Annotated in this window: 56 protein-coding genes (1 of these 56 running past the window's edge); 9 read left to right on the plus strand and 47 right to left on the minus strand. The window is 34.7% G+C overall.

Annotation, left to right across the window (positions count from 1 at the left end; translation table 11 throughout):
• Positions 1-64 precede the first annotated feature (64 nt).
• Genes A3SG_RS0100845 through A3SG_RS0100865 form a run of 5 tightly spaced genes read right to left on the minus strand, consistent with a single transcriptional unit; the run spans position 65 to position 5,327 of the window.
• Positions 65-1,138 carry an alanine/ornithine racemase family PLP-dependent enzyme gene (locus A3SG_RS0100845; protein WP_016988114.1) on the minus strand — a complete coding sequence of 358 codons (1,074 nt, stop codon included), beginning with the start codon at positions 1,136-1,138 and terminating at the stop codon, positions 65-67.
• Positions 1,138-2,289 (minus strand): alanine racemase, encoded by a 1,152-nt coding sequence (gene alr / locus A3SG_RS0100850; protein ID WP_016988115.1) that lies wholly within the window; start codon positions 2,287-2,289, stop codon positions 1,138-1,140. The genes A3SG_RS0100845 and alr overlap by 1 nt, the downstream gene beginning before the upstream one ends.
• On the minus strand, positions 2,279-3,433 hold the full coding sequence (locus tag A3SG_RS0100855) for an amidohydrolase (protein ID WP_016988116.1): 1,155 nt from the start codon (positions 3,431-3,433) through the stop codon (positions 2,279-2,281). Before A3SG_RS0100855 ends, alr begins: the two co-directional genes overlap by 11 nt.
• A gap of 6 nt (positions 3,434-3,439) precedes the next feature.
• Entirely contained in the window at positions 3,440-3,874 is a 435-nt protein-coding gene (locus A3SG_RS0100860; RefSeq protein WP_016988117.1) for a GNAT family N-acetyltransferase, read from the minus strand.
• Entirely contained in the window at positions 3,855-5,327 is a 1,473-nt protein-coding gene (locus tag A3SG_RS0100865; RefSeq protein WP_029596534.1) for a sodium:solute symporter, read from the minus strand. Before A3SG_RS0100865 ends, A3SG_RS0100860 begins: the two co-directional genes overlap by 20 nt.
• 587 nt (positions 5,328-5,914) lie before the next feature.
• Here A3SG_RS0100865 and A3SG_RS0100875 point away from each other — a divergent pair.
• Positions 5,915-7,450 (plus strand): YifB family Mg chelatase-like AAA ATPase, encoded by a 1,536-nt coding sequence (locus A3SG_RS0100875; protein WP_016988119.1) that lies wholly within the window; start codon positions 5,915-5,917, stop codon positions 7,448-7,450.
• A 1,298-nt stretch (positions 7,451-8,748) separates the two neighbouring features.
• On the opposite strand, the gene A3SG_RS0100890 is transcribed toward A3SG_RS0100875, so the two are convergent.
• From A3SG_RS0100890 to A3SG_RS0100955, 13 genes are all read right to left on the minus strand, one after another.
• The gene (locus A3SG_RS0100890; protein ID WP_016988122.1) at positions 8,749-10,026 is read right to left on the minus strand and encodes a DEAD/DEAH box helicase; all 1,278 of its coding nucleotides are present in this window, start codon (positions 10,024-10,026) and stop codon (positions 8,749-8,751) included.
• A gap of 427 nt (positions 10,027-10,453) precedes the next feature.
• Positions 10,454-11,314 (minus strand): neutral zinc metallopeptidase, encoded by an 861-nt coding sequence (locus A3SG_RS0100895; protein ID WP_016988123.1) that lies wholly within the window; start codon positions 11,312-11,314, stop codon positions 10,454-10,456.
• Positions 11,315-11,500: 186 nt separating this feature from the next.
• Entirely contained in the window at positions 11,501-11,629 is a 129-nt protein-coding gene (locus A3SG_RS22650; RefSeq protein WP_255347641.1) for a hypothetical protein, read from the minus strand.
• Positions 11,630-12,265: 636 nt separating this feature from the next.
• A complete protein-coding gene (locus tag A3SG_RS18735; protein WP_157485255.1) occupies positions 12,266-12,841 on the minus strand; it encodes a hypothetical protein in 576 nt (191 codons plus the stop codon).
• A 90-nt stretch (positions 12,842-12,931) separates the two neighbouring features.
• Positions 12,932-13,132, minus strand: a complete 201-nt coding sequence (locus A3SG_RS22070; protein ID WP_232226231.1) for a nitroreductase family protein — start codon at positions 13,130-13,132, stop codon at positions 12,932-12,934.
• A gap of 64 nt (positions 13,133-13,196) precedes the next feature.
• Entirely contained in the window at positions 13,197-13,481 is a 285-nt protein-coding gene (locus A3SG_RS22075) for a hypothetical protein (protein ID WP_232226232.1), read from the minus strand.
• Positions 13,482-13,612: 131 nt separating this feature from the next.
• Entirely contained in the window at positions 13,613-14,941 is a 1,329-nt protein-coding gene (locus tag A3SG_RS0100925) for an aldehyde dehydrogenase (protein WP_016988129.1), read from the minus strand.
• 35 nt (positions 14,942-14,976) lie between these two features.
• The gene (locus A3SG_RS0100930; RefSeq protein ID WP_016988130.1) at positions 14,977-16,284 is read right to left on the minus strand and encodes a hypothetical protein; all 1,308 of its coding nucleotides are present in this window, start codon (positions 16,282-16,284) and stop codon (positions 14,977-14,979) included.
• Positions 16,285-16,391: 107 nt separating this feature from the next.
• Positions 16,392-17,081 carry an RluA family pseudouridine synthase gene (locus tag A3SG_RS0100935; protein WP_016988131.1) on the minus strand — a complete coding sequence of 230 codons (690 nt, stop codon included), beginning with the start codon at positions 17,079-17,081 and terminating at the stop codon, positions 16,392-16,394.
• A gap of 18 nt (positions 17,082-17,099) precedes the next feature.
• On the minus strand, positions 17,100-18,521 hold the full coding sequence (locus A3SG_RS0100940; RefSeq protein WP_016988132.1) for an ArnT family glycosyltransferase: 1,422 nt from the start codon (positions 18,519-18,521) through the stop codon (positions 17,100-17,102).
• Positions 18,522-18,524: 3 nt separating this feature from the next.
• Entirely contained in the window at positions 18,525-19,295 is a 771-nt protein-coding gene (locus tag A3SG_RS0100945; RefSeq protein WP_016988133.1) for a glycosyltransferase, read from the minus strand.
• A 66-nt stretch (positions 19,296-19,361) separates the two neighbouring features.
• A complete protein-coding gene (gene panB, locus A3SG_RS0100950; RefSeq protein ID WP_016988134.1) occupies positions 19,362-20,180 on the minus strand; it encodes a 3-methyl-2-oxobutanoate hydroxymethyltransferase in 819 nt (272 codons plus the stop codon).
• 224 nt (positions 20,181-20,404) lie between these two features.
• The gene (locus tag A3SG_RS0100955; protein ID WP_016988135.1) at positions 20,405-21,448 is read right to left on the minus strand and encodes a glycosyltransferase family 9 protein; all 1,044 of its coding nucleotides are present in this window, start codon (positions 21,446-21,448) and stop codon (positions 20,405-20,407) included.
• Positions 21,449-21,694: 246 nt separating this feature from the next.
• On the opposite strand from A3SG_RS0100955, the gene A3SG_RS0100960 reads away from it, so the two are divergent.
• Positions 21,695-22,069 (plus strand): hypothetical protein, encoded by a 375-nt coding sequence (locus A3SG_RS0100960; protein WP_157485257.1) that lies wholly within the window; start codon positions 21,695-21,697, stop codon positions 22,067-22,069.
• Positions 22,070-22,344: 275 nt separating this feature from the next.
• Here A3SG_RS0100960 and arsB read toward each other — a convergent pair whose 3' ends face one another.
• From arsB to A3SG_RS0100985, 5 genes are all read right to left on the minus strand, one after another.
• Positions 22,345-23,415 carry an ACR3 family arsenite efflux transporter gene (gene arsB / locus A3SG_RS0100965; protein WP_016988137.1) on the minus strand — a complete coding sequence of 357 codons (1,071 nt, stop codon included), beginning with the start codon at positions 23,413-23,415 and terminating at the stop codon, positions 22,345-22,347.
• Between the two features lies 1 nt (position 23,416).
• Entirely contained in the window at positions 23,417-24,049 is a 633-nt protein-coding gene (locus A3SG_RS0100970) for a low molecular weight phosphatase family protein (RefSeq protein ID WP_016988138.1), read from the minus strand.
• Positions 24,050-24,068: 19 nt separating this feature from the next.
• The gene (locus A3SG_RS0100975; protein ID WP_029596535.1) at positions 24,069-24,539 is read right to left on the minus strand and encodes a DUF6428 family protein; all 471 of its coding nucleotides are present in this window, start codon (positions 24,537-24,539) and stop codon (positions 24,069-24,071) included.
• A 17-nt stretch (positions 24,540-24,556) separates the two neighbouring features.
• On the minus strand, positions 24,557-24,889 hold the full coding sequence (locus A3SG_RS0100980) for an ArsR/SmtB family transcription factor (protein ID WP_016988140.1): 333 nt from the start codon (positions 24,887-24,889) through the stop codon (positions 24,557-24,559).
• A 154-nt stretch (positions 24,890-25,043) separates the two neighbouring features.
• Entirely contained in the window at positions 25,044-25,304 is a 261-nt protein-coding gene (locus tag A3SG_RS0100985; protein ID WP_016988141.1) for a hypothetical protein, read from the minus strand.
• A 288-nt stretch (positions 25,305-25,592) separates the two neighbouring features.
• Between A3SG_RS0100985 and A3SG_RS0100990 the strand changes: the two genes are divergently transcribed.
• Positions 25,593-25,949, plus strand: coding sequence for a hypothetical protein (locus A3SG_RS0100990; protein ID WP_035663151.1), 357 nt, complete (start codon positions 25,593-25,595; stop codon positions 25,947-25,949).
• 96 nt (positions 25,950-26,045) lie between these two features.
• Here A3SG_RS0100990 and A3SG_RS0100995 read toward each other — a convergent pair whose 3' ends face one another.
• From A3SG_RS0100995 to A3SG_RS0101005, 3 genes are all read right to left on the minus strand, one after another.
• The gene (locus A3SG_RS0100995; RefSeq protein ID WP_016988143.1) at positions 26,046-27,149 is read right to left on the minus strand and encodes a DUF3667 domain-containing protein; all 1,104 of its coding nucleotides are present in this window, start codon (positions 27,147-27,149) and stop codon (positions 26,046-26,048) included.
• Positions 27,150-27,774: 625 nt separating this feature from the next.
• Positions 27,775-28,977, minus strand: coding sequence for an ammonium transporter (locus A3SG_RS0101000; protein WP_016988144.1), 1,203 nt, complete (start codon positions 28,975-28,977; stop codon positions 27,775-27,777).
• Positions 28,978-29,013: 36 nt separating this feature from the next.
• Complete coding sequence (locus A3SG_RS0101005) at positions 29,014-29,352, minus strand: P-II family nitrogen regulator (protein ID WP_016988145.1); 339 nt, start codon at positions 29,350-29,352, stop codon at positions 29,014-29,016.
• Between the two features lie 973 nt (positions 29,353-30,325).
• On the opposite strand from A3SG_RS0101005, the gene A3SG_RS0101010 reads away from it, so the two are divergent.
• From A3SG_RS0101010 to msrB, 6 genes are all read left to right on the plus strand, one after another.
• Positions 30,326-31,024, plus strand: coding sequence for a DUF2064 domain-containing protein (locus tag A3SG_RS0101010; RefSeq protein WP_016988146.1), 699 nt, complete (start codon positions 30,326-30,328; stop codon positions 31,022-31,024).
• 45 nt (positions 31,025-31,069) lie between these two features.
• A complete protein-coding gene (locus A3SG_RS0101015) occupies positions 31,070-34,045 on the plus strand; it encodes a TonB-dependent receptor plug domain-containing protein (protein ID WP_016988147.1) in 2,976 nt (991 codons plus the stop codon).
• Between the two features lie 175 nt (positions 34,046-34,220).
• Entirely contained in the window at positions 34,221-35,210 is a 990-nt protein-coding gene (locus A3SG_RS0101020) for a phosphotransferase (protein ID WP_016988148.1), read from the plus strand.
• Between the two features lie 17 nt (positions 35,211-35,227).
• Complete coding sequence (locus A3SG_RS0101025; protein WP_016988149.1) at positions 35,228-36,190, plus strand: nucleoside hydrolase; 963 nt, start codon at positions 35,228-35,230, stop codon at positions 36,188-36,190.
• 197 nt (positions 36,191-36,387) lie between these two features.
• Positions 36,388-37,026, plus strand: a complete 639-nt coding sequence (gene msrA, locus A3SG_RS0101030) for a peptide-methionine (S)-S-oxide reductase MsrA (protein WP_016988150.1) — start codon at positions 36,388-36,390, stop codon at positions 37,024-37,026.
• A gap of 4 nt (positions 37,027-37,030) precedes the next feature.
• The gene (gene msrB / locus A3SG_RS0101035; protein WP_029596537.1) at positions 37,031-37,567 is read left to right on the plus strand and encodes a peptide-methionine (R)-S-oxide reductase MsrB; all 537 of its coding nucleotides are present in this window, start codon (positions 37,031-37,033) and stop codon (positions 37,565-37,567) included.
• 82 nt (positions 37,568-37,649) lie between these two features.
• Here msrB and A3SG_RS0101040 read toward each other — a convergent pair whose 3' ends face one another.
• The 21 genes from A3SG_RS0101040 to A3SG_RS0101140 form a co-directional block, all read right to left on the minus strand.
• Complete coding sequence (locus A3SG_RS0101040) at positions 37,650-38,339, minus strand: haloacid dehalogenase type II (RefSeq protein ID WP_016988152.1); 690 nt, start codon at positions 38,337-38,339, stop codon at positions 37,650-37,652.
• Positions 38,340-38,354: 15 nt separating this feature from the next.
• On the minus strand, positions 38,355-39,383 hold the full coding sequence (locus A3SG_RS0101045; RefSeq protein ID WP_016988153.1) for a glycoside hydrolase family 113: 1,029 nt from the start codon (positions 39,381-39,383) through the stop codon (positions 38,355-38,357).
• 68 nt (positions 39,384-39,451) lie between these two features.
• Positions 39,452-40,129, minus strand: coding sequence for a hypothetical protein (locus tag A3SG_RS0101050; protein WP_157485259.1), 678 nt, complete (start codon positions 40,127-40,129; stop codon positions 39,452-39,454).
• A 76-nt stretch (positions 40,130-40,205) separates the two neighbouring features.
• Entirely contained in the window at positions 40,206-40,475 is a 270-nt protein-coding gene (locus tag A3SG_RS18745; RefSeq protein WP_016988155.1) for a hypothetical protein, read from the minus strand.
• Positions 40,476-40,498: 23 nt separating this feature from the next.
• Positions 40,499-41,080 (minus strand): sigma-70 family RNA polymerase sigma factor, encoded by a 582-nt coding sequence (locus A3SG_RS0101060; protein WP_016988156.1) that lies wholly within the window; start codon positions 41,078-41,080, stop codon positions 40,499-40,501.
• A 351-nt stretch (positions 41,081-41,431) separates the two neighbouring features.
• Positions 41,432-42,328: a hypothetical protein gene (locus A3SG_RS0101065; RefSeq protein ID WP_016988157.1), complete on the minus strand. Its 897-nt coding sequence runs from the start codon at positions 42,326-42,328 to the stop codon at positions 41,432-41,434.
• Between the two features lie 505 nt (positions 42,329-42,833).
• Positions 42,834-43,883 carry a glycosyltransferase 87 family protein gene (locus A3SG_RS18750; RefSeq protein WP_016988158.1) on the minus strand — a complete coding sequence of 350 codons (1,050 nt, stop codon included), beginning with the start codon at positions 43,881-43,883 and terminating at the stop codon, positions 42,834-42,836.
• A complete protein-coding gene (locus A3SG_RS0101075; protein ID WP_016988159.1) occupies positions 43,880-45,361 on the minus strand; it encodes a cellulose synthase family protein in 1,482 nt (493 codons plus the stop codon). The genes A3SG_RS18750 and A3SG_RS0101075 overlap by 4 nt, the downstream gene beginning before the upstream one ends.
• 28 nt (positions 45,362-45,389) lie before the next feature.
• On the minus strand, positions 45,390-46,079 hold the full coding sequence (locus A3SG_RS0101080; RefSeq protein ID WP_016988160.1) for a glycosyltransferase family 2 protein: 690 nt from the start codon (positions 46,077-46,079) through the stop codon (positions 45,390-45,392).
• Positions 46,079-46,477, minus strand: a complete 399-nt coding sequence (locus A3SG_RS0101085) for a toxin-antitoxin system YwqK family antitoxin (RefSeq protein ID WP_016988161.1) — start codon at positions 46,475-46,477, stop codon at positions 46,079-46,081. The genes A3SG_RS0101080 and A3SG_RS0101085 overlap by 1 nt, the downstream gene beginning before the upstream one ends.
• 1 nt (position 46,478) lies before the next feature.
• On the minus strand, positions 46,479-48,071 hold the full coding sequence (locus tag A3SG_RS0101090; protein WP_016988162.1) for a 4Fe-4S binding protein: 1,593 nt from the start codon (positions 48,069-48,071) through the stop codon (positions 46,479-46,481).
• 1 nt (position 48,072) lies between these two features.
• Positions 48,073-49,368: an NAD(P)/FAD-dependent oxidoreductase gene (locus tag A3SG_RS0101095; RefSeq protein ID WP_016988163.1), complete on the minus strand. Its 1,296-nt coding sequence runs from the start codon at positions 49,366-49,368 to the stop codon at positions 48,073-48,075.
• Positions 49,369-49,560: 192 nt separating this feature from the next.
• Positions 49,561-50,316 (minus strand): DUF6503 family protein, encoded by a 756-nt coding sequence (locus tag A3SG_RS0101100; protein ID WP_016988164.1) that lies wholly within the window; start codon positions 50,314-50,316, stop codon positions 49,561-49,563.
• Positions 50,317-50,725: 409 nt separating this feature from the next.
• A complete protein-coding gene (locus A3SG_RS0101105) occupies positions 50,726-51,685 on the minus strand; it encodes a fasciclin domain-containing protein (protein WP_016988165.1) in 960 nt (319 codons plus the stop codon).
• Between the two features lie 17 nt (positions 51,686-51,702).
• On the minus strand, positions 51,703-52,587 hold the full coding sequence (locus tag A3SG_RS0101110; protein ID WP_016988166.1) for a hypothetical protein: 885 nt from the start codon (positions 52,585-52,587) through the stop codon (positions 51,703-51,705).
• A 219-nt stretch (positions 52,588-52,806) separates the two neighbouring features.
• Positions 52,807-53,499, minus strand: a complete 693-nt coding sequence (locus A3SG_RS0101115) for a TIGR04283 family arsenosugar biosynthesis glycosyltransferase (protein ID WP_016988167.1) — start codon at positions 53,497-53,499, stop codon at positions 52,807-52,809.
• Positions 53,492-54,250 (minus strand): DUF547 domain-containing protein, encoded by a 759-nt coding sequence (locus A3SG_RS0101120; RefSeq protein WP_035663141.1) that lies wholly within the window; start codon positions 54,248-54,250, stop codon positions 53,492-53,494. The genes A3SG_RS0101115 and A3SG_RS0101120 overlap by 8 nt, the downstream gene beginning before the upstream one ends.
• Before the next feature lie 64 nt (positions 54,251-54,314).
• Positions 54,315-55,184: a sterol desaturase family protein gene (locus A3SG_RS0101125; RefSeq protein WP_016988169.1), complete on the minus strand. Its 870-nt coding sequence runs from the start codon at positions 55,182-55,184 to the stop codon at positions 54,315-54,317.
• Between the two features lie 43 nt (positions 55,185-55,227).
• A complete protein-coding gene (locus A3SG_RS0101130) occupies positions 55,228-55,866 on the minus strand; it encodes a TIGR04282 family arsenosugar biosynthesis glycosyltransferase (RefSeq protein WP_016988170.1) in 639 nt (212 codons plus the stop codon).
• Entirely contained in the window at positions 55,856-56,356 is a 501-nt protein-coding gene (locus A3SG_RS0101135; protein ID WP_016988171.1) for a rhodanese-like domain-containing protein, read from the minus strand. The genes A3SG_RS0101130 and A3SG_RS0101135 overlap by 11 nt, the downstream gene beginning before the upstream one ends.
• Before the next feature lie 138 nt (positions 56,357-56,494).
• Positions 56,495-57,671 carry the 3' portion of an MFS transporter gene (locus tag A3SG_RS0101140; RefSeq protein ID WP_016988172.1) on the minus strand. 86 nt of this gene lie beyond the right edge of the window, so the window shows 1,177 of its 1,263 coding nt (coding positions 87-1,263); its start codon lies off the right edge, out of view — the gene reads right to left on this strand; its stop codon occupies positions 56,495-56,497.

Below are 57,671 nucleotides of genomic sequence, written 5' to 3' on the forward strand. Positions count from 1 at the left end.
CTAACCAAAAAAAAGGGAAGATAAACAACGTTCATCTTCCCTTTTACTATTTCTTAATCTTGTCCTAACCAATTGTTTTTTCGATATAATCTGAATTCAATAGATATAACGCTGCCATATATTGAATCTTAAAAGACACTAAGTCTCCTATTTTATATTGTTTTTTTGAGCTTGACACATCGATTACTAACATATCAGAACTGGCATCGACTATTGTGATATCAGGATCATCTGCTTCAATGTATTGTGGTTGCATATCTAATAGTCCAATGTCGAGAATCGCTCGTAAAGAAGTGATTCCTAAATCAGCATCATCTTCCATTACATAAGTATTACCAACACCGCTTTCGCCTAATTCACCTGTTGGAGTTTCTGGTTTTTCGGTAATTTCGATAATCTCTGAGTACAATTTAAAGACATCATTGTGCATTCCTTTTATGGTTTCGCCCGTAAATAGGTCTTTACCAAAGAATAATGCTTCTCCAACTCTGAAATGGTTCACTGCCATAGGACGTGCATTTTTAAGCATCAAGGGTATCGATACAGAAGTTCCACCGGAAACCCATGGGATTTTAATATTAAATTTAGCTTCAATCAGTTGCTTGTATAGACTAAGTTGAATTAGTTTGTCTTGAGTAGGCATTATGCCGCTTAGACAATTAAGGTTAGTGCCTATACCCAGAATTTCAATATTAGGCAGGCTAATTACATGACCGTAAAATTCAATTAATTCTTCCCCCATGACGCCTTCACGCAAATCTCCCATTTCAATCATAATGATGACGTTATGGGTTTTATTTTGTTTTTTAGCTTCTTTTGAAAGCATTTTTATAGTTTCTATTTCAGTATTAAAACTTACATCCGCATACTGTACGATTTTTTCAATACTCCGTTTTGCAGGTGGTTTGATATATACGGTTTGGATAGTGGCGTCTAAGTCTTTTATTTTTTTTAAGTTACTGACGCGGGAATCATGCATTTCTTTTACACCTAATGCGATAACTTCTGTCAAGTATGTTTTATTTCCGCATAGAAGCTTCGTAACAACTCCCCATTCTATATTTCTTGATTTAAAAATGTTATTTAAGAAAGCATAGTTTTCTTCTAATTTTTCTCTGTATAGTTTTATAAAAGCCATTATTCTATAGTTTTACGTGGAATCGTTTTAGAAATTCGAGTTAATAATTCATAATTAAGTTGATTGCTATAATCGCTAAATGAAGCCACAGATATTGAAATATCATTTTGAGAGCCTATCAGTACTACTTCATTATCTTTTTTTACTGATTCAAGGTGTGTAACATCGACGGTCATCATATTCATATTTACAGAGCCAACTACAATGCAACGATGGCCATTAATTAGGACTCTTCCTTGGTTGCTTAGTGAACGGCTATACCCGTGGGAATAGCCAATGGGAATAGTTGCAACTGTCATATTTCGCTCTGCAAGAAAACTAGTTCCGTATCCTATAAACTCGCCAATTTTCACCTTTTTTATACTCATTACTTTACTTTTCCAAGTAATAACTCTTTGAAGAGGGTCAGTTTTGTTCTTTTTTGTACTCAAATAGTACACAAATACTTCAGGACTTGGCCATAAACCATATTGAATGATACCTATTCGAACCATATCCATTCTGGTTTGAGGAAACATTATAGATGCTGCTGAACAGGCTGAATGCTTGATTTCTGGTTTTAGCTCATTCTCACAAAGATATTGGTAAATATCTTCAAAGCGCTTAATTTGTTTATCTACTCTATAATAGTTTGCAATACTTTCGGCACCAGCATAATGAGTACAAAGTCCTTTAAGAAAAACATGTTCTTTTTCTTTTTTCAGAAAACCGATTACCGTATTCAGTTCGTTTTTTTCAAAGCCGGTACGGTTCATCCCAGTCTCTACTTCAAGGTGTATAATTGCCTTTTTACGTAGCTTTTTTGCTGTTTTTGCTGCTTTTGTCAACCGGCCTTTATCAAAAACAAAAAACTCGACATTATTATTGATGACCCATTCCATGTCTTCGTCTTGAACCAGTCCCATGACCATTATGGTTGCTTTATCTTCTAATTTGGCTTTAACTACCTTCGCTTCCTCTACATCAAAAACGGAGAAATGGGTAATTCCGTTGTGATATGCCATCGAAACCATTGCCGTAACTCCGTGTCCGTAGGCATTACCTTTTACGACGCATGAAATTTCTACTTTTTTCCCAAAAGTGTTTCGGAGAAAAGAGAGGTTCTTTTGATAAGCGGTATTATTAAGTTCTATTATTGAATTAGTGTGCATTTGTAATCTGTTTACTTATATGGTGGAAAATAGATACTCCAGTCGTAATGATGTCGTCTGGAAAATCGTAGTCAGGATTGTGTAAAGCTGGGGTGTCTGTTCCTGACCCCAGTCCAAACATCGCACCTGGATAGCGTTGGGTAAATAAACCGAAATCTTCTCCCCACGTAAAAGGAGTGTCCTTTTCCAGGAGTTGAAATTGGTTCTCTTTTACCGCTTTTTTTATGAGACGGACTGCCGTTTCATCATTTTCATTGGCTTGGAAGCCTTGAGTCCATCTAATATTACATTCCAAGCGATATTCATTTGCGACTGCATGTGCTATGGTTTCTAAAGTGGTTTCTATTGTTCTCATCTGGGTATTACTATCGCTCCTTACTGTAAAATGAATTTCTCCCGCTCCCGCAGAAACACCGTATGCTTTTTTTCCCATTTTAGTATAAATAGGAGTAATAAGACAATAATTTTCTTTTGAAATATCAGCCTGAATAAAAGTGTTAAATTGGGTAATAATCGATGCTATCGCTAAGGCAGGATTAATTCCTTTTTCAGGTTCCCCAGCATGTGCAGTTATTCCGTCCAACTTTATTATTATACTATTAACGGCGCAAGTAAAAGTACCATTTTTAACTACAATCTGGTGTTTTGTATATCCAGGCAAATTGTGCAAGGCAAAAACATAATCGGGTTGAAATACAGTAAATTGTGTGTCTGAAAACACTTTTTGTGCACCGCTACCATCTTCCTCAGCAGGTTGGAATAATAGAATTACTTTTCCAGTTTCTGGCTTGTGTTGATATAATTCTGTTGCTAAACCACATAAAATAGCCATGTGACCGTCGTGTCCACATTTATGTGAAACACCATTGGTTAGCGATCGATGTTCGAAAGTATTAATTTCTTCAATGGGTAAAGCATCTAACTCACATCTGAACATCACGGTTTTTCCAGGTTTTTTACCATTATAAATCGCTACAATTCCAGTTTTTCCTAAATTGGTTATAACTTCGTCAGCCGGATATTTCTTTAAGAATGACATGATTCTTTTTGCAGTTTCTATCTCTTTTCCAGAAACTTCTGGGTACTTATGCAGTTCTTTTCTCAGTAGAGCTAGTGGTGCTAACCGTAGGTTTAAATTCTCCATTTTGGACTATTTGATAAGACGCATTTCTAGGTATTTGTTAGTAAAACCTAATTTTTCATATAGTTTTTTAGCAGGATTGTCCGGTTCTACGTGAAGTGCAATGTTTCCTTCAGCAATTGATATTGCTTTTTGCATTAATTGTTTCCCGTAACCTTTACCGCGTTGGCTATTGTCTACAGCGATGTACACTAAAATATTCTCAGGGATGAAATCTTTCATTCCAGTATTTGTTAAAATAACAACACCAACAATTTTATTAGCGTCAATACCAACAACGATATTTCCTCCCTTGTTTGGGTTCATAACGTAAGCAGTACATTTTAAAATATCTTCAATTTTATCACCGTATTCCTCTAGGTGAGTAAAAAGAAACTGAGCAACGATTTGATTGGTATGTATTTTGTCTTCTCCTGAAGTACTATTAATTATTTTGAATTCCATTTTGTTTTTCTTTTTTGTTATTATGATAAGTTGATATTGTAACGAACAATAGGAGGGAAATACTTATTCCATAAATATTCGCGTCTAAGTGTTCGGGTAGTTTTATTCCTAAAGGTAGCTTATTTTCGGTAATTATAAGTAAAATTGTAGTTGCTCCTCCAAAAAGCATGCTCCAAAAAGCAGCAATTGGATGGCTTTTTTTCCAAAATAAAGCACCTAGGACGGGGACGAATAATCCAGAAACCATGAAGGCGTAGGAGTAAAGCATTAGTTCCAATACGTTTTGCATTTGGGAAGCTAATAAGATGGCAAAAACTCCAATTAATAATGTTACTATTTGTGAAAGCTGCAATTCTTTTTTATGTGATAACTCCTTTTTAGAGAATTTAGAAATGATATCAGTTACGATATTTCCGGAGGCAGCCATTAAACAGCTGTCAGCAGTGGAAAGTATAGCCGAAAAATAGGAGGAGAGCATTAATCCCATTAACCCAATCGGTAAAACAGTAGCCAATAAAACGGGTAAACCCATCTCGCTGTCCATTGACGCAGCGTCTGTAATTCCGTCAAACATGCCTTTTGTCGCCGCTACTTTGGCTAACATGCCAAGAATAACTCCCATGAAAGCCATTATTGGCCATTCGAACACTCCGGCAATAATCCAAGCTTTCTTTGCTTCTTTAGGACCTTTACTGGCATAAATCCTTTGGTATAAAGTCATTCCAACAAACCAGATCGGAATAATGGTAACGGACCAATTTAGTATTTGGTACCAAGTCACGTTTGTCATTGATAAATACTTAGGATCTAATGTTGCTTTAATGGCATCGTATCCGCCAACTGCATTATAGGCCACTGGTATTCCTATAAAAACTAATCCACCTATAAGGATTAACCATTGTATCGTGTCGGTATAGATTACTGCTTTTAATCCGCCAATGGAAGTATAGGCCACCGCAATAACACCCATTACAATCAATGCCGTCTGAATATTTAGACCATCAATTGTTGCCGAAGCTAATTTGGCTCCAGCCAAAACTTGAGAGCTGGTGAATCCGATGTATCCAATTGCAGAAATAATACCCGCTAAAAGTGCTACTTTTCCGTTGTAGAAATGACCAAAGATCTGCGGGAAAGTAAAAAATTTATATTTGTGCCCTAGTTCGCTAACTTTCGGAATCAGAAAGACGGCACTTAACCAAGCTCCAAGCAGCCCTGTAAACAACATCCAAGAACCGGATATCCCCATCGTAAAACCGAGTCCCCCTAAACCAATAGAGAATCCACCTCCAACATCAGTAGCAACTACAGATAGACCGATATGCCAACTGCTCATGTTTCTTCCACTGACATAAAAATCTTCGGCAGTTTTATTTTTATTAAAAAAATAGAGGCCAACACCTAACATGGCCAGCATATAAACGACAAAGATTATATAATCTATTACGTGCATTTCTTGTTATTTTAGATTAGGTAGTACCCTGTTTATGGAATTTTTCCAAAAGGCAAAAGGTGCAGCGGACTGCAATAAAGGTATGTTTTTTCAAGTTGATTTCAGGAATGTGAAATCGTAGATTGGATTCTTCGAATAATTGATGAAAAACTCGATTTTATCCGTGAAAAAGCAAATAATTAGCTGCAAAGATAAGAAAATATATCTAAAAAGCTATTAATAGACTGGTAAGACTCCGTTTCTATAGTTAGTAACGGTTATTTTAAGGGCAGGTAAATCAGGTAGGATTTGGTCTAAAAAAAGGAGTTAAGTATTTGTAATATAATATTTTAACATTTTTTTATTTTTTAGCTTGATCCATAGTTAGCGCTTTAATTGTAATTTAAAATAACTAGAAAACTGCAACGGTGTTAGAACGGAAAACACTCCGTTTTAACCACCTTTTTGTGAAGGATTAGTTCTTTGTTGTAGATGATTAATCACTTTCAAATAAGGTCAAAAAACTGATGACTAATTGTTTTTTGTAATTCTAAAGATTGTGCGGTTTGGTATGTTAAAATTCATTATTTTTAATAAAATTATTCTCTATGTTAGTTAAAGTTTTTGGAAGTGCTGTATTTGGAGTTGAAGCTACAACAATAACCGTTGAAGTGAATATTGATAAAGGAATTGGATATCATTTAGTGGGGTTGCCTGATAATGCCATCAAAGAAAGCAGCTATAGAATTGCAGCTGCTCTCAAGAATAATGGGTATGCTATGCCTGGCAAAAAGATAACAATTAATATGGCTCCTGCAGATTTACGGAAGGAAGGGTCTGCTTATGATTTAACTTTAACGATAGGGATTCTTGTTGCGTCTCAACAAATCCAAGCAATCGATGTCGAAAAATATATTATTATGGGTGAGTTGTCGCTAGATGGCAGTTTACAACCTATACGAGGTGCGTTACCTATTGCTATAAAAGCGAAAGAGGAGGGCTTTAAAGGCTTTTTTCTTCCAAAGCAAAATGTGAAAGAAGCCGCCATCGTTACTGGTTTAGATGTGTATGGTATTGAGAATGTTCAAGAGGTTATTGATTTCTTAGAAGGAAAAGGTAATTTAGAACCAACAATAATAGATACCAGAGCCGAATTTTATAAAGATTTAGATTTTCCTGAATTTGATTTTTCGGATGTGAAAGGGCAAGAGAGTATTAAGCGTTGCATGGAAATAGCGGCTGCCGGTGGGCATAATATTATTTTGATTGGTCCTCCAGGTGCTGGAAAAACGATGCTTGCCAAACGGCTACCAAGTATTTTGCCTCCAATGACTTTGCGCGAAGCACTGGAAACTACTAAGATTCATAGTGTTGCTGGTAAATTGAAAGAAGTTGGTTTAATGAATCAAAGGCCTTTTAGGAGTCCGCATCATACAATTTCAAACGTAGCGCTCGTTGGTGGGGGTAGTTATCCACAACCGGGTGAAATTTCGATGGCGCACAATGGTGTTTTGTTTCTGGATGAACTACCGGAATTCAAACGGGATGTACTGGAAGTAATGCGCCAACCTTTAGAAGATAGGGAAGTAACGATATCAAGAGCGAAGTTTACGGTAACTTATCCTTCCTCGTTCATGTTAGTGGCTAGTATGAACCCTAGTCCGAGTGGCTTTTTTAACGATCCAGATTCTCCACAAACTTCTTCACCACACGAAATGCAACGGTATTTGAGTAAAATTTCGGGGCCTTTGCTGGATCGAATTGACATTCACATCGAAGTGACTCCTGTTCCTTTCGAAAAATTATCTGATGATCAAAAGGCGGAGAGTAGTGTTGATATAAGAAAAAGAGTGACTGCAGCGCGAGAATTACAATCTGCACGTTTTGAGCAGATGGACAACATACATTACAATGCCCAAATGAATACTAAACACATTAGAGAATATTGTGCGCTAGATGATACTTCTAAACAACTTTTAAAAACCGCTATGGAACGGCTGAATCTTTCAGCTAGAGCTTACGATCGTATTTTGAAAGTAGCGAGAACGATAGCTGATCTCGATGCAGCTCCTACAGTTGTATCCTCTCATATTGCCGAAGCGATTCAGTATAGAAGCTTGGATCGTGATGGATGGTTGGGGTAATTTTACTAAGCATTACTCGAATTGTAAATGGTCGCAAGGATAAAAATCGTGAATACTAGCATAGCTAGCGCGAGATCCCGCTCGTGATGTTTGCAATTTTATAATTGTGTTTGTTTTCACGAGCGGGACGCTCGCGTCAGCGAGTGGCGGCTGTGCAATTTCATTGATTTATTTCAAAAATTTTATTGAATTTTCTTTTCAGGTTTCTATTTTGCCATTTTATACTCAGTTTCGAAAAGATGGAAATAAAAACTATGAATAAATTAAACGTAGCATATATTCCAATTGGTGGTTTTGCTTGAAAATAAAAAATGGAATTACACATAATAAAGGCAATAAATGGAAAGTACTTAATGAAAGTACTTATTAATTTATCAACTGGTTCGACACTGTAATTTACAGTCAAATTTTTTTTCAGTATTTTTTATATGTTCCTTTTCAGAAAATAAAAACTTGGAAAAAAATTAGAATTTTTTATAATATCAAAAGTTGAATTGTCAAATTTTCCATAAAAATATTTCGAATTATCAGCAAAAAAAAAGGACAAAATCCCCCATTCAATTTTTAATTTGGGAGAGCCAATTTTCGTATTATCTTTTAATCTATTTCTAAATTCAGTTATGTCTATTTCCGATTTCATTAAGGGATTTTTTTGTATTCTGCGGCAACATTGCCACCAAAGTCTATCTGCGAAAAAATCGTTGTTATGTTCTTTCAAATATAATACATATTTGAAATAAAAAAGCAAGAATAGTTGCATGTTTAAAGACGCAACACGTCACAGGAATTCCTCGCAATCAGATGATTTTTTCTAGTTTAGAAGATACTATTTTACTAGAAAACCGCACAGCGAGCGCGAGCGTCCCGCTCGTGCTGTTTCCAATTTTATATTTTTTATGTGTTTGTGTTCACGAGCGGGTCGCTCGTGGCAGTAAAGGGGAATATAGTATAACACCCAATTTTAATAGCGTTCTATTCTCTCATAAAACACACCATATAGTTTATCAAGCTGACAGCGTTTCAAGATAGGTGAGCAACTTTGCTGAGGCACTTCCAGCATGACAAATAGTACGAATGTTTGTTTACATAAGCACATTGCGTTTTTAGAATAAATATAATTGCCGTAAGACGAGCTGTATAATCGTCTTAAGAATTAAAGTCGTGATAGTAGCCCCGATAGAAATGAAAAACCTTGTGTGGGCTAGCGTATAGCCTGCACAAGGTTTGTAGTGTATAGCGGGAGATCATGTTTAAAAAAACGAAATCATACTGCTCCTAAAAAAAGAAAACTTAATTTATTAGTTAGAACGTCTGTCGTTAGTACGTCTTGGACCAAAGCTATTGTTACTACTTCGGTTTGAATTATCCGTTTTCGGTTGCCTTGGGGTTGAATTGCGTTGTTGTCTTCCTTGGCCTTGTTTAATAGGTTGAGTAGATGCTTTAGGATCTGGTTCAAAACCTGCAATGTTTTCGATAGGTAATTTCATGCCAATCAATTTTTCTATATCTCGTAAGAAAGTGGTTTCGTCTGGGCTAAATAAAGAAATGGCTTCTCCATTTGCTCCAGCTCTTCCTGTTCGACCGATGCGGTGAACGTAATCTTCAGGAATATTAGGCAATTCAAAATTGATAACATGTGGTAATAACGGGATGTCTAAACCACGAGCTGCGATATCTGTAGCGACTAAAGCGGTTAGACTACCGTTTTTAAATCCGGCTAAGGCTTTGGTTCGTGCTCCTTGCCCTTTGTTACCGTGAATAGCTGCGGCCTTAATGCCTGCGCTAATCATGGCTTCGCACAACTTATTAGCACCTTGTTTTGTACGTGTAAACACCAGAATTTGTTGCCAGTTTCCTTCAGTAATCAATTTAATGATCAATTCTGTTTTTTTCTCTTTTGCAACAGGATATACTTTTTGAGTAATCGCATCGACAGTAGTATTCTCTGGTGTTGCTTCAACCTGAACTGGTTTGTGCAAAATACCCATTGCCAATTTCTTAATATCTTTTGAAAAGGTCGCCGAAAACATTAAGTTTTGCCTTTTTGCAGGTAAGACTTTTAGTATGCGTTCAATGTCTCGTAAAAATCCCATGTCTAACATTCTATCCGCTTCGTCTAAAACTAAGATTTCAACTTTAGACAGCGTTAGTAAACCTTGATTTTGCAAATCGATTAATCGACCCGGAGTGGCAACTAAAATATCAACACCTTGTCGCAGTTGCGCTACTTGCGGTTTTTGATTTACACCTCCAAAAATAACGGCACTACGTATATCTAAAAATTCACCATATTCTTTTATATTAGCAAGTATTTGAGCAGCTAATTCTCGTGTAGGTGTTAATATTAAGGCGCGAATAGGTCTGTGGCTTAAGTGCTTTCCTTGTGATAATGTTTGTAATATGGGTAGCGTGAAACCTGCTGTTTTTCCTGTTCCCGTTTGTGCAGATGCTAGTACATCTTTACCTTCTAAAATGGGTGGAATTGCTTTTTGTTGTATTGGAGAAGGGATTGTGTACCCTTTTTTGCTGACTGCTTTTAATAAAGCATCAGATAGGCCTAATGAGTTAAATGACATAAATTGTGTTTATGAAGAAACACTATTATTTAGAGTACTTCTTTAAGTTGGCGCGAAGATACTGCTTATTTCTCCGATGTTTTTTTTAATGATTGACTTTGTTTAAATAAATGTGCTGCTTCGTTTTTAACAAGATGTAAATTAATGGTCCAGGCTTTCCTATTTGTTTAAAAGGAAGTGTCAACTAGTTTTATTCACTTATGCGCAGCTAGTTATCGTAAGTAGTTGCTTAATTTTTTGAACTCTAAAAAAAAGTAAACATGTCGATATAACTGACTGATTAATAAGAGATAATGTTTACAATAGTTTCCTTTCGGTTTACCGAAGAAATAGAGATGAGATTTTTGATAGTACTATTTAGTTTTGTTGGTAAAAAACAACAAAATCGGGAGTTTATCCCGATTTTAATGATTGTGCTGTCTTTTTTTTATCTCAGTTCATCAAAAGTATTCCCTTGTTTGAGATCACCAGTTTTATAGCCTTTCATAAACCAATATTTGCGTTGTTGAGAGGTTCCGTGTGTAAAAGATTCTGGTACAATATGCCCTTGCATTTTAGATTGGATTGCGTCATCACCTACTGCATGCGCTGCACTTAATGCTTCATCAAGATCGCCGTCTTCTAAAATATTATTCATTTGCTGGTTGTAATGAGTCCAAACTCCTGCGTAAAAGTCAGCTTGTAGCTCCAGCGCCACAGATAATTTGTTGGCTTCCGCCTTACTCTTGCCTTGTTGCATTTGTCTCATTTTATCAGATGTTCCTAACAAGGTTTGTACATGATGCCCAATTTCATGTGCAATCACATAAGCAGTGGCAAAATCTCCACCCTGAGCTCCGAATCGAGTTTTTAGTTCTTCGAAAAAGGTTAAATCCATATAGACCTTTTGGTCAGCAGGACAATAGAAAGGACCAGAATCCGAGGTTGCATTCCCACATTCTGTCCCAACGGCACCACTGAATAGTACAATATTAGGTTTTATGTAATTCAAATTATTTTCATTGAAAATTTTAGTCCAAACATCTTCATTATCAGCTAATACTGTTTTTATAAAGGCTTGCTCTTCCAGTTCTTTTGCAGTTAGATCTCTTTGTTCGGTAGGAGCACTTTGTCCCTGATTCAATTGTTCTAAAACAGGTGTAAGCATTTGGGCGTTTTCGCCGCCAAATACATTTATTAATACTATTATGATTCCAATAATTCCTCCACCGACAATTGTTTTACCACCGGAAGACATGCCTCTTCTGTCGTCTACATTGTCACTTTGTCTTCGTCCTATCCATTTCATATGATTTCAATTTTCATCCTGTTTTTTAATAAACGCGCTGCAAAGTTATATACTATTTTAATATGTTTTTCACAAAATACATAGCGGCTTTTCAAAATGCTAGCAGGTGGTCCACTTAAACAAAGCATCTTCTATTACTTTCGTTAGGATTGGCTTTGATATATAATCATTCATACCAGCTGCAATTCATTTGTTATTTAATTCTATTCCGGTGCCTGCGGTTATTGCTATTATTGAAATTGATGCACCGGCCTTTAATTTTCTTATCTCTTTTGTTTCTTCATACCCATTCTTTACTGGCATTTGTATGTCCATAAAATTAATTTCAGCTATACTATTTACAAGTCCAAAGAAGAAAAGACAGAGCTGGTACTCTTGATTGCGTATATATCTCATTATTCTTTTCTGCTAAAATGCTCTTTTATTTTTTCTTTGTTTTGTTGCGGGTGAAAAATAATAATGTAATAAAAATCAATAAAAAACCTCATAAAAAAGGTGTTTTGTTTGCAAAGGGCATGTCAATCAAGTCCGCATTTGGACGTGTTAATTTTGGTAAGAAAAACCAAGCAAAGAAAGTATAGTTTAGAATAATCAAATAAAAAAAGCTATTGTAAAACACCATAGAAAATGTATTTTTGATTTGCGTAGTTGATAATAATAGGATGGTAACTTAATGATTTTTCTATAATAGGAACACGATTTTAAAATAAATAAAATCGCGTTTCTAATTATTTAAAATAAATGAAGTATTCATTATTTTTCTACGATTCTTCCTCATAATCATATCCGATAATTTCACTATAGATAGAATAATACATGGAGTAAACAAAGGGTAATGTGAAAATTATACCTATACAACATCCAATAAATCCTACCATAGACCCAATAACTGCGAGAGCCATAAGACCGAAGAGAATCAGGGGCTGTTTTGCGACAATTAAAAAACTGAATTTAATAGCATCCAGTGCTTTTAAATTCGCTGAAAATGATAAGTGGAATAGTTAGTATCGTAAAAAAGGCGATTGCAAGAGACAGTATTGAACCCACGAGAATGATTCCGCTATAATTTAATGCCATTGATATTCCATTGCTAAACAGCAAAATTAGAAATGTTGCAACAAAAATCTGTGGGAAATAGCTAGTAGTATAGTAACTAAAGACCGTTGAAACATGAAATTCTTCATCTCTGTTAGCACAGTAAGCCATTTTTATTAATCCTGCTTGTAATGGACTAATTAGACTAGAAAACAAAATCGATACTCCTGTAAAGGTAAGAAGAGCTGTTCCGCTAAGGGCACCCATACCTTGACTTAATCCCTCTAATGATTCTTGCGATAGTGACGCTAATCCGAAAAAGGCTGCTCCCATACTTGCTATGATCGCCACCAGGATGACCATAAACACAAAAATCATTAGACCTGCATAGAGTGCTATTTTTTTATAGTTTTCAAATGCTTTGTTAAAAACATTAGCAAAATCCAATTGGTATCCATTGCGCAGTATTTCTTCTATTCGGTCTTGTTTCATATTCATTTTTTGTTAGATTTTATATTTTTTTAAAATAGTATTGTGGTGTTATAATTTAAAATAGACTTCTTCAAAGGGGATCCGGAACTGTTATCCGTAAACGCCCAATCCTCCCCGTATTCCACATCCGATAATCATGTTTATTTCAGCTCCAGCAGGTAAATTCAATATTTTTTTGATTCTTAAAGAATCAAAACCTTCCATGGGGCAAGTGTCATAATTGATGTCTGTCATGCTAATCATAAAATTTTGCGCGGCTAGGGCGGCACTTTTATGGGCTACTATTCGCATATCACTCTTTCAGACTTGCCTATAAATAGATTTAAACATTCCGATAATTTGAAAAACGAAAAATTTAAGGGCGCCCAAAATCCCTTAAATCAAAATAGAGAGTAGGCACAACTTTTTGATAATAGTTGAAGGCAAATTTCTCTCTTCTTGAATAGTCTGCGAATGATTTCCCCCAATACTGCGATTTTAAAAAAGCAACATTAGATTGTACTCTTTTTCCATAAATCTTTCTTGCCACCACGATAACCATCTGACTTGCGGTTTTTGCCACATTTTGACTAAAACTTGCCTTTGTAATTTTTTCTAAAACTTCAGGAGTAGTAATCTGGTAGAACTCCCACAGTTGCATATTACTGCTTGCAGGAGCAAGTGTAGCAAAACGAATGCATTATTTTACTTTTTCATCATCAAGGACTTCGTTTTTGAATACGCCCATAGAGCGCCTGTATTCTGCGGCTTCGCTTACCGATTTTTCGATGATTAAATCCATTTTAACAGCTTCTTGACAGTGTCTAATTTGTCTTTATAAGGAGCATATCGCACAGGTAAATCGAGCCAATTTGCTTTTTTTACTATCGCTTTTTTATGTGAAAAAACATCAAAACTTGACACCCCATGATAGGCACCAATGCCACTGTGACCTACACCTCCAAAGGGCAGTCGCTTATTTAAAAAATGAATAATTGTATCATTTACACACCCTCCTCCAAAAGAATAATTTTGAATAATTTTTTCTGCAAATATTTTATTTTCTGTAAAAAGGTATAATGACAATGGTTTTTCATATTTGGAAACTACCGTATATATATCTGCAGCACTAGAGTATTCAAGTATAGGTAATAAAGGTCCGAATATTTCATCTTTCATCACGAGACTGTCAATGTCATATTCATTAATAAGAGTAGGGGCAATATAACAGCTAGACTCGTTAGACTGACCACCAAAAATTACTTTGTCGTTATCAATCATTTCAGTTAATCGGTTCCAATTTTTAGCATTGACAATTCTGGCAAAATCAGGAGATTTTTCTGGTTCGTTTCCGTATGCGGTTATTATTTCCTCTTTCAGATAGTCAATAAACTTATTTTTCATGTCCTTTTGAATCAAGATATAATCTGGAGCAATACAGGTTTGTCCCGCATTTACAAATTTTCCCCAAACAATTCTTTTGGCCGCCAGTTTCAAATTAGCAGTTTCATCAATAATACACGGATTTTTTCCGCCAAGTTCTAATGTGACAGGAGTAAGATGTTCCGCTGCCGCTTTAGCAACTATCTTTCCCACAGAAACGCTTCCGGTAAAAAAGATATAATCCCAGCGTTGTGAAAGTAGGTTTTCAGAAACATCCACACCACCTTGAATAACTTCCACATGATTAACATGGAACGTTTTTGCTATTATTTTCGCAATTATAGCGGATGTATTACTTGTCAATTCAGAAGGTTTAAGGACGACTTGATTTCCGGCAGCAACTGCAGCAACCAAAGGACAAAGAGCCAATTGAAAAGGATAATTCCAAGGAGCAATAATTAATACCTTTCCATAGGGGTCTTTATAGATATAATCTGTAGAAGGGAAATTGAGTAACGATGGTAAAACCCTTTTTGGCTTTGCCCATTTATTCAAGTTCTTGATGGTGTCTTTTAAGTCAGAAATAACATAATTGGTTTCTGTCAGGACCGCTTCAAAAGCAGGCTTCTTGAAATCATCATACAAAGCCTTAATTATATCATCCTCATGAATTATGATGTTGTTGAGAAGTTTTATTAAAGTCTCTTTTCTAAAGTTCAAATCAGTTTTAAAATTCATAAAATATTTTATTTAAGCATTACTTATTCCCTTATTTACTTCAGTTTTAAACGGTATCCCAGGTATAGATCCGCTTGTTTTGAATCACTTGTCAATGCTGTAATAATAGAGCTTGATCCTAAATAAAACCCATAAACTCTAAACCCAAATCCTCCAGTTACGCCAGAAATTTCATTAGTAGACCATGACGAATAAACATCATAATTTTTTAATGAAAACCGTGGTGTTATTGATACTACATTTTGAGTGGTGATTTGGTCATTTTCGCTATCACTATTCATTTTTTGTTGGGTATACAAAGAAACAAAAAATTTAGGCAGGACTTTAACGTCAACATACGCAACAAATATAGTTGGTAATTTTACTTTTATGTCTTTATCAGACTGTTTTTTAGTCAAATATCCACTGTTTAATAATATAGTTTCCGCCTCTTCAAGACTATTCACATTTTGAAAATTATTTAAATTTAATCCAGCATTAGTGGGGGATGAAGGAGGAATATTTAAAGTATAATTAGTTGAAGCATTGTTTGTATCTTTAAAGGTCATACCTCCAATATTTTTAACGGAAACTCCAGCGTTTAATTTATATCCATCTGTTTCTTTTAATTGATAATTTAATCCTAAATCAACAGCAAAACCATTTAATTTTCCGAATAGGGATTTTGAATAATCGCTAAAATCAGTAAAACCATTATTTAAGTTCCCTGAATAAGTAATTTTAAGATTAGCATTGGTGTCATTTAAATACGCTTCGCCTAAAACAACATTTATTTTTCCTTGAAATTGGTCAGCACCAAAATTAGTATAGGATCCTGGAAACAATAACTTTAGAGAAGTACCAACACTAATTTTATTTTGTTCATTTTCGAATAGATTTCTCGCTCCCGAAAACCCAATTTCTCCCCAAGATGTACCATTTACCCGTTGATTGTTTTTATTACTTAATAGCGACGTATTGACTATTGATCCTAATGTTCCATTGTTTACGGCTTCGCCTAATTTTGGATCGATGTCTATAAAGTTTAATTTTGCATATGCTTTAGAAATTACAGCAAAAGCCCATTTGTCTTTTTTTATGGCAAATCCTGGACCGTATATCTCAGCATCAATTCGAAGATTTACGGGTTCGTTTCCCTGAAATATTAAATCCGCAATAGTACCTGAATTATTAATTAAATCATTAAAACCTACTTTATTATTCGCAGCATTAATGCTTGCTGAGAAAAAATTGATTTCATATTTAGAATTAAGATTTGAAAGTTCAGCTGGATTCATAGAAGAGCTAAGCAGGCTAAGTCCACTTGAGTTTTTTATCCCTGAAAAATGATCTTGGGCAGTCATCGTATACAGGCAAAGGGAAAATAAGAGGAGTAGTGTGTTTCGCATGAATTTAGGTATTGTATGAAATTATTTATTTTTTACTAGTTGTAAATATAGGGTTTTAGTTTTTATACAGCATTCCATATTACCTCATTTGGCACTGGGGCCATGATGGATAAGCTTTCTTTAGTTACCGGATGTACAAAAACTAATTTTCGGGCATGCAAATGGATGCCGCCATCAGGATTGCTTCGGTCAAAACCATACTTTAAATCGCCTTTTATTGGGGAGCCTATTGAAGCTAGTTGTGCCCTGATTTGATGGTGTCTCCCTGTATGAAGATTGATTTCCAATGCAAAATAATTGTTCAACTCCTTAAAAACAGTATAATCCAAGCTTGCTAACTTACTGTCAGGGACTTCTTTTATGTGTGCCTTTGACGTATTGTTTTTTTCGTTTCTTTTTATAAAATGAATCAACTTATCTTCTGGGTTAATAGGTTTGTTTTTTACAATTGCCCAATACGTTTTTTGTGTTTCCCTATTTTTGAATAACTCATTTAAGCGTGTTAGCGCTTTGCTGGTTCTTGCAAAAACGACAATGCCTGTTGTGGGTCTGTCTAAACGGTGCACCACACCAAGGAAAACCTCACCGGGCTTGTTGTATTTTTCTTTGATATATTCTTTTACGACCTCAGATAATGGTTTGTCGCCCGTCTTGTCTCCTTGAACTATATCGCCTACACGCTTATTCACAACAATAATATGGTTGTCTTGATGAAGAACTTGTAGGTTATTCTTGTTTGATATCTCTTTCATTAGCTAATGCTGTTCCTTTTATTTGGATACAAAAATAGAAGTTTTATAATTGCTTTCCGTTAAAACCATTTGGTCGATATATTTTTTCGAAATTTCATATTCCCTCTTTTTCAATATCACTAAGAAAATTTTCTTATGAATTTTGAATACCGAGTCAAACTGAGATTCATTTTTTATTAGCTGTGCTTTTCCATCAGAATAAAACTGCCCTGAATAATTTTTTTCTTTCCAATAGAATAACGGCACTTGTTTGTTTTCACTGTTCACTTTTAGATTCTCTAGCATATATTTATCTGTGTTCATATAGTTCTCTAATTTTCCAGTTGAAAAAACGGCAAAATAAGCGATAAATACAATCAAAGGAAACACAAGGGCAACACGAAAAATTTGTTTTTTGCTTTTAAAATCCTCCCAATAGTAAACCATTAAAAACATAATTGGTATTGTAATAGGAAGCATGTAGGTGTGCAGGATGTTTCTGGAGAAGGTGAAAAATACCGGTGTCCAAAACAACCATAGAAATAAGAAGGAGATCCAACTGTTTTTAAAAATTGTTTTTTTATTTTTCCAAAGTTTATAAAAAACAATTTGTATCCAAGGGAAGCCAAAAGCAATCATAAATAACCAAATCATACCCAAGGGTTGGGATTTAGGTTTACCGTATAAATCGCCTTTCCATCCGGATTCTACAAACCGTTTGTAATGCTCTCCAATGATGAAATAATCAAGAAAACCAGGGGCTTTTTGCTCTGCTAAATAATACCAAGGAGCGGCAATTACAGTAACAATCAGAGTTCCTATAATCATAGAAAATTTCGAAAATAATTCTTTAAATCTTTTGGTATCAAGTACGCACCATAAAAAAATAGGAGGAAGTGTCAGCATTAGTACCAGAGGGCCTTTTGCCAATAATCCCAACCCGAGAAATACGAAGAAAAGATAATTCCAGTAGGTTTTCTGTGGTGAATTCATAGTTTTCCAAAACGCAATCATTACCATTGTGGTACAAAATGCAAAAGCAGTATCAGTAGAAACAACACCGGTATGAATTAGAAATTCGGGCATGGTTAATAGAATAAAGCCTGGAAGATAAAAAGATAGCCCTGTTTTTTTGACGATTTTTCCAGTGATGACTAGAATTAATACGTTTAGTAGTAAAGACGGTAGTCTCGAAGCAAATTCATTAATACCAAAAATGATATAACTACCAGCAGATAACCAGGAGGATAGCGGTGGTTTTGCCATAAAGGGAACTCCATAATCGATTTGCGGTACAATCCATTGGTTGGTGTCCCACATAATTCTTGCTATTTCAGCATATCTTGCTTCTGTTTTATCTAGCAAAGGGATGGCAAAGGTTAGCAATAGTCGGAACAGGATAAGAATAATTACAGAAATATAAAGAATATAGGAGTTGTTTTTAAATTTATCTGTAATCATGGTCTATAAGTGTTGGATAGATGGGATTTGTAATAATTTTTTATATTCCTTATTGATTTGGTACAAATCAATCCAAAGTTTAAAAAAATAAGTTGGTTTTACTTTAGAATTACCTTTTTCAATCCATGATTTTAAAGGAGCCTCATACATTTTTTGAATTGCTTTTTCTTTACCGAAAAGAATCATCATCCTAAAAAATAATTCAACATCAAAAAGCCATTTTGAAAGGAATTCTTTTTTGAACAACTGCTCCGCCAGATCTTTGGTGAAAACCTTGCAGCCACATTGTGTATCATAGACTTTTAAGCTCAATATTTTTGAAATAAAAGTAGCTATAATTCTACCAATCAAAAAACGGCTATTTTTGCGAACAATATGAGATCCAATTTTTCTAATTCGGGAACCAAAACAAAACACAATATCCGCTTTTAAATAGACGGTGAGGTTCATGAAATCTTCAAGTGATGTTGCTAAATCAGCATCTAGATACCCGATAAATTTGTGGTTTAAGTTTTGGTTACAATAATTAATACCTTTTCTAACGGCTTCTGCTTTTCCCGCGTTTTTAAGTAACGAAATAATATGAACCTGATCTGAATACTTTTCCTGGAAGAGATTGAGTGCCTGGAGTGTTTTGTCAGTGGAACCGTCATTTACAAAACAAATAATAGCTTCAGGAGTAGTGTCAAGAAAGTTTGAATATTCTTTTAATAACAAGCCTTTTTCTTCATTATAGCAGGGAATAACAATACAGGTACTAAGCATTTCAAGCATAATGGGGGGACGTATTTTTTTAGGCAAATATAGTACCTTACTACTTATAGTGACTTTAAGAAATGGTTAATACTGTTCTTTTTCGTTAGGGAAGTCACTCGATTTTACATCGGCAACATATTGGCCAATCGCAGTCGTCATTCCTTCATAAAGATTCATGTATCTTCTTAAGAAACGGGGACTAAATTCATTATTCATCCCTAACATGTCATGGATAACAAGCACTTGTCCGTCAACGCCACCTCCTGCACCAATTCCTATTACTGGAATCGAAATACTTTTGGCTACTTTTTCAGCTAAATGAGCCGGTATTTTTTCTAAAACCAAAGCAAAGCAGCCCAGTCTTTCTAATAATTGAGCATCTTCAACTAATTTATCTGCTTCTTCCTCTTCTTTTGCACGTACGGTATACGTTCCAAACTTATAAATTGATTGAGGTGTTAAACCCAAATGTCCCATTACTGGAATTCCTGCATTTAATATTTTTTTAATTGATTCTTTAATTTCTTTTCCACCTTCTAGTTTTACTGCGTGACCTCCACTTTCTTTCATAATTCGGATGGAGGAACGCAAGGCCTCTTTTGGGTCAGACTGATAACTTCCAAAAGGCAAATCAACCACAACCAAGGCTCGTTCAATTGCTCTTACCACTGAAGAGGCATGGTATATCATTTGGTCTAAAGTAATTGGTAAGGTTGTTTCATGTCCAGCCATTACATTTGAAGCAGAATCACCCACAAGAATAACATCAATACCGGCTGTATCCACAATTTTTGCCATGGTGTAATCATAAGCGGTAAGCATGGAGATTTTTTCCCCATTTGCCTTCATATCAATTAAGGACTTAGTGGTAATTCTTTTGTAATCTTTTTTTGCGACAGACATAGTTATTTTTTTACGAGTTGTAAATGTAATAAAACAAATGATGATGCAACAAAAAAATGGATTCGACTTTCATCGAATCCATTTTTATAAAGTAACTTTTTATAGGATTAGTGTTTCAAATCGGTAAATTTCAAATCTAGAGTAAATGCTAGGTTGGTTTTCTCTACACTATTTTCTGTAGTGAGCTCAATTTGGTTGTTTTTCATCAATTTTACAAATTAACACTATCTAAGAATTTTGTCTAATACGGTAATGTAATCATCAATAGAATCCGTATTGGTGTTTATGGCCGCACTATGGCTGTTATAAGGAGCATACATGTTTATATTATCACGGGAAAAAAGTCCAATTGTAGTCACTTTTGCTGCGCTGGCTAAATGCATTATTCCACTATCTGCGCCAATAAATACTTCAGTATTTGCCATTAGCGCCCCTATTTCACGGACATCTTTACTGTAAAAGGTTGGTGCTTTGAACCCTATTTGTGAAACATTTTCAACTGGTAGGACTTCAATAATATTGTAGTCTGGATATTCCGCTTTTAATCGGTCGTAGAAGGGAGCCCACCATGATTCTGGATAACATTTATCAGCTGTAGCAAAAGTAAAGATGCAAACGGTTTTTTTATTATTTTGTACAATGCTTTGTAGCATTTTTTCTCCATCTGCAAGTTCTGAAGCACTCAATTTTAAGTCTAAGTAAGGGACTGGCGTATTATTTTCTTTAAATCCAAGTTTTGTTAAATAATGTCTGAAGTTGTAAACTGGATATTTTGCAATATGTTCATAATCTTTATGCTTCAACGCAATATCATCAACATCATCACCGAAAAACTTGTATTTTGAGTTCACAAATTGAGCGGATAATCTTCCCGATGAAGAGTTTTCCACGACATTAATTACAATATCATAACTGTGTTTTTTTAAAGACAACCATCCTTTCGCATATTTGGTAAGTTCCTTAAAAGGCTTTCTTGGTAGTTGAATGATCCGTTTTACGTTTGTATAATTTTTAAAGATAATTGGGGCTAAACCACCATTCACGAATAAATCTATTTCACATTCAGGGAAAGTGGCAATGACCTCTTGTAACAGTGGAGTGATTAACAATTGGTTTCCTAATCTGGGGTTTGGTCTGCTAATTAAAATTTTTTTAAACTCTACCTTTGTCAGATCGATATTTTGATCAAATTGTGAACTTCCAACGTTTTTGGTAAGGCTACGCATTAATGTTCGTCTCAATACGTTAATGTCTTTTTTTAAACTCATGATTTATTTAAAATTTATTTTGATCTGTAATTTAATATAACCTGTAATTGTTCTTTAACTGTTTCTTTTAGCGGTTGTGAAGCAATTTTCAAAGTAACGATTTTTTTTCACACAATATAGAAGGAAAGCAATTCTTGAAACAAAAAAGAAGAGTGTTATGTCCTCAATTATTTTTTAGTGGCATGTCTTTTGTATTGCTGAAACAATCGGTACTATGATAGTCCAATTGAAGAAAATCAAAAACATATGAAGTATTTTATCTTGTTACTGTTGCTGTCGGGATCTATGTATTCTCAAGAACAAGTGTTTAATGTGCAAAGATATTGTGTTGACGAAATTCCTTTTAATATTGGGGAATGTGATATTTCAGGAAATGAATATTCGTTTGTGTTCCTCGACAAAAAAAAGAATGATGTAGTATTCTTTTTTACCAATATGAAATTGAGGTATAAAATAATGAAGGCTGTGGTCTATGTTCCAGACCCGAATTATACAATCTATTCCTTGGAAAACACCGATGGCCATGCAGAGCTGAAAATCAACAAACAGAATACTAAGATGGAATTCCTATATCCCAACAACCATATCTATTTAACGGTGGGTAAATCGACTAAGCTGTAATTGCTTTTTTAATTGTCGGCTTTCATCATTAACAAATAGGTGTCACTGTGCTAATGTAGCTTTTTTATTACATTGTAAAATTGGGCTTTTAAATTAATTCAGATTTAATTTCAATACGAATTGCCCTAGCCCAGATAGAAGCGGCATCCTTTATAGCTGCCGTTTTCGGCAGGTATAAAGATATAGCGGATAGCGGGAAATAGCTTCTAAAAAATAAACCACCCTCTTATTTTGAAATAAAAGGATGGTTTCTATATTTTATTATAATTTGATTTTTATGCAGTAGTTGGATAGTATTTTTTTCGAAACCAAAAAGCAACATTCACTAAGGCTATCAATGCTGGAACTTCTACTAACGGGCCTATAGCACCGGCAAAAGCTTGTCCGCTGTTGATGCCAAATACACCAATAGCAACTGCTATAGCCAATTCGAAATTGTTTCCTGTGGCTGTAAATGCAATAGCAGTACTTTTAGAATAGTCGGCACCAAAGTATTTTCCGATCATGAAGCTCAATACAAACATCAAGGTGAAGTAGATAACAAGAGGAATGGCGATTCGAACGACATCCATGGGGATTTGAACGATTAACTCTCCCTTCAAGCTAAACATAATCACAATCGTGAATAATAAGGCCATAAGGGTAATTGGGGAGATAAAAGGGACGTATTTATTCTGGAACCAGTCTTCTCCTTTTAGATGGATTAACGCATATCGACTGATGATTCCCAATGCAAAGGGAATTCCTAAATAAATACCGACACTCTCGGCAATTTGTCCAATACTGATAGTTACATGAAAACCGGTATAACCAAAGTAGGGAGGAAGTACCGTAATAAAAACATAAGCATAGACACTGTATAGTAGTACCTGAAAAATACTGTTTAAGGCTATCAGTCCGGCGGCATATTCTCTGTCTCCATCAGCAAGGTCGTTCCAAACAACCACCATAGCGATACAACGTGCGAGCCCAATAAGGATAACGCCAATCATGTATTCAGGATAGCCATTGAGGAAAATTAAAGCCAGGAAAAACATTAAAATCGGGCCTAAAACCCAATTCAAGAATAGGGAAGCACTTAGTACTTTAGTGTTTTTAAAGACTTCGCCCATTTGTTCGTATTTCACTTTTGCCAATGGCGGATACATCATTAGGATAAGTCCAATTGCCAAAGGAATATTAGTGGTACCGTTTGAAAACGAGTTAATAAAGTCTCCGCTAGAAGTGAAGAAATTTCCAATGGCAACGCCTATTGCCATGGCAAGGAATATCCAAAGGGTTAAATAACTATCTAGAAGGCCTAGTTTTTTTCTGTTCAATGCAGGAGTGCAATTAGTTGCGGACATCTTATTTTTTTATTTGTGAGAATACATAGAAAATTTCCGTAGCAATTTGAATGCTTCTTTCTTTGTATTTTTCTTTTTGTTGGGGTGTGTTGTCAAATGCTTTTGGGTCTTCAAAAGTGATAGGAATGCGTTTTTCAGCACCAGCAATAAAAGGACAGGCGCGGTCCGCCTGTGAGCAGGTTAATATCGCCACAAAGGCAAATTGCGGATTAAAACTGTCGTCATAGGTTTTAGAAAATCCAATAATCGGATGGGCATTGGCTCCATACTTTATACTATAAATGGGATTTTTACCCTCAGCAAGAGGGAGCACCTCGAATCCCGATTGTTCTAATGTTTTGGCTGCTACAGGGAATAATGCCGTAGCTTCTGAACCGCCTGAATAGCAAAACACATTTTTCACATTAAAATGTGCTGCCGCCGTTTGCGCCCAGACTTGAGATAAATGACTTCTTCTGGAATTGTGCGTACAAATAAAATTTAGTCGGATTTCTTCTTCCTTATTAATCTTCTCTTGGATAAAATCAATTAGTGGCTGTAGTATAGTTTTACGTTCGGGGGGTATGTTCCTATATTGAAAAGAACGTATTTCATTTTCTATTGAATGGAACACGGTAGTATTTGATTGAGTCATTTATAAAATACATTTTTAGTTAACAACAACCGCCACCTGGAGTACAACTGTTTGTTTGACTTGGAATTTCAGATAGTTTGGTTTTTTGCTTTTCTTGTGGAATTCCGCATGCATCTTCTGCCAAGCAGGCAGTCTGCTTGTTTAGCAACATGAAGTCCTTTCCGTTGAATCCCAAATCGTATTTACCGATAGTTTCGCCTTGGTATTCCACTTCAATGTCGTTGTCTTCAATCCCTAAAATTTTCTCAGACAAGATAATAATATCCAATAGTCTTTTTGGTATTAAACGGTGTTCAAAATCATTAGCATCCCATAACTGGAAGTTTATCACGGTTTCATTCCTTACTTTTCCTCCGCAGTCAATGAAGTTTTTGGTAATTAAACCTACTTCAGTAACGTGAAAATGATCAGGAACAGCAGTGCCGTCTGGCAACAGGAAAGTTACATTTTCTAATGTGTTTAGCTCTTTTTTAATTTCTGATAACTTCATTTTTTTTAATTTAAAAATTAACAACATTGATTTTTTTTGTTCTCTAAATAGGTGTTTACTTGGTTGAAAAAGCCACGAACTTTATTGAAGCCTCCTTCATCGAGGCAATAACAAATGGCGTTTCCTTCAAAGTTACCTTTGATAAGCCCTGCGTTTTTTAGTTCCTTTAAATGTTGGGATACGGTAGGTTGTGCCAGAGGTAATTCATTTACAATATCCCCGCACACACAACTATTTACCTTAATAAGGTGCTGTATTATGGCAATTCGGGCAGGATGGCCTATCGCTTTAGCTAAGATTGCCAACTCATTTTGCTCTTCTGTAAAATATTCCGTTTTAGTAATCCCCATCGCTATATATTTATATTGCAATATTACGATACAGCCAATTGAAAAGCAAATTTCACAGTTACTATTTTTTTTAAACAACATCAGGAGTAATTAGAGCTACTATTTTTTTATTGAAAGAGAAAGGGTCTGGTTGTGTTTCAGTAGTACACAACTATTACAACTCAAACGTCTCTTTTGGGATAGCATGGAACCCTACAGATTTTACCTTGTATTCAATATCCGATAATGAAACGATTTGATCCGTGTATATGGTAAATTCCCTTGGGAAAGTTTCAGTGTTGAGAATAACTTCATTAATTCCTTCCAATGTTAATAGGCTCGTTTTAATTTCTATTAAATCGGTTTTTTCCATCGCGTCAGTTCCAAAAATCTTACCGTGATTTCCTGGAATAATATTCTCTGATAGTAAGCTCATATTTGTACTGTTTTAAGATTATTAAAAAAAAATAACATCAAGATTCTACTCTTTTCTTATCATTTAAATTTAGTGATTTATTAGGTATAAAGTCTAAAACCAAGAATGTTATTTTATCTATCTCTCAGCTATTTAATAATTATTGATAAATAAAGGACCTCGAATTCATTGCAAATAGATTTTGAGGATCAGATTAATTTTGCAGCGTTACTTAAACAAAGATAGAGTGTCTATTTGTGAAAATTAATAAGTAACTTAGTGTTTCAAATATTTAAAATTTTAAGTAAGATGGAAAAGAAAGATAACAAATCAAGCCCTAAATCTGACAAAGCAGCAGAAGTAGACAAAGATAATCTACCTGATTCTTTAAACTATCCAGCAAGCGAGGATATCTATAATGAGGGACATAAAGAGGGTGATATTAACCCTGCTGATATCAGTAAAAAGAAAATACCAGTTGAAACAAATAACCATGGAGAATTAAATGAAAAAAGTTTTGAGGACGATATGTCAGGGGGGGATTTAGACGTTCCCGGATCAGAGTTAGACGATAAACAAGAGGAAATAGGGAGCGAGGATGAAGAAAACAATTATTACAGCATTGGTGGTGACAACCACAATGATTTAGAAGAAGACGAAGGATAAACAGGCTTCGCTGCAATAGCTAAAGTCTCGATTTTACTTATTGGCGTCCTTTTACGCTAGAAAGAAACGTTTACAAAAGATTAAAATGACAACAGTTTAGTGAATATTGTTATAGGTGTACAAAGCGAAAAGCACTAATAGGAAGGTAACGACAACTAAATTAATGATAAATATTACACTACTTTTTAATAAGGAAATCATGATTTTTTCTCCGTAAAAACGGCGGTGCGCCGGAAAGAAGTAGTAAGTCATCCAAATTATCCCGAGGGTTTTTAAACTAAAATGAACCCATTTCATAAAAGGGTTTTCTCCAAATAAAGAAAATGCTCTATCGATAAAAAATAGCATCAGCACCAATAAAAGTAAAAAGGAAAAATAATGCAAGGTAAAGATGCCGCTATCATAATAGTACCATTTTTTCTTGTCGTGAAAAAGCCATAAAACAAAGGCGAAAACTGGCATATACATAAACAATAATTTCGGTAAATTTTTTGTAAATGATTCGATGAACTTTTCTACAATTTGTTCGTTGGTATTTTCTTGTTTTACGGTTAGCCATTTTTTAAGAAACCAATACTCCGTGCCTGTTACTTTTACCTTTCCTTCACCATATTGCTGAATAGAGTCCAATTCAGTGATAGATTTGTATCCAAAATCAGCTACTTCCTTATTAGGCGTCAAATCAGTTTTTTGTTTTGAACTAACTTTGTCAATTTTTTCTGTTTGCTCTAATATTTTTTTGATGGTATCATTGTTCTGTTGTGATAACAAACCAACTTTTGTTAATCCATCCACGCTTTTCTCTTCTATGTGTAGCGAATCTATGGTAGGAATAATTACTTGTTTGTTCTTTCCCGAAGGGGCCTTTATTTCTTTTTCCGGTTCACTAGGAAATAAAGAGATTATTAAAAAAGTCGCAAAACTGATGAAAATGTAAAGCCTGACAGGGTTGAGGTAGGACAAACGCTTTCCTGCCATGTAGGCTTTAGTTAAAGCTGCAGGTTTAAAAAACAAATTAATTATTGTTTTCCAAAAAGAGTTGTCATAATGAGTTAAGTCTTCAAAAAAATGGATGAAGATATGGTGAAAAGATAGGCGGCTCAATGTGTTTTGTTGCCCGCAATGCGGACAATACCGTTCCTCAACAACATGAGAACAATTGAGACAGGTTTTATCAATACGTATTTTTTCTTTTGACATGAGCAATTAATGGGAATCAATTTACGTAGTAAATCTATTAAACTTTCAGTTCATTTTCATTATTTTTAGAAGATTTAATATGGCGCAATTGTTAAAAATGAGAGTACGTGTTATTTTTGGTCTGTTTGGTAATAGCTACTGGATACTCAAGAGAAAAGCGAGATACTAAATACGTTTAAAACCGATTTAGAAAAAGGGAAGCTGGGTATTATTCTAAAAAGATATAAACGGAACAATGAATTCTCGTTGGAGAAACGTAAGGAAAAAAAAACTCTTATCTTCTGAAAAATAAGAATGCTGACCACGCCAATTGTAATGGTGTTTCGCTGCAAGCTAAATCGGTGCTGTTGTATCCCACTTTAGACGATTTATAAAAAAGCGGAAAATATTCAGGTGTTTTTTTACAGTCATTTATAGATTAATCAATGGGCTTTTCTGTAATAATGAAATGGACTCTTAAAAAATAAGCCTACAACAAAAAATAGTTTTGATGCAGGCTTCATTTGTTTTACCAAACGAATTTATTTTTTATTTCACATCGTGTTGGTATAATCTGCGCGGTCTGGTTTTAAAGACTTTGCGCTTTAATTTTAGTAAAATTGTTATAGTTTACCTTTTTTAAGGGTTAGTCATTATAAACATTAGTTCCATGTTCATGAATATCTAAACCATCAATTTCCTCTTCTTTAGTTACTCTTAATCCCATTGTTTTCTTTAAGATGAAAAGAACTATAAAAGAGGCACCCATTGCCCAAGCAGCAATTGAAAATACTCCGATGGCCTGAACTCCTAGTTTTTCAAATCCGCCTCCGTAAAGCAGGCCACCATCAATAGCAAAAACACCTACTAACAAAGTACCTAAGGCACCACATACACCGTGTACCGAAATAGCTCCAACCGGATCGTCAATCTTTAGTTTTTTATCAATAAACTCGATGGAGAATACAACAGCCACACCACAAATCAGTCCGATAAAGAATGCTCCCACGGGGCTTACAGCAGCGCAACCTGCAGTAACGCCCACAAGACCCGCTAGTACACCATTTAAAGTCATAGAAATATCTGGCTTTTTATAAACGGCCCAAGTCAAGAACATAGCAGCCAATGCTCCAGCAGCTCCCGCAAGATTTGTTGTTATAAAAATGGCTGCTACTTTAAAAGCGTTATCTCCTGAAATGGCTAATTGTGATCCTGGATTAAAACCAAACCATCCAAACCATAAAATAAATACCCCCAATGCGCCTAACATTAAATTGTGTCCAGGTATGGCATTTACCGTCCCATCAGTATTATATTTTCCAATTCTTGGTCCTACTAAAGTGGCAGCTACTAATGATGCCCAACCACCAACCGAGTGCACTACACTGGAACCCGCAAAATCAGTAAATCCCATTTTTGCAAGCCATCCTCCAGCATTCCAAACCCAGCTACCAGAAATTGGATAAATAAGTAAAGTCATCAGTAAAGAGAATATCAAATAGGTCGTAAATTTTGTTCTCTCAGCAATAGCACCGGAAACAATTGTTGCAGCAGTGGCAGCAAATACGGTTTGAAAGAATAAACTGTGCATATCAGCAGCGGTATCAAAAAACCAACTTGGAGTTCCTATTACAGAACCTATTGAAGTTCCATACATTAAGGAGTATCCTATTGCCCAGAATGCAACACTACCGATACAAAAATCCATTAAATTTTTCATTATTATATTCCCTGTGTTTTTAGATCTGGTAAATCCAGTTTCTACAAGCGTAAAACCTGCTTGCATGAAAAACACTAAAATTCCGCAGATTAAAACCCACATTAAGTCTAATACAGCATTCGTATCCATAATATTTTTTTTTATTAGTTAGTTTATAGCAGTTGGTTAGCTTATCGCATCCGTTCCTTTTTCTTTGGTTCTAATTCGATAGGTTTCTTGGATGTCAGAAACAAATATTTTTCCGTCTCCTACTATTCCTGTAGATGCCGCTTCTAAAATAGTGTCAATCGTTTTTTCCAAAAAAAGATCAGAAACGACAACTGAAATATATCTTCGTTGAATGTCTGTGGTGCTATAAGTTATTCCTCTGTATACATGTCCTTCTTTTTCATTACCGACTCCGGTGACATCCCAATACGTGAAGAAATTGACTTCGATTTTGTGTAACGCTTCTTTAACTTCATCGAATTTTGATTTTCGAATAACAGCTTCGATTTTTTTCATTTTAATTTATTTTTGGTTAGTTAATTTTGGTTATTTATTGATGTAATTTTTACTACAAATTTTTTTCTTTCAAGTTTTTTTTGCATTAAAAAAATCCTTTTGGATGTTTTTATATATGAAATTTCATCTTTTATTTTGACGAATTTATTAACTTTTATACTAACAGGATAAACAAAAAGAGACTTTTTGATTCCATTTGCAAAGAATTATCGATTACAAAAAATCACTCCAATAAATTAGTTATTCTCCATTTTAAGTTAAATATATTACAATATTCACAATCACTATTTTGTCATACACCCCTATTTTTTTTAGCCTAGATGTTTTTATAATTACTTATTTTGGTCAAAAAATATTTTATTGGACTTTAAAATTAAAATAAGTAAATATAATTGGGGGGTATATTTTAATTTAGTTAAAAATAACTTTTAGCTTTCTGATAATTATTCACAAGGCAAAATCACCTTGTTTAAATAGTGAGGCATAAAAAAATCACCTTTTAATATTGGATACACCACAGGCTGTTTCTTTAATTTGAAATAATTTTAAGGTATCTGAATTTTTGTTTACTTATTAAAAAGAAAAGCAGCGCTGTTTAATTTTTATAAGTAAAAAAAATATAAATAATCTTTGTAAATAAGCCGGGAGGTTACTATTTTATCATACTTCCCAATCATCTTTTAATGGTATAGATGCTGTTGTTACTACTTCATAAATAGTTCTACCAAAAGACCGCTGTCTTTGTTTGAATAGCTACAGTTGTTCCTATACCGATAAGCTGTCCGTCTCCCAGAATTCGATATTTTCCTTTGCTAATTTCAAATCGCTAAGTTGTTGTATCCCTACTTTATTTTAAAGGCAAATTGCTTTAACATTTTTAGTCGCCTATTTAGGTTTCCTCACAATTTTTTAAAATTTTTAAAAAAAGTAATTTTTATTGTCAGGAAAGCGATTTTGTTCCGTCATTTACACTATGAATTGCAAAGAAAATCTTTCTTTATCTACAGCGCTACTTATATTCGCACACAGCGATAAGGTACAAAGTGCCTTGAAACCTATTGCTTATAATAAAAAGCAAAATGAGGCACTGTGGCATAAAATGAATGAGAGAGCTGTGGCACTAGTTCAAAAAACTAAACTTCCTTATTTTATTTCCGATGAAAGTTCGCAACAAGGCCTCTCTTTTGGAGATAAATTGAGTCACGCCATTCAATCTGTATTGGATAGGGGGTATGATAAAGTTATTGTGTTAGGAAATGATAGTCCTGGATTGCGATTGAATCATTTGCAAAAAGCTTATCTCGAATTACAAGATAAAAGTGTTGTTCTTGGTCCTGATTTTAAAGGAGGTACTTACTTAACGGGTATTTCAAAAGTTTCTTTCAATAAGGAGGCTTTCGCCAAAATTGATTGGCAAACGACAAAAGTATTTGATCAATTACAAGTGCTTTATTCGGAAGTAAAGCTAGGGATTATTGCCCCTTTAACCGATTGTAATACTAAAATTGACTTTGATAAATTGTTTCTGGATCTTCCTTTTTACTGTACTTTTAAAAGTGTTTTGGCGTCCCTGCTTTTCTATGCAACTTCTATACTTTCATTTTTAAAATACTGCTACACGAATGCGATTATTGGACTTAATTTTAATAAAGGCTCTCCTGTTATGGAGTAATTAGAAGCTTTTATTTTAAAATTTATTATCAAAAATCATACTTTAATGAAACATTTTTTTCTGTTTTTAGTACTGAGCTTCACGACTTTTGCCGTTGCTCAAGAAGACCTATCGGTCACTCTCATCGATTTTAACACACAAAAACCAATTCCGAATTTGGAGGTTTTATTAACCAATAATTCAAGGAACAGTAGTTTACAACAAATTTCAAACAGTCAGGGAAAAGTGACTTTTCGTGGAATTCCTGCACTTGATGGATACCAGGTTGTTTTTAAGGGAACACTAGTATTTGCTGCTCAAAAATCAAATTTATTAAGTGTACGCTCGAATCAGGCCTCAAATGTGACTTTAGTTCTAACACTAAAAGAGTCAAACGAACTCAACGAAGTTTTGATCACAAAGGGCGCAACTGCAAAAATTAATCGGCGGGATGCTGAGGTTTCATTCGAACTAAAAGCTGCCGAAATTCAAGAAATTCCTGTAGAAGGACGTGATATTACACGCGTTTTATTCCGTTTGCCAAATGTAACGCAGGCCACCGGTTTCTTTCCTGAATCACCAAATGTGAGTATTAATGGAGCAAGTTCTTTGTATACTTCTTATTTAATAGACGGATTAGATAATAACGAACGTTTTTTAGGAGGTCAAAAGTTTGCCATCCCTTCCGGATTTGTAAAAGATGTCACCGTACTAACTAATAATTTCTCAGCTGAATATGGTTTGACAGGAAGCGGAATCATTAATATTACACCTCGTTCTGGATCTAATGAAACTACAGGAGAAGTTTTTTTTATTACAAGACCAGGACCATCTATTGATGGGAAATCCAGCTTCGCACAGCGAGACCTATCAGGAAACCAAGTCAAGAATGGTTTTGCTCGTTACCAAGCCGGTGCAGGAATAGGCGGAGCTGTAGTAAAAGACAAGACTTTTTATTATTTCAATTTTGAACATACTACTGATATCAAAGACAATTTATTGAATGTTCCTCAATTAGGCATTACAGAGACCGTGAGAGGAATGAACACATTTAACTATTTCTCCTCAAAAATTGACCAAATTTGGAATCCTAATTTCAACTCGTCCTTTCGAGCAAACGTGGGTATAATCGACGTTGAAAGACAAGGCGGTGGTCTTGATGGAGGTTCCACTTTTAAATCAGCAGGAAATGCGCAGCAAAGGAATAGTATTTTATTGGCTTTAAAAAACAGCTATAAATTTGGAAACTTTTCTGGAGAAACAAATGTACAATACAGCCGTTTTAGATGGAATTATGCAAAAGCATTCAGCCCCAATAGTTCACAAGTGACCATTTTAGGTGTAAACGATGAAATATTAGGTGTAATTGGGAATCCAGGTTATGTTTTTGATGCAATCGAAAATACCATACAATTGCAACAAAAGGTAAAGTATTATACGGAGAATCATACTTTTAAAGCAGGGGTAAATTTTATTAGAGGCAATCATCAATTATTTGGAGGTGGAAATCCAGTAGGGAATTATAGAGTAAAATTGAATCAAAACCAAATTGATGGTATCAAAAATAGTGGAGTAGGAGGAGATTTGAATGTAAATGATATTCCGCAAGATGCTCAGGTTTTAAATTACATTGTGGAATTACGTCCTGCCTCTTTTGGAACAAATCAAGATATTTATTCGGCTTATGTCGAGGACTTATGGTCTATTACTAGTCGTTTGAATCTTATTCTAGGCTTGCGCTATGACTATGATAATTTGTCAAAAGGAGGAAGCGATAAAGGCGATTATAACAACTTGGCTCCCCGATTTAACTTTAATTATAAATTAGATAATTCAAGCAGTTTGCGCGGTGGATATGGAATTTCATATGATAAAGTAAACTATGCTGTTTATAGTGATGCTTTGCAACAAAATACCACCTCTAAAAGTTATAAATTAGAATTGCAAGAATTAAAAAGATTAGGCCTTTTGCCAGCGGATACTAATATAGAAAGGATAACTTATAACGGAAACTTAGCGGCTTCTGTTTCAGGAGTAAACTACCTGCAAGGACCATCGGCTACGGATTTACAGGGGCAAAGGGAAAATATTTTTTCTAACGAACGCAGAATATTAAATCCTAATGGATATAAAAATGCGTATTCTCATGAATTTGCTTTAGGCTACCAATTGCAATTAACGGACGAAAAGTTATTCTTTGTTGACGTGGTGCACAATAGAGGTGAAAATTTAACTAGATTAAGAAACCTTAATGCGGCCGCTGAATACCCTATAGATCCTGATAATGTAGTGATCAGAACACGGGATCAAGCGGATGCCAGTCGACCTATTCCTATAATAAATGGAGGTGCTACTATAAACGGACAACGGCTCACTGGAATTGCTAGAAATGTTATCGTAAGTGAAAATGAAGGAAAATCTAGGTATTATGCAATGAGTTTAAATTATCAAAAAACAAGAGGCTCTGACGACTATTCGTACCGATTGAATTACACCTTGTCTTCCAGTAAAAATGATACGGACGGAATTAACTTCAGACCTTCAGACGCGAATAACTATACAAATGAATGGGGGCCGTCTGTGAACGATAGAACGCATAATATTAATGGGATTTACAGTTATTATCCCTTTAAAGGAACAACACTAACTGCAGCAGGATTATTGCAGAGTGGACAACCAATTAATAGGATTCCACTTGGTTTTGGAACCACAGATTTAAATGGCGATGGCGCAAGCTTTTCTGATGCTTATCAGGGAAACAGTGATCGTTTTCCGGGAGAAAGCAGAAACAGCGATCGTTTGCCGTGGAGTACTACTTTTGACTTAGGAGTACAACACCAAATCACGATTGCTGGAAATAATAAAATTGAATTACGTGCCGATATCTTTAATCTATTTAACGCTGAGAATTTAAGCGGCTACAGTAATAATGCCACACAAAGTAACCAAATTCAAGGTGGTTCTAGCGCTAGTGGATTGTTTACACAAAGAAATGCATCGCCACCGAGACAGTTTCAGTTTGGAGTTCGTTATTTATTCTAATAAAAATCAATATCCTGCAAGTTAGTTGCTTTGCAGGATGTTTTTAATTTGCGTTAGGGATAGCAGTGGTATCTCCCGATTTAGAAAAACACGGCTTTTTAGCCGTAGTTTTTATTTATCGGGAATATAACGAATAGCCCGACCCTTGCGGTAACGCCCAAAGAAAATAAGAAATATGTTTATACTAAATGCAGATGAGCCAAAAGAATTGGCTACTTACTTACAGCAAATAAAATGGCTAGAAGATCAGGAAACGATTGTTTCATTGTCTAAACCGGGAGAAGGAAATATGAATTGTGTGCTACGTGTGGAGACGGCTACACGTTCTTTTATTGTGAAACAGTCTAAAGGGTATGTCGAGAAGTACCCTCAAGTTCTGGCTCCTGCTTCGCGCGTGCTGACCGAAGGTGCTTTTTACCAAAAAATTGCCCAAGCAGATGCTGTACAGCAAATCATGCCGAAGCTTTTAGGGATTGATGTGACTAATAATATGATTGCATTAGAGGATTTAGGGAAAGCCAATGATTTTACGGGTTTATATGATGTAAAAAGGAATTTACAAGAAGAGGAACTCAATCAAATAGTAGGTTATTTGAATGGTTTGCACCAAGAATTTCAGAAGACGGTGGTTGATGATGAGTTAGCCAATACGGAGTTGCGAACATTAAATTATGAGCATATTTTTGAATATCCTTTTAAAGAAGAAAATGGGTTTAACCTTGATCTAATCCAGGATGGTTTGCGGGAATTGGCTTTGCCTTATAAAAAAGATGTAGAATTAAAGAAAAATATTGAGCGGTTAGGATCATTGTATTTGTCCAAGGGCAAGTATTTACTACACGGCGATTACTACCCTGGAAGCTGGTTAAAAATGGCAGATGGAATAAAGGTAATCGATCCTGAATTTTGTTTTTATGGCTTACGCGAATTTGATTTGGGCGTACTGTTTGCTCACATGTATCTTACGCAACAAAAGGAAAGTGCAATGACTTTAATTAAGGAGCAATACGTTTCCTTTGAAGAGTTGAATCCAACTATTTTAAATGGGTTTATAGGTACTGAAATCATGCGCAGATTAATAGGTCTAGCACAATTGCCGTTAAAAATGGATTTGAAAACGAAGGACCGTTTACTGTCGTTTGCGCGAGATTTAATTTTACAATAATATATAAAACATTGATTATGAAGATAAAAATAATACTATTTGCACTTTTGCTCGCGATACAAGTGCAGTCACAGACCAAAGTATGGTTTGATACCGATATTATGATTGGTATGCCAGACAAAACCCCACGCGAAGTAGATGATGGAATCACGTTAATTATGGCTCTAAAGCAACCTCAAATCGATATTGTGGGTATTAGCTCGATTACCTATGTGGATTACAGCTACGGTATCATCAATAAAATATTGGAATGGCATCACAAAGGCGCCGCAATTCCTGTCTATAAAGGATCACCAAGAGCAGATGACTTGGGTGTTGAAAATGACGGAACTCGTGCATTGTATCAGGCCTTAAAGAAAGAAAAACTGACGATATTAGCCTTGGGTCCTATGACTAATATCGCGACTTTGATTCAGAACCATCCCGATATTATTCCGCAAATTGAAAAAATTTCAATCTGTGCAGCAAGAACGCCAGGGTTACTATTCAATCCAGGAAATGGAAAATTAAACGTGTTTGATTACAACTATGAATTAGATACTAAATCGATGGACGTGATTCTTAATTCTTCCATACCACTTGTGTTTGCAGGATATGAACCTAGTTCATACACTCATATTGGGAATATTGATTTGGCTAGTTTAGATAGGAGCGAGGAAGCAGATAAATGGCTGTTTGACATAGTTCAACCATGGATGGAAAAAAACGAGAAGTATTTTGGTGTTAGAGGATTTATTCCTTTTGACTGTTCTACACTTGGTGTAATTACTCATCCAGAATATTTCACGTACTACAAAGATATTCCCATTAAAGTAAATTATAAAAAGAATGATGCGATAAAAGTGCAACCTACAGTTTTATATAAAAACTTCCTTGAGGTTTCTTATAAATTCAAGTCAAAGAAGAAAGTGGATTATGCCATAAGAGCTTTGCAAGGTTTTGAGGAAAAGATTTTAGAGACGCTGAGCGTTAAACACTAATAGCTGTGCTTACTAGACGCTAAGTTATACTAAAACGATTTGGACTAAAAAATAAATTCGTTTGGTATTAAAAGGATACCGCAATTTGAGTAATACCCGTGCAAACGAGTGGTCATTTAAATCTAACAAAGTTTTAAGATTTGTTTAAAAACTACAACAGCTAAACTGTCGTACATTAGTATAAAACCATTACAATTATGAAAATTAAATTTGCAGCTTATGCACTTGCGTTGTTTACAATCTTGAGTTGTAATTCTAACGCCCAAACAAAAAAGTTATCTTTAGAACCTAAAAAGGGGAAAGCAATTGCTGTTTTTGCCGAAGGCTGCTTTTGGTGTAGTGAACACGTATTTGAAGCAGTAGTAGGTGTAGACGAGGCTATTTCTGGATATGCTGGAGGAACTACAAAAAACCCATCCTATGAACAAGTGGGTTCTAACAACACAGGACACGCTGAGGCTGTAGCAGTCTACTATGACCCAAATATTATTTCTTTCAAGGAATTAGTGAATGTATTTTTCGCTTCACAAGACCCAACAACTCCTAATCAACAGGGGCCAGATCGTGGTTCTTCTTATCGCTCTATTGCCTTTTACAAGAACGCAGCAGAGAAAAAAATTATTGAAGACAAAATTAAGGAGCTTACCGCCAATAAAGTATTTGCCAATCCTATTGTTACCGAGGTAAAGCAAGTGACTGATTTTTATGAAGCAGAGGATTACCACCAAGATTATGTGAAACACAATCCTAATCAACCTTATGTGAAAGGCGTTTCACTACCGCGATATAACAAGTTTAAAAAAACATATAAAGGAAAGTTAAAACCTAATCATTAAAATTATGAAACAATACCAACAACTTTTGATACTGCCCGTAATAGCATTTGGTTTTATGGCATGTATGAAAGCAAATAAAAGTGAAAAAGTAATTGCAGCAGAAACAACCATTCAGCAGCAAGAATTATCATTGAACGATACGTCGTTGAAAAAGGTGGTAAAAACCGAAGCCGAGTGGGAAAAAGCTTTGACAGAGAATCAATATTACGTTCTTCGTAAACAAGGAACGGAACGCCCTTTCCAAAATGAATTTAATGACAACCATAAAAAGGGACATTATTTTTGTGCAGCCTGCAAGTTGCCTTTGTTTGATTCTGAAACAAAATTTAATTCAGGAACTGGATGGCCTAGTTTTTATGCGCCTTTAAACAAAAACAGAGTAAATGAAGTAGTAGATAAAAGCTTAGGAATGGTGCGTGGTGAAATCGTTTGTGCCCGTTGTGACGGACATTTAGGTCATCTTTTTGATGATGGTCCTAATCCCACAGGATTAAGATATTGTATGAACTCTGCAGCCCTATTATTCAAAGAGTCAAAATAAATAGAGGTTAATTATTTAATTCAAAAAAAGAGCGTTTGTTTCAAGTGAAATAAACGCTCTTTTGAGTTTTTATAATACTACGCTATTCTCTATATGCCGCAACTAATTGTTCTGCCATTGCTAAAATATCATTTGCTTCAAAATCAGGGGTGTTGGATAGTGTGTACAAGGATTGCCCTTCACGAGCAATAAAGCAAGTCGCTAAACCCGCATGCGAGGCACCTGCTAAATCCCAACCGTGTGCTGCGATCATTAGCATTTCGTTCGGCTGTACCACTAGTTTTTTTGCGGCCCACAAATAGGTTTCTGCTGCTGGTTTGTATTTTTTAAGACTATCAATACTTAAGGCCTGTTCAAAGTAATTGGTCAAATTTGAATTGATTAACTGTTGCTTAAGCGCATGAGGCGGAGAATTAGTCAATGTCGCCAATCTAAAACCATGATCCTTTAGCAGCTGTAAACCTTTCTCTACATCTGGGTATGCCTGTAATATTTTAATGTTCGAAAGCGCTTCTTTAATTTCATCTTCGGTTACTTTTTTATTTATGGAAGTGGAAGCCATAGCTAATGTCGCTCCAGCAATAGTACTAAAGTCATGATATTCATTAATACTATTGGATACAATGGAGTAGTGCAATAACATGCCAAACCAGATTCGGAATCCCTGCTCATTATCAAGTAGTGTATTAACTGATTTTTTTAAAGGAGTCATGTCAAGTAAAGTTTCATTAACATCAAAGACAAGTACAGGTTTAGTTTTTTGGATGGTCATTTTCTTTATTTTAAATTATTGGTACCATTTTTTAATGGTTTCAAGGGCAGGTCTTTCCTGCGGAGTGTAATCAACGCTATTTTTTTCGCGTTTGTAGTAATCATCGGCATACCATTTCCAAGCAAATCCTCCGGCAAACCATTTTTGTTGGGTCAACGTCTGAAATAAGGACTCATAGGCATTGACCTGCGCTAGATCATTAATCGTATTTTCGTTTTCTGTCCAAGGTGTTTTTGCCGCCTGATCTGAGTTGCGGTAGCCAAATTCTGTAAAGAGTATCTTTTTATTCGTTTTTGCTTGAAGTATTTCTATTTTTATGATGTGTTTTTCCCAAGCTTCATTAAGTTCTTGCACTGATGGTGTTATGGCATCAGACAGAGGAAAATAGGCATCAATCCCAATGTAATCCAACTCATTCCAAAAGGGTACTTTATCAAAGTCATCCCAGTTTGCGGCATAAGTTAGTTTCCCAGAGTAGATTATTTTAATTTTCTTGATTAACTGCGACCAATACTCGGGTCTTTTGGCTACCGAATTCCCTAACTCTGTTCCGAAGCAAAAGAGTTCTATGTTTTCATTTTGTGCTAATTGGGCAAAATCAAGAATATATTTCTCATAATTAAATTCCCATTTCTTCCATTCGGCATCACTTGAAAAATCCAAATCACCGGTATAAAATCCATGATTTGCCCAAAGGTGCGGTTTAAGCATGACGGTCATTTTATAATCGTGCGCCATTTGATTACTAGCTATTATACCTTCCGTTCGTTCACCCCACCATTGTCGTTCGTTATTATAGTTGACCGATGCATTTTCTAAATTTACATAAGCATAGGGAACTAAAGAAACAGCATTGATATGATGTTCTTTTAATTCCTCAAAAGTACTTTTTTTTAACTCTTTGATCGGCGCTACCAGATTCATTCCCTTGTATTCTAATGTAGCTTTAAAAGGGGACACCGCAACAGTAGAAGAATGATAGAAAGAATACCCGCTTACGATTATTAGTAAAGATGCGGCAAGTATAAAAAAGTTTTTTTTCATAACAGTAAAGTTACCTATTAAAAAAGGGGATACTAACTTCTAAGCAAAATTTAAGTTTTTCTTAGTTTTTAAAATTTATTTGCTATTTTAAGATGTAACGATTTTTTTTTAAAAACAAACTTAATCGTTTGTGCACTTGCTAGAAATAAAAATAAAAGCATAAAAAATGGATTAATGTAGGAGCTTATTTGTACCTGATTTGCTTTAATCAAAAATTCACCAATATGTGCAAAAAGAAACATACCTGCGATAGTACCCAATAAAGCTCCTAAAATGAAGGTAGTGTTCGTACTTTTTTGGCTTTCTAAATTTGATGTTCGAAAAAGATAAATATAAATCCCCGACCAATACGGCCATTGGATAAAATTTAAAAGATTCAAAAATAGGGCTAATAGAAATGGGTATTGTGACAGTTTAAAAACAGACAGACTGGTGTTTTTATCATTAGCGATGTTAGTCATGAAATATAAGGCAATAGTAAAAAGGAACAGAATAGTAAAAATATCAATAAATCGCAATAATTTCTCTTGATTCACTAGCCAAACAGCCATCTTATTTATTGCTCTTAATACAAAATATTGAATAAATATAATCCCTGAAATAAATGATAGGGATGCCCAATTTCCTTGTTCTAATAAAACTTGTAAACTAATAATATTTATATACCCCAAAGGTAAAGCGCCCATTAAACTAATTGTAAACCCCAGTAGGAGAGGATTTTTTTTAGAAAGTAAAGCAGCAATCATTTTCATATTTTTCTATACTCGTTTTTAATAAAGGTGTAGACAGGTCCATCACTCTTTCCTGAAAAATTACATTAGACTAGATCTTTCTAAGCTCATCAATAATTTTATTTTTTTTGCCTTCGTCCATTCTAGCCTTGTTTTGATTGGAGTCAGTGGCAAACCATTTTCCGATGAGGGCATCGATTAATTTGGACTGTACTTCATAGGCATTACAAGTGTTGCACAAGACTTTATGAGCCTGTAACTGTATTTTTTCTCTTATCGTTAAAGTAGTAAACATTTGTTTGTCAATTAACTCTGTTGTCTTTTTACAGGGTCTCAACAATATTCTCATTACTGTATTCATTTTCTTCGAATATTAAAGTTTAATTAAACCCATTTTAATTCCAGACATTTTTTTAAAAGCAGTTTGGATCGATGAACGATCTGCCAATAATTAGACGCAGTTATCGCTAGTTCCTGACAAATGGCTTCTGTTTTTTTCTCACTCAGGTATTTGGATGTTATAGCTAATTTCCATTTCTGTGGTAGTTCATTCATACATTCTTCCATTACCATATTAAAATCAGAATTGTCTAGTAATTCTTCCTCTTGAATCCAAACGGTGCTAATATCATTATTTTTCCAGCAACCATAGCTATTAAAGAGTCCATCAGAAAGTTCAAAACCGCTATTTTCTGTTAAACTAAAATTTTTCTTGGTGGTCCGGGCACTCAATCGGTAATAATCAATTACTTTATTGTTGAGTATTGAAAACAACCAAGTCTTAGGCTGACTTTTGCCTTCAAAGCTATCTATTTTATGAAATGCAGCCATAAAAGTGTCTTGTACCAAGTCTTCAGCAACTTCTTTGGAGGAAGTTTTGAAAAATGCCCAAGAATAGAGCTCATCACTAAATTGATTGACCCACTGCTCTAAAACGGATTTTGAATTTTCTTTAATCAGCTCCATGAATTTTGCCTTTTGTTTTAAAAATCCAAATATACTGTTTTTTCATCCCCTAAAATCTTACTTTTTTCATAAAAAAAAGAAAAGGCTAACCGTTAAATATTCGGTATTAGTGAACCATAAATTTGCGTGCAACTCGGTTTTTAAATCGCTGCTATAACTTAGTATAATGGTGTAACTCCACATTGATAGGTGTTTCTAGGGTATAAAAACAGTAATCAGTATAAGAATAAACGCAAATCAAAAAATTGATTTAAATAGTAAACGTTTTCTATTCGGTGATTTACAAGTGTTTTTTATTATGGACTTAGTTTTTTTGCAAGTAGAGTACTTAATACGGGTATTGTACAAGATTTAGAGTCCCATTTCTTTGTTTAAATGGGTATCAATTACTCCATTCTTTTCCCAATATGGGCTTCGGATACTTTTGATAAGAAGTCCTGTGGTCGTGAGTATTTGTTTTTTTTCAAAACCATCAGGATAAGATTCTTCGAATTTCATAATGCGATACGGAAATTTATTTTCAAAATAGATTTTCATTTTTCTATTCAATTTCTTATAGTCTAGCGTGTAGCAAGAAGTGCTATTTTGTTGCTGTTCTATTGATGCTATCACATTTTGGAATTCCATTTTTTGATGCGTTAATCGCAGGTAGAAGAAAGAGGGCATCATCTTGAGATCTCCAAGAGGTAGTTTTTCAGGACTCATTCTGATTAGTGACCAAATTTCATCTTCAAGATGCCCCTTTGGAAGTGTCAGTTTTTGTTCTCCGTCACTTTCAAAATAAGAATGTAATTGAATCTCAAAGGCATCTTGATTTTCGAGTTGCACAAACACGTGACCGCACCATTCTTGAATACTTGTAGTTAATTTTAGGGCATGCTGATTTTCATATATTGGCAAAAAAGAACTAGTCATCATAGAGTAGGGATAAATTCCCGTTGCGAAATTCTTAGTAAAGTTAAGTTTTAGAACTGAGACATCTTTATCTTTAGGTTGATCTACTTTTACTAATTTCGTTGTAGAAAATGGTTCGGTTACAAAAATCATAACTGCTTTTCCTTCGCGTAATTCACCATAGCGGGCTTGTGTAAGTTGGAAACTTGATAATTCAGCCTCACCGTTAAACCAATACTTTTCAAAGTCTGGTGCTATTTCTCTTTTATCAACCAGATCTCTTTTTTGAGATTTACCACAAGCCGTAAAACAGAGGACTGCGATGGTACAAATAATTGTTATTTTGAGCTTCATCTTCTTTATATTAGAGTTTTTAAAATTGCTTTATAAATCTATGTAATGTAGTTTCTTTTTTGAAGACAAAAGCCCAACTTCGGTTTTTCACAGAGCTGTTTTTAGAAAAGGATCTGAATAAGGTTCCGTGCGAAATTGATTGGTATAGTTCTTTAAAATAATTTTATCTTTAATACCGTGAAACACATCTATTTGATAATTATATATTTACGTGTTTCAAATATACTGTTTTTTGGAGGAAAAATAATTACCGTTTTCATAAAGTAAAGAAGAGAATACTATGATATATTCTAGACTGATGAGCCAGAAGTTCTCTTTGAATTCAGGATTTATGTATGCGCTATAGCTCAATATGACCACTAAACTCCAGACAATTGGAAATTTGTATTTCGTGAATACGCCTATGAGAATTAGATTGATTACATACCAGGGATGTACCGTAGTAGAACTTAGAAAATAGAGTGTTAAAACGACAAGAAAACTTTGGAATAAATCAATTATAGTTTTATTTTTTGTTGTAAAAGGTTTGATATAAGACGAAAAGTAAAATGAATAAGGGAATGATCTTTCCAGTTATATGGATAATATTATAGCCAGTAATCCAAAAGCCAATCTGTCTAATGATGTAATATATACTGGCGTTGAATTCAAAATTAGTAAACCACAAGCCTATGGTTTCACTATAATTCTGAATTAATTCTTTCGAAAGAAAGGGGAGAAAAAGTAATATAGTAACTCCGATAACTATAGTATAGAAAGGAATAGCCTTTTTCCAACCTAAATTTTTTAAGAAAAGAGGTAAAAGTAGTAACGGTAGCAATTTTACAGAAATAGACAATGCTAGTAATAGTGCAGACAATTGCCATTTATTTTGTTGTAACAGATACATGCCCCATACAAAAAAGAAGAGCATCACTCCTTCAAAATGTAAGTTTCCGGTAAGTTCTATAAGTACCAATGGATTGAGTAAGTACCAAAAAATACGGTGTTTTTCCATTCCTATGTCAGTCAATAATTTTGCGCCAAAATAAAAAGTTCCTATATCTGCAGCAATAATAATTAGTCGCATGCCTATTGCTGCACCAAGAAGGGATTGCTGACTAAAAAAGGCGGCAACAGCAAAGAAGAATTGATTGACAGGAGGATAATTAGAGTAATGTCCGGCACTCAAACTTCCCATTCCGTTGTACAAATCGTACCCATTTGGAATAGCAAAGCTTCTTTGATTAATTAGGTCTTTTGGCAGCTCTAAATAGGGATTTATATTGTCAAGGAGAAGATGGCCATCCCATATAAACCGAAAATAATCTTGGGATAAATTAGGTAATGCAACTAAAAAAATCAGGCGAAACAGGACCGCTGCTCCAATTAGAAAGGGCAAGTTGTCTTTTTGAAGTTTTATAATTTGATAGAATGAAACAAACAAAAAGCTGTAAGAAATTAGTAGACACAGGAAGTCCGCTCGTTTTAAAACATAGCCTATATAGCCGTAGACTAAAAGGCTTACTAGAAGAAAGCCATAAGACTTAATGTCATTTGAAGCCTTCAAAGTCATTTATTGATTTGGATTGATTTCACAAACACAAAACTAAAACCGATGAACAGCATTAAGTGCAACGCAATTAAACTGTAATCGTTTAATAAAAAAGCACTGTACATTGCAAAAATAAAATATACTATTAATATTCCTTCAATAATTATATTTTTTGAAATGGTCTGAGAAAGGTAGCTATTCTGTTTCCACTTGTCTTTAAGTTCCTCAATATTCAATTTTGGCGTGCGTACGAATTCACTTTTCTTACCCCATAGACCTTCAAGGACAGCTATGGTATTGTGAAATGAAAATCCCATTGCAATGGTATAAAAGGTGATAAATAAAGTAATGTATTTTAGAAAGTTCTTGAAGCCTCCTCCATGAATACTTTTGAAAGTCGCCCAGTAACTAATAAAAAAGAGGATGGAGGTGATAACAAAAAAGATTAATAAGTCAAATACTTTTTCAAATTCGGCAAACTCATTCTTGATGTACAACATAGGTACGCTTAAGACTGCCATCGTAAAAATCGCTAAAAACATGGTACTATTCAATAAATGAAACATGCCATGCGCTTTTGTTTTCAATCCAATAGACTTTGATTGAAGTACGCGAGCGGCATTTTTACTGAAATTTTCAGCTCCTCCTTTATTCCATCTAAATTGTTGAGATCTCGTAGCACTTATAATAGCTGGTAATTCAGCAGGGGTCACAACATTTTCAAGATATTTGAATTTCCAGTTTTTTAACTGAGCGCGATAACTCAAATCTAAATCCTCGGTAAGGGTGTCACTTTCCCAGTTTCCGGCATCAAGGATACATTGCTTTCTCCATACTCCAGCGGTTCCATTAAAATTGATGAAATGCAATTTTGAATTTCGTCCTACTTGTTCTAAAGTGAAATGGGCATCTAAAGCAAAAGCCTGAATTTTTGTTAATACCGAATAATCGCGGTTTAGGTGTCCCCAGCGGGTTTGAACAACACCAATTTTTGGATCTTTAAAATAAGGTATGGTTTTATAGAGCCAGTCTTTTTGAGGTACAAAATCAGCATCAAAAATAGCGATAAATTCTCCTTTGGCGCTAAGCAGCCCCTCTTTCAAGGCACCTGCTTTATAACCAGTTCTGTTGCTGCGTCTAATGTGCTTTATATCAAGTCCTACCTGTGCAATTTTATGAATCAAGGCTTCCGTTTCAACTACACTATCATCAGTGCTGTCATCAAGAACTTGAATTTCCAATAGGTGTTTGGGATAGTCGATTTGTGCGATAGTAGTTAACAAGCGTTCCACCACATACTTTTCATTGTAAATGGGAAGTTGTATGGTTACATAAGGGATTTCATTGGCCTTAGAAAGGTCGTATTGTAGGGATTGATCTTTGTTTTTTTTACTTTTTAAATAATTCAAAAGTAAATTAAAGTGGGCTAAACTATAAAAAAACAAAAGCAAAATCGAAATGCTGTATAGAATTACGATGATATAAGAAAGTTGTAGCATGTTATTGTTTTATCCTTTGTAAGGGATTTTATTTAAAAGTATATTTGAAAATCCATCCTATTATTTTTATCCCTGCCATGACGCTTCCCTTTACCGTTCCTGAAACTTTAGAAACTCCGATTCTGTTTTTATAGCGAACAGGAATTTCGACATACGACATTTTTTGTTTTAAAACCTTAAGCTGCATTTCTACAGTCCATCCATAGGTTTTGTCTTCCATATTTAAGGTGATTAGTTTATCATATTTAATAGCTCTAAAAGGGCCTAAGTCTGTAAATGTTGCCTTAAAGAAGATCTTCATCAATGCTGTTGCCAGCCAGTTCCCGAAAATTTGCTGTGGCGTCATCGAATTTTTTTCTCTTAAACGGGTCACGCGAGATCCAACAACAAAATCAATATTCTCTTGTAATATAGGAGCAATAAGTTGTGTTAATTCTTCAGGGTAATCAGAATAATCTCCATCTAAAAAAACGACAATATCGGGCTTTATTTCTTGATTCGAAATGTATTCCATTCCTTTTAAGCATGCATAGCCATAGCCTTTCCTGTTTTCTGAAAGTACGGTGGCACCAGCTGCTGTTGCCACTTTAATAGTATCATCAGTCGAGTTGTTAGAAATAATAATAATTTCACTAACTGAACTTGGAATTTCCTTAATAACGTGTGCAATAGCTTTCTCTTCATTAAAAGCAGGAATAATTACTTTTATTATACTCATTATAAGCTAATTTTATTGTCTTTTTTAAATTCACTTATTGAATTCCATTCTTTTATTTTCTTACCCATAAAATATTTTTCAGCTCTAATAATGTTATTGTTTTGGTAAAATAAAGAAAAGCCATCTAATTGATCGTTTTTAAACTCACTTTTGTTGTTAATTTCCTTATTTGATTTGTAAAAAATCCACCATTTGCATTTTTTATTAGCTGCATAATGACCTTCTTCTTTTTTATTCCCATTTTCAAAATAATAAAACCAGTACTCTACCTTCTGATTGTGGTTCAGCCATCCTTCCGCTTGTAATTTTCCGTTTTTGAAATAGGTTTTAGTATAGTTTCTTTGAGCGGAGGCTTGAAAAAAAGCAAATAAAAGTAAGATATAAATTGCTTTTTTCATCCTATTTATTGTTCAATAAATCCATTAAATTCACATCATTTCCTAGTAAAATTTCGTTCGAATTGATTCGGCCTGCCGGTGTGTCATTTTCTAATTTCAATACTCCTCTAGGACATACTGCCGCGCAGATACCGCAACCTACACAGGAAGAACGAACAATGTTTTCTCCTTTTTCAGCATAACTACGAACATCGATTCCCATTTCACAATAGGTGGAGCAATTTCCACAAGAAATACATTGACCACCATTAGTGGTAATTCTAAATTTTGATAGTAAACGTTGTTGTAGTCCCAATATGGCAGCCATAGGGCAGCCAAAACGACACCAAACACGATTTCCCATAATAGGATAGAAGCCTACGCCTACAACGCCACTAAAAGCGGCACCAATAGCAAAACCATACCATTCTCTTAACGAATTACTGTCAATAAAAAGAATGTTTTGATTCCCTGAAAAATAATTAATTAATAAAGAAATGATAATAATGGCTACTAAGGAAAGCATAGTATAAATGGCATCTGTATCTAATTCTTTTCGTTTAAATAGATATAAGGCTCCTGTAAAAACGATTAGGAAAATAACGATTCCCCAAATAAAATGGTCTTTAGTAACAAAACTCATTTCAGGATTATTAGATAAGAAAGAAAATACAACGGCAATGGTCATCACAAAGGAGAATACTAATACAGAGTGGATCATCCATCGTTCAATTTTCCAAGATGTGTCTGTCTTATTTGATAAATGTCTGTAACTATCACCAGCTGTTTCTGCCAAACCTCCACAACCACAAACCCAAGAACAGTACCAGCGTTTTCCATAGAAATAGGTCAGTATAGGGGAGATGATGAAAATCATTGCTATTCCGAAAAACAACATGAACATTCCTAAATTCCCTCCTTCAAACATGTTTTTTAAGTGCCATTCATTGAAAAAATAATAATTTAGAGGCCACATGTTTTTTAGATCCTTAGCGAAATAAGCTTTCTCCGGATTCAAGTTTTCTAAGATTTCAGGAATCAAAAAAGCAAATCCCAATTGAAAAAACATCACTGAAAGGGTACGAACCAACTGGTATTTATTATGAAGGTATTTTAAAATAAACTTATAGCCTAAACCCACAATGGCAATGGTGTAGAGCGTGCCATATACAAACCATTGGCTAGCGGCTTTACCGTTTAAAATATAACTTAATGGATCAAAAAAGCCAACAATTCCTGTACTTTTTCCACCGTCTTGATTCAGTCCTAAGTATTCTGGATACCAGTACAAAACAATATAAAATGTAGTCAGTATAATTCCCATCATCCACGCCCAATTTCCTCTATTAGTGAAGTCTCTGTGCCATACACCATTATTTTTTATTCCTTGTGGCTTGTTGAGATAGGTTCGATTAGCATATACCACAATACCCGCGAAAATGGATAGGATAGAACCTGCTAACCAAAATCCTTTGTTGGGGAAAGAGACATTAAATAAGGCTAGTGTCATAATGAAGAGGCCAAGTAATCCAAGTGTAATCCCTAATTTCTGGATTCCATCCATCTGTATGTTGTCATGAGAGGCGATGGAAATATTGTCAATTGATTTGCTCATTTTATATTGTTTTTGCGATAACGAATTGGTTATTAAATTGTTTTTGAATTTCTTTTTCGTGGGACTTGAAAAACTCGGGATCAAAATTAGCTGTTGCCAAATGATTAATGACGTAATCCACTGTTTCTTGGTTGGTTAGGACTTTGTCAAAGAACTCATGTCGCATGCGTATCCCAAAAGTATTGATGCCTAAAAAAGTACGGTCGTTTTTGTCAAATGAAACACGGATTGCTTTTTTACCTGAGTGATGTTCCCAGTAAAACTGTTCCTCATTTTGCTTGGCTTTAGCCCAAACCCATCCGTAGTTTTGGTATTCTATGTCTAAAAATTTAGCTGAATTGAACCAATGTCCAGGCTGATAAGCGGTAGGCGTTCCAGTTAGGGTTTGCGACAATACTTCTCCCATCATTCTACCTGTATACCAAACGGCTTCTATTGGCCTGCGTAAATCAATGGCTTCATGTTGCTCAGCACAGTCCCCAATGGCATAAATATCTTTGATATTTGTTTCTAAGAAACGATTCACTTTGATTCCTTTTCCTAATTCAATACCTGAGTCTTTTAAGAAAGCAATATTAGGAGAGACACCTGCTGTTAAACCAACAATTTCGCAATCGATGGTCTCTCCTTTATCGGTAACGACTGCTTTGGCATGTCCTTTTTCATCTGAAATAATTTCTACTAAATTCGTATCTAACCTTAAATCAATGTTATGCTCTAGAATATGGCGGTTAATCATTTGGCTTTCGCCAAAAGGCAAAACTCCATCCCAAAAACTTTTTTCACGGATTAGGAAAGTGACAGGGATATTGCGGGAACTTAGCATTTCAGCTAACTCAATACCAATTAAACCACCACCTACTATTACAGCATGCTTTGTGGTAGGTGCCCAGCGCTCTAAAGCTTCTAAATCCTGCTTGTGATAAAGACCAGTTACACCTTGTAAATCTTGTCCCGGCCAACCGTATTTATTAGGTTTTGAACCTGTCGCCAGCACTAATTTATCAAAAGCTATCTTTTCATTATTGTCTAGTAAAATTTCCTTTGATGCCGGAACTACAGTGCTAACTAATCCTTGAACCAGATTAATCTTATTTTTTTTCCAAAAATTATTTTCATAGGATTGTGTGTGCTCAAATTTCATGTGCCCCATAAACACGTACATCAAAGCGGTACGAGAAAAGAAAAATTCAGTTTCTGAAGAGACAATAGTAATTTTTGAATCTGATTTTTTTCGAATGTGTCGCGCAAGCGTAACTCCAGCAATTCCGTTACCTATTATCACAATATGTTCCATATAAAATGAATTTATTCGTTTTGTATTCAATAAAAAGAGACTCGATTGACTCTAAAGTTAAGCATTTAATGCGATTATGTTTTAAGTATAGTCGAGGAAAACAGCGTGTTTTAAAGCTTGGTTGAATTTATAGCATAACATTATTATAGTATATAAAAACTACAGTTAGTTTAAAATCAGCGCATAAACATTCTATTTCGTTTTAAAATCAGTTGCGGGTACAAAATAATCATCATCTGCTTTAATAAATTTAATATCGGTAAGGGTTGCATGCCCTAATTCATCTGTTAGTCCTTTTCCATCTTGCCATGCCCAGAAAACCCATTTAGTAGCAATGGGAACACCGTCAACGTCTTTGTATTCTAAATATTGAATCGCGTGCGGATTTTTCTCTGCGGCTTCTTTACCTGAATTTAGCGTTACAATATAAGCTGCTTTTTCAAGTAAATTTGTCGTTTTATCGGCATAAACTACATACCAATCATCTGGTGCATCGCCAGTTCCTGATTTAAATGTTAGCTTTTCTGTTAGGTAATTTGCAGCGTCTTTTTCTTTATTATCGTATTCATTCCATATCGTTCCTGGATCACTTAATTTGTGAGGGAAAAGGAAAAAATATTCCCAAGTAAAAGCATCAAAACGAACGGATTCTTCATTTGGAATAGTGGAAGAATAGAATACTTTATCTTGGTCAAAAATAATTTTCGCACCATTTTTATACTCAATGACTCCTTTAGTAGAGTTAGTAAGTATTGTGAATTTTGCATCCATTCTTTCTGTACCTCCAAACTCTAATTTAAGATTAAATTGTACGGCTTCTTGAGCTAAAAATTCAGCTTTATGATGTGCTTTTTCAACTTTGTCCGTAAATTTTAAGTTCTCTTCATTCGATTTACACCCTATAAGTGTAAGAATGGATGCGGTTAGAGCTAGGGCAATTTTTTTCATTATGGATTGTTTATTTATTGTCTGGGTTCAAGTTTAAAGGGTAACTTTTTAATTAGACATTTAACAATAAGTTTGTTCAATTGTGACTTTGTACTTTAGTCTTAGCAAATATAGTTTTAATTGTAGCGACAGTTTTAAACAGATGTTAATTTTTTAGTACTAATTTTTAATTCTGCTTTTGTTCGAAACTTTGATATAGCTACTATAGTGATAGTAGCAAACCATGGTTTTAAGAACGTTTTTATTCAGTATATAAATAGTTTCATTTTTATGCTGTTTTAAGTAAGTTCTTCAAGTTTTATTTAAATAAAAAATTTTAAAAACAAAAACAGTTACAAAACGATTTTGTAACTGTTATGCTAATAAACTAAAAATCAGATATTAGTTATTCAGAAGTAATAAAAAGTGATTATGGTAATAAAACTTTATCTATTATGTGTACAACTCCATTACTACATTGAATATCTGGAATTACCATATTTGCAGGTGTTGTAATTCCATTACTTTTTATTGTAAAAGCGCCGTTTAAAAAAGGACTATACGTTAAGTCACCACCTCCGGCTGTTGCGGCAGTAGTACCCGTCTGCTCCGAAGTAAATTTACCTCCTCCAATGGCGTGATTCAATAAAATAGTTCTTAAAGTACTTGCGTCAGTAGCTGTAACATCTGCTACTGTTTTAAATCCTAGCGCTTTAAATGCAGCGTCCGTTGGTGCATAGATGGTAAAGTTCGCGTTTGGATCTGACAGGGTAGGAGCTAAACCAGATTTTACAACCGCTGCAACTAAGAAAGTCAGTTCTGGGGTTTTAAAAACTTTAGCATCTTTTAATAATATCGCCGATGCAACAATGTCAACACCAGTAGCAATCATTACCTTATCAATAGCATGAACAATTCCATTACTAGCCTTCACATCTGTTAGGATAATTTTTGAACCGTTAATATACAAATCATTTCCTCTACTGATAAAACGTCTAGGAATAGTTAATGCTGACGTTGATGTTCCTCCATTCGCTATTTGACTTGAAGGTAAATCACCATTAGAAACATGGTACAATAGTGTGGTTGTTAAAAAACTATTTTGTAACGCGCCTAAACTACCAGCGTTTACTAAACCTAATCTTGCAAAAGCATCATTTGTAGGTGCAAAAACAGTATAATGTCCTGAAGGGTCATTTGGGTTGCTGTTGCTTAAAACGCCTACTACGCCACCTTGCACTGCTGCTCCTTCAAGCGTACTGAAATTTGGATTTGCAACGGCAATACCAGCAATACTCGGTGTTTCATCTTTATATTCTGTGTCACAAGAAACAATAGTTCCTATTAGAGTTAATGCTAAAAGAGCACTTTTTATATTTATGTTTTTCATTTTGTTTGCTTTTTTGATTAAAATTTATAAGTTACTCCACCGTAATAACCTGTAGCTTTTCCTATGTTTCTACCTGCTACTAAGGTACTAGCTCCTGCAGAAACTCCTAAATCTTTGTAAACGGGTGTGTACAAGTTTAGACCTACTTTTGTGTAATTTACCTTTGTGATGGGGAAAAAACCAGCAAAACCTTCGCCAAAAATATCTACTCCACCTGTAGATTTCTGGTTAGCAATGAAAGCATCACCATAAAATAATCTCGCGGCATAACCTACTTTCAATTCTGTTGCATAAGAATTAGGAACCTCATTTGAAGCATAATTTCCTGCTAATTGTGCTGAAGCAAAAACTCCTGAATTCGTTCTGAACATTGCCATTCCAGTTGTACTCACTGTAGTGCTTCTATTTCCAATAGCAATAATGGATTGAAAACCTTCTTCAACTTTATAATTACTAAGTGGTGTTTTTAAACCTAAAGCACCAATAAGGCGTAATGAAGAGGAACCGAAATCAAAGTTAAACGGACTATATTTAACAAATACAGATACATCTTGAAGACCTTTTCTTTCGTTTTCTAAATTTAGATTTGTTAATACTTCTCGAGTTGCATTTCCTTTTGCAGTTATGTATGGTAATACAACCACGACATCGACTTGGTCACTAATTCCATAAGTTGCATAGATTGATTTGCTGTATACTTCTGTTTCGTTGAAAACAGGAACTCCATTTACTTTTTCTGGAATAAAATAGACTTCATCGTATTTTTCTGCACTGAAAGAAAGAGAAACGCTTCCTTTACCTTTCCCTTGCATGAAGCCACTGATAGGGCTTTGCGAAAAAGCAGTACTAACACATCCTAATGTGGTTACTGCTAAAACTAAGAGTAATTGTTTTTTAATCATAATATTTAATTTTTTTTGTTTTGAAGTTCTAATTTATTTACGAAAAAAGAAATCTAGTTGGTTTTTTTTTAAAATTAAATTAAAATTAATTTTCAATACATAATTCTGTATTTAAAGTAGTTAGCTACTTTAAATATTTTTTTTGGTGGAATTTAAAAGTGGTAAACAGCGTTTATTTTGTTTTTATGAAGTCAGATTTGATTTTATAGTAACAGCTATTTAAAGGATATTCTTTCTATAATACTGTAACATACTTGCAGTAGAATGGCCTAATCTTCGTTTAAGATGAATGATGGTAAAATGGTATTGCAGACGCCAAACCCCATTTTGGTGGTACCTTCTGGCCGAAGTAATTATGTAATTAGGAAGGACAACAAATTGTTTTTTGGAGTAAAGCCTGGAAATAATTTCGTTGTCCTCATAAATGATGAATTTCTCATCAAATCCTTCGAGCTCTTTAAATAATTCGTTTGTTATAAATAGCGATTGATCTCCGCCACGGCAGGAAATATGATTGAAGCGAGTGAACCACTGTGAAATTATTAAAACAGGATGTCTATAATCAAATTTCATTCTGAAGCATCCCGCTTGATTCCCTTTTTGAATGGCATTATTGATGATACGGTCAAAATACGGCGGAGGCAAACTGTCAGAATGTAAAAAATAGATAATGTTTCCAGTTGCAGCTTTGGCACCCACATTCATTTGGATGGCTCTTCCTTTTTCTGATTTAATTAATGTTACATTGTGATTTATTCCTATTTTTTCTTGAGAGCCATCGGTGCTACCTCCATCTACGACTATTATCTCCATTGCGTCTTTATGGAGGACGCAATTTTTGAGATGAGATAATAGCTTTTCGATACTGTCTACTTCATTAAAAACGGGTATTACTACGGAAATTTTATTCATTCAAATTCCAATTGTACTCTTTGTAGTTTATTTTTGCAGAACTATTGATTTTAACGGCGCTATACTGGTTTAAAAAATCAATAACGGACCCTTTAGTCTTGAAATCTCCTTCAAACCAGTCAAATATTTTTGAGATTTCAATTTTATTTGATGTGATGGTATTCTTTGTTTTATCATTAATAAAACTTTTTGCCACTGTTGCTAATTGTTGGTTTAATTTCGCTTCAGTATAAGCTTCATTTAGTAGGTTAGGACAAGAAAAAGAAGCGCAATTTATGGCAAAATGAATTCTTGGCTCACTCATTTTTCGGAGGATTTCATGTTCGATTTCCTCTAAGCTATATTTTTTATTTCCTAAGGAAAAGAATTTTTTACCCCAAGGATCATTGATGTCCTTGATACTTTTAGTTGGATAATTGTCTACAATTAATTTTACTGTGTAAGCATTGTAAGCATTGATCCAATAAGCAAGTGTAGCATTTTTAGACCATGATTTAGTAGGTACATTTGCAGATAACTCATTGAGATATGCTTGCAACTGCTTACTATCTTTTTGAAAGGCTTTATAATTTACATTTCCACTTCTAGAAACATTTTTTTTCAGTAGCGCATCCCATTTGGCATGATTCATACTCTGAGCTACTTCGTTGGTAGTCTGTTGGTCTGCTCCATCGGGAACCATTGACTTGTTATTATTATTTGCACAAGAAAGTAGTGGTAATAAGATGAGAGCTAGAAAATATTTTTTCATCGTTTCTGTTTTTTAAATTACATAATTATAGACGGCGGTTAAAGTTGTTCCTGACAAAAAAAGATTATTTTAAGGGATAAAATTCTTGTTTGATAAAATCGTTCGGGAATTCGTTTTCATCGTCAAAACCAAGTTCGATATCTCTTCCGTCTGTAGGGATGTAGTTGGTTTTAAAAATATAATCCCATACACTTAACGAAATTCCGAAGTTGACTCCATATTTGTTTGGCATTTTTTTACTGTGATGCCAAATATGCATTTTGGGATTGTTGAATATGTATTTTAAAAAACCGTAGTCCCAACCTACGTTAGCATGGTTTAGATGGCCTATAGCTATCGTGATAAAATGTACAATAAACACAGCCTGAAGGTTCACACCTCCAATAAGAATAATGGGAATATAGAGTACTGATTTGTAAACAAGAGGTTCCATCCAGTTGTATCTAAAATGTGCGGCAAACCCCATTTCTTTCACGCTGTGGTGTGTTTTATGTATATTCCATAAAAAAGGAATCGTGTGTAATAAGCGATGTACATTCCATTGAATGAAATCACTAATTATGAAGAATAAAAATAAAGCTAAGGGTTTTGATAATTCCGATATCGAAAAGAGCTGAATGGACATTAATTCGAGCCCAAATAACTGAAGTATATCATTAATAAACTGTTCCGTTACATTAGACAGTGCAATAAGAAGAACTAAATTGAGTAAGAAAAAATTGAAAAAAAGATAAAATAAATCCAGCCAGAAATCTTTACGCAAGATGGCTTGTTGTTTTCGCCACGGAAACACAATTTCCAGCAGCCAGACCACTAATGAAATGGCGATTAATCCATAAAAATAGTTGTCCCAGTTCCAGTATAAAATTTCGTTTTTTAGATAATTTAAATAACCGCTGTAGGAATTCAGTAATATGTCAATGTATTTTTCCATTTTTGGTAAGCAATTGTTTTTGTGATTCTTTGTTTTTCAACGTTTAAAGCATTTTTTTTAATCGTTCTTGTTTCATGTCTAATTTTAATTTGGCCACATTGTAAGAACTTCGCTTTAAGTCTGCAAAGGTATCGATATCATTTAAAGTTTCAACAAGGCAAACGTTCTGACCTTCTAAATTCTTCATGGTCGCTTTAAAGACTGTATCTGTTCCCCAGTCTTTATTTTTGAAAAGAAGAGGGTTGGGTTTTTTTAGTCCCAATAGATAATAACCACCATCTTCTGCAGGTCCTATTGCGACGTCATGTGTTACTAACTTATCGAAAGCAGTCTCAATAATACTCGATTTTAAATCAAATAAGTCACTGCCAACGATGATACACTGTTCATACCCCATTTCAAAAAGAATTTCAAATGCATCGTGCATCCGTTGTCCTAAATCACTATTGGTTTGTAGCTTTTTTTGATAGTATTCTTCAGACCAAATATCATTTTCAGTTATGGCGGTATCATAAAAAACAAATTTATCGCAGTTGATAAGATGTGTTTCAATCATTGTATGCAAAAGCAAATCGTTGTAAACAACCAACGCTTTTTCGTTGCCAATTGTTTTCGCTAGTCTTGTTTTTACTTTCCCTAATTCAGGATTACGGATGAAAATAAGTATTGCATCAGTTTTCATAAACCTTTATTCCTTTAGTTAAAAATAGACTCCAAGTTTTATTGAAGGTATGTACACTGTCTGTCACTTCATTTTGGTTGTTAACTACTTGCCCTCCACTATTTTTATATTCAAAAATGCCTCCGTAAAGGTTATGAAGGTTTTTGTAACCTAATTTCTTTAATTTTTCGCCTATTTGTTCACTTCGTACACCGATCGAACAATACACAATTATATTCGTATTTTTATCTTTCACAGCTGCCTCAACTTTTTTAGAATTGAAATAATTGAAACCTACAAGAATTGCATCTTGAATGTGACTTACTTCATACTCCTTAGGTTCTCTGGCATCCAAAAAAACAAAATTTATTTTCTCCGCTAGTGCATGTAGTTCATTCACTTTTATATAAGGAATCGTTTCTTTATTGAGCTTTTTCAATACCTGTGGAATGCTTTGCGCACAAAGCGTAACTGAGAAAAATAAACTAATAAAATAGAAATAAAGGCGCATGATATTTTTTTTATAAAGATATTTAAATAATAGACGTTTTACAACTTATTTCCTGACAGCAGAGTTGGCTTATTTTTGGTATTACTGTAATTTGATACTATTTATTTTAGCTTTTGCACCGATCAATTGGCTGTGTTTTTACGTCTTTTTTTTTCTGTACAAGTGGAAATAATACCAGGAAGTGACAGCACCGACAAACGAAAAAACGGCCAACATCCAGAAAACATGTTGATGGCCTTCTTCTCCCGGTGAATTATCTAATAAATAACCCATCGCTGGTCCTGCAAAAATATCGGGCGTATATCCTATTAAGGAAACAATTCCTACAGCAGTACCTGTAAGAGCTAATGGGATTTGTCCATTCTCCATCACGGCAAAATATAAGGAACGTGCTGCATACACTCCGGCTGCCACAATTAAAATCGATATCAAGAATAAAACTGTCGTCGAATTTGTAATAATGCCTGTCGCGAACAATAAGGATCCTAAAAGGGAAATGACAAAACTAAGGACCAACCAAAGTGTCGTTTGTGTACGGTCAGCCAATACACCAACCGAGACGCCAATCAAGGGACGAATAAATAACAGAAAAGTACCTATTTGCGCTGATTTTAAAGCATTATACCCCATCACGTCCTGTGCATAGAGCGAAAACACATCGGTAATTTTGTAACCTACATAGGCACATAGAATAATGATCATTAGCAAGCCTACGGAAGGCAACCGAATGACTTCCAGTATTTGAGGTATCGTGATTTTATTCGGAGTAATTTCGTTTTCCGCTTTGGTATTGATTTTCATAAAGAACCATACCAGCAGGCCTACAATAGCAACAATAGCCGATGATAGAAGAATGACGTACTTAAAAGCTTCTCTATTTTCAGTAACGGTTACTTCGGTAATTTTAGAAGTGATAAATAATGAAAAAATCAGTACTCCCATTGTTCCGAAAAGAGCTCCGACTAGTCCTCGTCCACCGTCCAAAAAACCGAAAGCTTTCCCTTGAGAAGAAATGCCACCCCAAACTCTCGTGGCCTTAATCATAGGAGCCCAGAATAAAAAAATGGTAGTAAAGCCCCAATATCCATACAGTATTTTTAATATAGCGTAGCCGGGAAAGCTGGCATAAACTAATCCTCCTAATGCGGTCATCCATAGCGCTATTGCAATTAATTTTCTAGGTGGGAACTTATCTGCTAAAGGACCTCCAAAGAGATAAGACAATAAGGCTATAATGCCATATACAGAGAAACACAAGCCCAACTCAAGGTTGTTTAGTCCAAATACTTGAAGAACTGTAGGTCTAAAAACACGA

The sequence above is a fragment of the Flavobacterium sp. ACAM 123 genome (genome assembly GCF_000264055.1).
Lineage (GTDB): Bacteria > Bacteroidota > Bacteroidia > Flavobacteriales > Flavobacteriaceae > Flavobacterium.

Coding starts and splice junctions, on each gene's coding strand:
- A3SG_RS18735 (WP_157485255.1), bottom strand. CDS start 12,841: ATGAAACAAGACCGAATAGAAGAAATACTGCGCAATGGATACCAATTG.
- A3SG_RS0100975 (WP_029596535.1), bottom strand. CDS start 24,539: ATGAAGTTATCAGAAATTAAAAAAGAGCTAAACACATTAGAAAATGTA.
- A3SG_RS0100860 (WP_016988117.1), bottom strand. CDS start 3,874: ATGGAATTCAAAATAATTAATAGTACTTCAGGAGAAGACAAAATACAT.
- alr (WP_016988115.1), bottom strand. CDS start 2,289: ATGCACACTAATTCAATAATAGAACTTAATAATACCGCTTATCAAAAG.
- A3SG_RS0101045 (WP_016988153.1), bottom strand. CDS start 39,383: ATGAAAAAAAACTTTTTTATACTTGCCGCATCTTTACTAATAATCGTA.
- A3SG_RS0100890 (WP_016988122.1), bottom strand. CDS start 10,026: ATGTCATTTAACTCATTAGGCCTATCTGATGCTTTATTAAAAGCAGTC.
- A3SG_RS22650 (WP_255347641.1), bottom strand. CDS start 11,629: ATGGACATACAAATGCCAGTAAAGAATGGGTATGAAGAAACAAAAGAG.
- A3SG_RS0101085 (WP_016988161.1), bottom strand. CDS start 46,477: ATGAAAAAAGCAATTTATATCTTACTTTTATTTGCTTTTTTTCAAGCC.
- A3SG_RS0100985 (WP_016988141.1), bottom strand. CDS start 25,304: ATGAGCTTACTATCAGAGAATATTATTCCAGGAAATCACGGTAAGATT.
- A3SG_RS0101075 (WP_016988159.1), bottom strand. CDS start 45,361: ATGCTACAACTTTCTTATATCATCGTAATTCTATACAGCATTTCGATT.
- A3SG_RS0100955 (WP_016988135.1), bottom strand. CDS start 21,448: ATGAGTTTAAAAAAAGACATTAACGTATTGAGACGAACATTAATGCGT.
- A3SG_RS0100845 (WP_016988114.1), bottom strand. CDS start 1,138: ATGGCTTTTATAAAACTATACAGAGAAAAATTAGAAGAAAACTATGCT.
- A3SG_RS0101115 (WP_016988167.1), bottom strand. CDS start 53,499: ATGAATAAAATTTCCGTAGTAATACCCGTTTTTAATGAAGTAGACAGT.
- A3SG_RS0101125 (WP_016988169.1), bottom strand. CDS start 55,184: ATGGAAAAATACATTGACATATTACTGAATTCCTACAGCGGTTATTTA.
- A3SG_RS0101090 (WP_016988162.1), bottom strand. CDS start 48,071: ATGAGCAAATCAATTGACAATATTTCCATCGCCTCTCATGACAACATA.
- A3SG_RS0101060 (WP_016988156.1), bottom strand. CDS start 41,080: ATGGAGCTGATTAAAGAAAATTCAAAATCCGTTTTAGAGCAGTGGGTC.
- A3SG_RS22075 (WP_232226232.1), bottom strand. CDS start 13,481: ATGCAACTGTGGGAGTTCTACCAGATTACTACTCCTGAAGTTTTAGAA.
- A3SG_RS0101065 (WP_016988157.1), bottom strand. CDS start 42,328: ATGAAGCTCAAAATAACAATTATTTGTACCATCGCAGTCCTCTGTTTT.
- A3SG_RS0100945 (WP_016988133.1), bottom strand. CDS start 19,295: ATGCTTGAAATGCTTAGTACCTGTATTGTTATTCCCTGCTATAATGAA.
- A3SG_RS0100935 (WP_016988131.1), bottom strand. CDS start 17,081: ATGAAAGAGATATCAAACAAGAATAACCTACAAGTTCTTCATCAAGAC.
- A3SG_RS0101105 (WP_016988165.1), bottom strand. CDS start 51,685: ATGAAAAACATAAATATAAAAAGTGCTCTTTTAGCATTAACTCTAATA.
- A3SG_RS0101095 (WP_016988163.1), bottom strand. CDS start 49,368: ATGGAACATATTGTGATAATAGGTAACGGAATTGCTGGAGTTACGCTT.
- msrB (WP_029596537.1), top strand. CDS start 37,031: ATGAAACAATACCAACAACTTTTGATACTGCCCGTAATAGCATTTGGT.
- A3SG_RS0101025 (WP_016988149.1), top strand. CDS start 35,228: ATGAAGATAAAAATAATACTATTTGCACTTTTGCTCGCGATACAAGTG.
- A3SG_RS22070 (WP_232226231.1), bottom strand. CDS start 13,132: ATGCGAATAGTAGCCCATAAAAGTGCCGCCCTAGCCGCGCAAAATTTT.
- A3SG_RS0100990 (WP_035663151.1), top strand. CDS start 25,593: ATGGAAAAGAAAGATAACAAATCAAGCCCTAAATCTGACAAAGCAGCA.
- A3SG_RS0101040 (WP_016988152.1), bottom strand. CDS start 38,339: ATGACCATCCAAAAAACTAAACCTGTACTTGTCTTTGATGTTAATGAA.
- A3SG_RS18750 (WP_016988158.1), bottom strand. CDS start 43,883: ATGACTTTGAAGGCTTCAAATGACATTAAGTCTTATGGCTTTCTTCTA.
- A3SG_RS0101010 (WP_016988146.1), top strand. CDS start 30,326: ATGAATTGCAAAGAAAATCTTTCTTTATCTACAGCGCTACTTATATTC.
- A3SG_RS0101080 (WP_016988160.1), bottom strand. CDS start 46,079: ATGAGTATAATAAAAGTAATTATTCCTGCTTTTAATGAAGAGAAAGCT.
- A3SG_RS0101015 (WP_016988147.1), top strand. CDS start 31,070: ATGAAACATTTTTTTCTGTTTTTAGTACTGAGCTTCACGACTTTTGCC.
- A3SG_RS0101110 (WP_016988166.1), bottom strand. CDS start 52,587: ATGATTAAAAAACAATTACTCTTAGTTTTAGCAGTAACCACATTAGGA.
- panB (WP_016988134.1), bottom strand. CDS start 20,180: ATGTCTGTCGCAAAAAAAGATTACAAAAGAATTACCACTAAGTCCTTA.
- A3SG_RS0100895 (WP_016988123.1), bottom strand. CDS start 11,314: ATGAAATGGATAGGACGAAGACAAAGTGACAATGTAGACGACAGAAGA.
- A3SG_RS0100970 (WP_016988138.1), bottom strand. CDS start 24,049: ATGACTCAATCAAATACTACCGTGTTCCATTCAATAGAAAATGAAATA.
- A3SG_RS0100930 (WP_016988130.1), bottom strand. CDS start 16,284: ATGACTGCCCAAGATCATTTTTCAGGGATAAAAAACTCAAGTGGACTT.
- A3SG_RS0100925 (WP_016988129.1), bottom strand. CDS start 14,941: ATGAATTTTAAAACTGATTTGAACTTTAGAAAAGAGACTTTAATAAAA.
- A3SG_RS0101135 (WP_016988171.1), bottom strand. CDS start 56,356: ATGCGCCTTTATTTCTATTTTATTAGTTTATTTTTCTCAGTTACGCTT.
- A3SG_RS0101100 (WP_016988164.1), bottom strand. CDS start 50,316: ATGAAAAAAATTGCCCTAGCTCTAACCGCATCCATTCTTACACTTATA.
- A3SG_RS0100855 (WP_016988116.1), bottom strand. CDS start 3,433: ATGGAGAATTTAAACCTACGGTTAGCACCACTAGCTCTACTGAGAAAA.
- A3SG_RS0100980 (WP_016988140.1), bottom strand. CDS start 24,889: ATGGGGATTACTAAAACGGAATATTTTACAGAAGAGCAAAATGAGTTG.
- A3SG_RS0101120 (WP_035663141.1), bottom strand. CDS start 54,250: ATGAAAAAATATTTTCTAGCTCTCATCTTATTACCACTACTTTCTTGT.
- A3SG_RS0101000 (WP_016988144.1), bottom strand. CDS start 28,977: ATGGATACGAATGCTGTATTAGACTTAATGTGGGTTTTAATCTGCGGA.
- A3SG_RS0101005 (WP_016988145.1), bottom strand. CDS start 29,352: ATGAAAAAAATCGAAGCTGTTATTCGAAAATCAAAATTCGATGAAGTT.
- arsB (WP_016988137.1), bottom strand. CDS start 23,415: ATGTCCGCAACTAATTGCACTCCTGCATTGAACAGAAAAAAACTAGGC.
- A3SG_RS0100865 (WP_029596534.1), bottom strand. CDS start 5,327: ATGCACGTAATAGATTATATAATCTTTGTCGTTTATATGCTGGCCATG.
- A3SG_RS0101020 (WP_016988148.1), top strand. CDS start 34,221: ATGTTTATACTAAATGCAGATGAGCCAAAAGAATTGGCTACTTACTTA.
- A3SG_RS0101130 (WP_016988170.1), bottom strand. CDS start 55,866: ATGAAAACTGATGCAATACTTATTTTCATCCGTAATCCTGAATTAGGG.
- A3SG_RS18745 (WP_016988155.1), bottom strand. CDS start 40,475: ATGAATACAGTAATGAGAATATTGTTGAGACCCTGTAAAAAGACAACA.
- A3SG_RS0100940 (WP_016988132.1), bottom strand. CDS start 18,521: ATGATTACAGATAAATTTAAAAACAACTCCTATATTCTTTATATTTCT.
- A3SG_RS0100995 (WP_016988143.1), bottom strand. CDS start 27,149: ATGTCAAAAGAAAAAATACGTATTGATAAAACCTGTCTCAATTGTTCT.
- A3SG_RS0100875 (WP_016988119.1), top strand. CDS start 5,915: ATGTTAGTTAAAGTTTTTGGAAGTGCTGTATTTGGAGTTGAAGCTACA.
- A3SG_RS0100960 (WP_157485257.1), top strand. CDS start 21,695: ATGAAGTATTTTATCTTGTTACTGTTGCTGTCGGGATCTATGTATTCT.
- A3SG_RS0101050 (WP_157485259.1), bottom strand. CDS start 40,129: ATGATTGCTGCTTTACTTTCTAAAAAAAATCCTCTCCTACTGGGGTTT.
- msrA (WP_016988150.1), top strand. CDS start 36,388: ATGAAAATTAAATTTGCAGCTTATGCACTTGCGTTGTTTACAATCTTG.